Raw genomic sequence first — 55997 nt, 5'->3', positions numbered from 1 at the left:
TGGTCAACCGCAACGAAAACACGGTCACCTGGCAGAAGCCCAACGGCCCTGTTCTCGACACGCTGTCAATCTCCAACCCCAGCGTCAATGGCGTGAAGCTGAGCTACGTCCTGCTCGGCAACTGGACGCATATCGAGCCTTCGAACGGGCGTGCCTACAGCCTGGTTGGCGGCGTGCCTACACAGGCCGGGGATGTCCCGCGCAGCGGTAGCGCGACCTATTCCACGCAAGTGGTCGGTCTGGCCGCCAAGAGTGGCTCCCCCTACCTCCTGTTCGGTGAATCGACAGGTACGTTCTCTGCCAACTTTGCCAGCAATTCTGTAAGCACCAGCCTGACACTGGCTGGCAAGTTGCCGGGCAATAATGCCGTGACCGCAATAGGCAACTACAGCGGAAGCGGAACGATCAGCAGTAGTGGGCCGGGCTTCCAGGGCACGTTGACCGGCAGCAACGCTTCGGGTGCCTTCAGCGGTGCCTTTTTCGGACCGCGCGGTGCCGAGGCCGGCTACACCTTCTTCCTGAATGGAACCACCGATTCCACGCTCAGCGTGCAGGGCGCGCTGTTCGCAAAGAAGAACTGAGCCTTTCGTTCCCTATCGGGGGAGGGGGCAATCAGCATGGTGGTGCAGGGACGCGCACGCCGCACCTCACCATCCAGACGGCAAAATCACTCCCCCTCGTTCCCCCTTCCGCAAGCGGTAGGGGGCGGGGTTGGATCTCGTCCCGAGACTGTCGAAGGATCGCCGTGATACCAAAAATGTGATAAAAATCACATAATTGCGTCAAATATAGGTTCGCGATCTACATCGCTTCTGGCTATTTCTTCCTCCGAACTGGTGTCCGGACGCAGGGATTCGGGCCAGCAACAGGGGCAACCGTGAAACGCAAGATCCTGGCCGCAACGGCCACCACCACGCTCGCCCTCATGCTGGCATCCTGCGGCGGAGGCGGCGTCAGCAGCACGCCCACGCCAGTGCCCACCCCGACGCCTACACCGACGCCGTCACCCACGCCCACGCCCACGCCCACGCCCACGCCCACGCCCACGCCTACGCCTACGCCTACGCCTACGCCTACGCCCACTGCGAACGATGATCTGATCGCGCCGCTGGTTTCAGAGAGTTTCGCAAATCTTTCTATGCGTGCCACGGCCACGGCGAACGGTGAGACAACGCGCGGCACGGTGGCCAGCCAGACGGCGTCGATCCGGTACGACGCTGCCAACAAGTCCTATACGCTTAGCAGCGGCGGCGGATCGATCACGTTCGGGCCCGGCGATCTCGATACTGCGAGTTCCAACAGCGCAGCGACGGTCTACTCGCGCAAGTCGGGTTCGACGACGGATGTCCTGACTCTGACCAAGGCAGGCCAAACCGGCCTTGCGACCTATCAGTACGTCGGCAGCGCTTTCTGGCAACACCTGCAGGTCTCGGGTTCCTCGGGCAACGGTAGTGTGGATGCTTTCGTCTATGGCATGCCGACTGCGGCCAGTGCGGTGCCGCGGTCCGGTACGGGTGCCTATGAGGTGGCGCTCATCGGCGTGGAATCCGTCCCGGCGGGCAGCGTGGCCATGGCTGGGTCGGGCGGCGCAGTGGTCGATTTCGGCACGGGAGCCATCCGCATCTCAGGGCTGATGACGGGAGTCTATTTCTCGGGCTCCGATGTCCAGTTCGATGCAACCGCCACCCTGTCGTCTTCGGCCAACAGCTTTGGCGGATCCATCAAGTGGTCGGACGCGGCCAATTTCTCCGGTGCTCTCAACGGCGAGTTCTTCGGCCCTGCCGCGCAGGAAATTGGTGCCGTCTTCAATGCAACCGCGCCGGACGGCCGCGTTGCCGTGGGCACGATCACCGGGCGTAAGGGCGCGGTTGGAAATGCGCAATTCACCGAAGGCAAACTGATCAACACTCAGGCCTTCAGCACCAGCGCCCGCCGTCTCGACTTCAAGTCACTGGAGCGATCGGTAAACTCCGATACCGTCGGTGATTTCACTGACCAGTCGCTCAAGCGCGAACCTCTTCAGCTTATCTTTGACGCAGTGACGAAGAAGTACACTGTCACCACGCCTGACACATCCTACAGCCCGTTCGCACTGAGCAGCGATAGCGATTTTCAGGACGATGATACGGCGCTGATGCTGACCAATACGCGGACCTATGCTGCGACCGGGATTTTCCGCAAGCGCAGCGGCGGGACAGCCAGCAACCGGCAGTTAAGCTACAGCCTCGACTATTTCATCTATGGCATGCCGACACTCGTCGACGCGTTGCCGCGCACAGGTCTGGCCGACTACAAGGTGCAGGTGGAAGGGCTGGTCATCGACAACGCCTATAGCGATGCGCTCAGCGCCAGTGGTGACGGCGTTCTTTCTGCTGATTTTTCGACCGGTCGCCTTAACCTGTCGACGCTGCTCAGCATGCGCGAGCGCGACATCATTTCCGGCCATCTTCCGCAAACAGCCACCGGGACGTTCAAGGCATCCGGCACGATCTCCAGCACGGCAAACAGTTTCTCGGGGAATCTGACGCTCGATGGCATCGGCAACTACACCGGCACGTTTGATGGCAATTTCTTCGGCCCGACTGCTCAGGAAGTTGCAGCAACGTGGTCAGCGTCAGATGGCACAGACAAGGCTATCGGCACGATCATCGGCGTGAAGGACGCCAGCTTGACGGCGGCACGGACGCCGCTTGCCGATCTGACGACGCGGACATCGTTCCTGGCAGTTACCCTGCGCGAACGCGGCTTGGTCGATGCGTCCACGATCACCTACAATCCGGCAACGGGCGGCTACAATGTGGAATTTGCAACCACGCCGAGCAGCTTTGCCTTTTCTACAAGGTTCGATCAGACCCTGATCGATCCGGCACGCAGCGATGCCACACGCACGTGGTACAATCGCGCCGGATCGCTTTCGGGTTATGTGTTCAAGGCGGGTGGGAGCAACCCGGTCATCCAGTTGACTTACGCCACCTTTGCCGATCTCAATGTTCGCAATCCTACCGACGGCACCTTCTCGCAATACATGACGGTCTTCGGAAACCGCACGCCCTATGCCCTGCTCCCGCGCTTCGGCACCGCGACCTATCAGGGTATCGTGCGTGCACGCGGCGTTGCGACCAGCATTTCCTACAACGGCACATTTTCTGGCACCGCCACGGCAACTGCGGACTTCGGCAAGATGAGCGTCGATACGAACATAAGCATCGTCGCTGACGATGCTGCTGCGACACCGATCGGCAGCTTCGGCTTCAACGGAAGCGTCTTCACGACGGATGGCGTAACCTCTGTGTTTCGAGGTTTCGCCACCACAGCAAGCGGCGCTTCTCGGGGCGAGATTGAAGGCGGCTTCTTTGGGCCAAACGCCGACGAAATCGGTGCAGCATGGTGGGTGCAGCGCGATGGCAGGCCCGACGGTGTCGACATCGCCGGCATTCTCATCGGCAAAAAGAACTGACCTCTCGGTCCGGCTGACCGCTCACCGCGCGCAGTATTCGTACCGTCCCGCCCTGCACGCGGCCACGGCGCGCCGCCACTCGGCCATGCGCTGCTCGTAGTCTTCTCGGGCCTCGGCATAGTCGCGATCAGCATCCGCGTCGCGGCCCTGATGCTCGCGCCCCTTTTGCGCCTTCCACGTGGCCCAACCTTGCGCATAACGCGCATCGCGCTCGCGCACCCGCGCCAGTTCCTGCTGGTTGAGCTTTCGGATGATCGCGCGGTCCCGGTCGCGCGCCGCCTGCGTGCGCATCTGCGGATCGTAGGGATCGTCGGCCAGCGCCACGCCCGGCACCGCCAAAACCCCAAGCACCAGCGCGCCGAAAATCATCCCCGTCTTCATGTCCCGAACCCTCATGTTATGCATGCTTGATCGCGCCGGACGTGATCCGCGGCAATCCACCTTGCGCCGAAGCGTTGGCAACCCGCCGCGCGGCACGTGCGCTTCGTCGCCACTGTTGCTCGCGCAACGCAGGCTTTCCCCCAAAGCCCGTATTGCGCCGCACCCTCGCGCTCCCCACATGGGCGCGACACCTTCGGGGCGCGGGCAGGGGGCCCTTGCCTGAATCGAACAAATATGGAACACCGCCGCGCATGTCTCTCACTACCATTTCCGTCCGCGGCGCTCGTGAACACAACCTCAAGGGGATCGACATCGATCTCCCGCGCGATAGCCTGATCGTCATCACCGGCCTCTCGGGCTCGGGCAAGTCGAGCCTCGCTTTCGACACCATCTATGCCGAGGGCCAGCGCCGCTACGTGGAATCGCTGTCGGCCTACGCGCGCCAGTTCCTCGAGATGATGCAGAAGCCTGATGTCGAGCATATCGACGGCCTCTCGCCCGCCATCTCGATCGAGCAGAAGACCACCAGCCGCAACCCGCGCTCCACCGTGGCGACGGTGACCGAGGTCTATGACTACATGCGCCTGCTCTGGGCGCGCATCGGCATTCCCTACAGCCCCGCCACTGGTGAGCCGATTTCGGCCCAGACCGTCAGCCAGATGGTTGACCGCGTCATGGCCCTGCCCGAAGGCACCCGCGCCTACCTGCTCGCCCCCGTCGTGCGCGGCCGCAAGGGCGAATACCGGCGTGAGCTCGCCGAATGGCAGAAGGCCGGCTACACCCGCGTCCGCATCAACGGCGAGATCATGCCGATCGAGGACGCCCCCGCGCTCGACAAGAAGCTCAAGCACGACATCGAGGTGGTGGTAGACCGTATCGCCGTGCGCGACGGCATCCAGACCCGCCTGGCTGACAGTTTCGAACAGGCTCTCAAGCTGGCCGACGGCCTTGCCTACGTCGATCTCGCCGATGGCGTCGTTCCGGGGCGTGAGGACGAGGCCGAGGCCGACGCCAAGGGCAAGAAGGGGGCCCAGAAGGCGGGAATGAAGAAGACGGGCCTTGCCGCCAACCGCATCGTCTTCTCCGAAAAGTTCGCCTGCCCCGTCAGCGGCTTCACCATCGAGTCCATCGAACCGCGCCTGTTCTCGTTCAACGCCCCCCAGGGCGCATGCCCCGCCTGCGACGGCCTCGGCGAAAAGCTGCTGTTCGATCCCCAGCTCGTCGTCCCGAACGAGAACCTCTCGCTCAAGCAGGGCGCCGTCGTCCCCTGGGCCAAGAGCAACCCGCCGTCGCCCTATTACATGCAGGTCCTCGCCAGCCTCGCCGCGCATTTCGGCTTCAGCCTCGATACGCCGTGGGACGCGCTCAGCCCTGAGGTCAAGATCGTCATCCTCTATGGCACCGCCGGCAAGGCCGTGCCGCTGACCTTCATTGACGGCAAGAAGTCCTACACCGTCAATAAGGCCTTCGAAGGCGTGATCGGCAACCTCAACCGCCGCATGCTGCAGACCGAAAGCGCCTGGATGCGCGAGGAGCTGGGCAAGTTCCAGACCGCGCAGCCGTGCGAAACTTGCGAAGGCAAGCGCCTCAAGCCCGAGGCGCTCAGCGTCAAGGTCGTGGGCCGAGATATCTCCTCCGTCACCCGCCTCTCCGTCGCCGCCGCGGTCGAATGGTACGGCGCGCTCGATGCCCAGCTCACCAGCCAGCAGAGCCAGATCGCCAAGGCCATCCTCAAGGAAATCAACGAGCGCCTTGGCTTCCTCAACAACGTCGGCCTCGATTACCTCAACCTCGATCGCACCTCCGGCACCCTCTCGGGCGGTGAGAGCCAGCGCATCCGCCTCGCCAGCCAGATCGGCTCGGGCCTCTCGGGCGTGCTCTACGTGCTCGATGAACCGAGCATCGGCCTCCACCAGCGCGACAATGACCGCCTTCTGGAAACCCTCAAGCGCCTGCGCGATCTCGGCAACACCGTGATCGTGGTCGAGCATGACGAGGACGCCATCCGCACCGCCGATCACGTCGTCGATCTCGGCCCCGGCGCGGGCGTCCACGGTGGTGAGATCGTGGCGCAGGGCACGCTCGACGATATTCTGGGCAACCCCAACAGCCTCACCGGCCAGTACCTCACCGGCGCCCGCCGCATCGAGGTTCCCAAGACTCGCCGCAAGGGCAACGGCCTGTTCATCGGCGTGGAGGGCGCGCGCGCCAACAACCTCCAGAACGTCAGCGCGAAGATTCCCTTGGGCACCTTCACCTGCGTCACCGGCGTCTCCGGCTCGGGCAAGTCGAGCTTCACCATCGACACGCTCCACGCCGTCGCCGCCCGCACGCTCAATGGCGCGCGCGTGATCGCGGGCGCGCACGATCGCGTCACCGGCCTCGAACATTGCGACAAGGTGATCGAGATCGACCAGTCGCCCATCGGCCGCACCCCACGTTCCAACCCCGCGACCTACACCGGCGCCTTCACCCTGATCCGTGACTGGTTTGCAGGCCTGCCCGAAAGCGCCGCGCGCGGCTACAAGGCCGGCCGCTTCAGCTTCAACGTCAAGGGCGGCCGTTGCGAGAAGTGCCAGGGCGATGGCCTGATCAAGATCGAGATGCACTTCCTGCCCGACGTCTACGTGACGTGCGAGGAGTGTGACGGCAAGCGCTACAACCGCGAAACGCTCGAGGTGAAGTTCAAGGGCCTCTCCATCGCCGACGTGCTCGACATGACGATCGAGGACGCCGAGGAGTTCTTCAAGGCCGTGCCCCCGATCCGAGACCGGATGCACATGCTCAACGAAGTGGGCCTGGGCTACGTCAAGGTCGGCCAGCAGGCGACGACGCTATCGGGCGGCGAAGCCCAGCGCGTCAAACTCGCCAAGGAACTCGCCCGCCGCAGCACCGGCCAAACGCTCTACATCCTCGACGAGCCCACCACCGGCCTCCACTTCGAGGACGTGCGCAAGCTGCTGGAAGTCCTCCACCGCCTCGTCGAACAGGGCAACTCGGTCGTCGTGATCGAACACAACCTCGACGTGATCAAGACCGCCGACTGGATCATAGACCTCGGCCCCGAAGGCGGCGTCCGCGGCGGCGAGATCGTCGCCGAAGGCACCCCGGAGCAAGTGGCGAAAAACCCCCGCAGCTTCACTGGCCAATACATGGCTCCCCTGCTGAAGCGCTGACCCCAAAAAGCCCTCTCCCCTTCAGGGGAGAGGGTTGGGAGAGGGGGCCGCGCAAGCGGCTGATGGAGGGGCAAGAACTTCCACCCCGGCCCCTCCCCGCGAAGGCGGGGAGGGAGGGGGGCCATCGCCAGAGTATGGGGTCTACGTCATTGCGCCCGGGATGATGCGTGAGCCTCAGGCACTAATCGGGCCGTGGAGCATAAGCTTCAGGAGGGAAGATACTCCCTAGAACCCGCCGACGTTTCTTAGGAATATACTTCAACATTCTAAAGTAAATCAAGAGTTCTCTTAAGTCCTTTGAGTAACGTGACGTGGCATTAAAAGCTAATAGGCCTGTCTCGTAGCTACCCAGCTGAGCTCTTAATATATTTCCGTAATAAGCTTTTTCATTTTCACTCAAAACCTTGTCGTTTTTTATCTTAAATAAAATAGTATAAATTATTCTAAAGTACGGTGCGAAGCAATGCTCAAACCGATGGTGTACATAGTTATCATAATTATGAGCAACATTCCCCCTCTTGAAATACCTAACTCCCACATTATTTTTAAAGGTCCAAAAGTTTACCTCTTTGTAAGCCTCGAAAATTGCGTCTTGGCCTCTTAGCACCCCGTCTATGGCGTAATCTTGGCGAATGGATTTGAAGGACGGCGTTTGCTCGTAACGCAATTCAAGTTTAAGTTCTTTCATATAATCAATCAGTCTGAAGAAAGTTTCTTCAAAGCGCTCGATATGAATCTGCCGCCTTTGCTCCTTGTTCGCCTGAGTTTGTGCCGCCAGTGTGACAGCAACTAGAATTGTGCCAAACGCCCCAAAAAAAGCATTGAAGCCGCCAAAGGAGTCTCCCCACTGACCTGCTTCTTCTGCTGTGTTTTTTCCTTTGAAAATCTCTATAATCAATTGATTGCAGGATGACCAAATTATCCATAATAGTGCTATGATGAAAAAAGCGACAATGAATAAGTAAAGATTTGGCCTTTCTCTCACATCCTGTATTAGTTGATCTAGGTGATCTACTTTGTACTCCTTCACAACAGATTCCCCTGCCGTGAAGTATCTTCGCGCTTGGCGCTTTTCATCACGCTGGCGTCCACCCACGGAATATCTGGCCGCTTGCCCTTGAACAGTTCGGCCAGCGTCAGGATTTGCAAACGCGGGTGCGAACGCCCGGTATATTCATTCTGCCACAGCCCCACGGCGGCGGCCTCCTTTTCCATTGGCTTGGTCGGCAAACCGGCGCAGATGAACACGCCGAACGGGGCCTTTTCGCGCTCCATGGCAGAGTGCAGATCGCGGATCATCTTCACGTCCACGTTCTTTCCGCCCTTCACGGATACCAGCGCCTTCTCGGTGCGCTTGCCATCAGGCTTGAAGTAGATCAGTCCGTCGATCCCGCCGTCCGCGCCCTTCTTCTTGCCGCCGAACGGCAACGCATCCACCAGCGACACCGCCCACCACTGGAACTGGTACTTGTCCCGCTCCGCCAGATCGAGCGCCGCGCCAAGGTCTTGCGGACGACCCTCCACGGTGAAGTCTGCTCCCGGAAAGGCATCCTTCATCCGCTTTTCGATCAGGCTGATGGCCAGATGCGTCACATCAATCCCCAGCCACCGCCGCCCCAGCTTCTGCGCCGCATGAACCGCCGTCCCGCACCCGCAGAACGGATCGAGCACCACATGGCCCTCGTTGGACGACGCCGCGATGATGCGTTCGAGCAGGGCAAGGGGCTTTTGCGTGGGATATCCGAGGCGTTCCTGGGCTTGGGAGTTCAGCGGTGGGATATCGGTCCAGACACTCGTCAGCGCCATCCCTTTTTGTTCGTCAAGATACCGTTTAAAACGTGGAACCTTGCCGGGGCCACTTTGAATCACCCGTCCATCGTCATAGGCCCGCTGCATCCGTTCTTTGGTCCAGCGCCAAACCTTTGTTACTCCCAGAAATTCGTACGTGAGATTTGGACGGTCTTTATTTGGGTTGAGCAGATTATCGAGTTGGTAGCGGCGACCAGTACCCTCTTCGATTAGAGAGTAGTGGCTCTCGACATAACTCTCATCGTAGCTGCCAAATTGAGGGTTCCAAGCGGCGTTACCATTTTTTCGGTAGAATAGGATCACGTCATGAGATGACGGGAAGCGAGTAAACGCGTGCCCCTTCGGGGCAGTGCGCTCCCAGATAATCTCGTTTGTAAAGGCGCCGCCGCCAAACACCCCATCCAGCAGCAGCTTCAGGTAATGGCTCGCGGTCGGATCGCAGTGCAAATAGAGCGAGCCCGTCGGCTTCAGCACGCGGTGCAGTTCCAGCAGGCGCACCGCCATCATCGCCAGATAGGCCATCATGTCGTTGTCGCCCAGAAACCCGCGCATTGCCCGCAGCAGCTCGAACGCCGCCGTATTGCCGCTGCGCATCACTTCGTCGAAAGCCGCCTCCGCGCTGTCGTTCCAGTGCCAAGTATCCTCGAACGCCTCGATCTGCGCGTCCGAATTGTGCCCTTCCGGCGATTTGAACAGGATGTTGTAGTTGGCGTTCGAATTGAATGGCGGATCAAGATAGATCAGATCGACGCTTTCATCCTTCACGTGTTCGCGCAGAACATGAAGATTGTCGCCGTAATAAAGTGTGTTGGTCATTTCCAACTGATGCCTGTTCAGAATTGTCCGGGCAAGGGGCAACAAACCATTTTCCTACACCCCTCATTCTCGCCTAGAAGTTCCCGTTTCGTTCCAAACGGGAGCCGCCCATGCCGCACGCCGCCGATCCGCATCAGCCTTCCTCCTTTGGCAGGGGATGGATTCCCGCGAGCCGGGACATCGGGCTGCCTGATGATGCTCTGCCTGCGGTTGGCGCGAGGGGGCGGGGGCGCGTCCCCCTCCCGCAGGCGGGAGGGGAGAATCTGACGGACGTCCTCCCGCCTGCGGGAGGGGAGGGCACCGCATCACTCCTCCACCCCAACCAGTTCACGCCCACCCGCATCGCGCTGTTTCTCGAGCATCTCAGCCGCCACGGGCAGGTGCGGGCGGCGGCGCAGGTGGCGGGGGTGTCTTCGCAGACGGCCTATGTCCGCCGTCGCCGCGATCCGGCCTTTGCCGCCGCGTGGGACGCAGGCCTGCTCCATGCGCGCGAGGCGGCCGAGCAGGTGCTCGCCACCCGCGCGCTCCACGGCACCACCGAGACAATCTGGTTCCGGGGCGAGGCGGTGGGCGAGCGGCGGCGCTTCGACGCGCGCCTGCTCCTCGCGCACCTCGCGCGGCTCGATGCCCGCGCCGCCGCCGCGCCGAGGGAAGTGCACCACCTCGCCGAGGACTTCGACCGCATGCTGCTGGCCCTTGCCGAGGGCGCGGACGTCGCTGCCGCCACCGGCTTTGCCGATCCGGCGCAGGACCGCTTCCTGAAGGCCTGCGAGAAACAGGCCGAACAGGACTTCAAGCGCGCCTGCCCCTATCCCACCGACGACGAACCCGACGAGGCCTGGGACCTCTGGCAGGAAGCCCACGACACCCACATGGAACGCGCCCGCCAGCTCGCCCGCGAAAGCTGGGACGCCGCCCAATCCCGCCGCGAAGCCAAACTCGCCGCCCTGTTCGGGGAGGAGGATGAGGAGGAGCCGGTCGAAATCAAGGAAAACCGCTCCCCCGCGCAGGCGGGGGCCTCGGTGTCGTTACGGAACGATGGTGAGAAACCAGAAGCGTTCCGCAAGCCGCCTGAGGTCCCCGCCTGCGCGGGGACGCCGGTGCGCGAGAGCGGAGATCAAACCACCCCTGAACCGTGTAAACCGCGTAAACCCCTTGGGCTGCTGAGGTGCGGAACCTCGCCCTCGGCGCTGCTGTCGGCGGGCCTCAGTTGGCCCCTTCCAGCGCCTCACCAGCTTCCAGCCACGCCAGTTCCGCTTCCTCCAGCGCCTGCGCAACCTTGCTTCGCCGCTGTGACAGGTCGCTCATGGTGAGCTTGGCGAATTCCGGCGCGGCGCTGGCCGGTTCGAACATCGCGCGATCGATCTGCGCCAGTTCGGCCTGCAGCCTGGCCACGCGCTTTTCCGCTTCGGTTTGCGCCTTCTGCAGCGCCTTGTACGTCTCGCGCGCCGCGGCCCGCGCCTTGCGGTCCTGCGCGTTGCCGCCCTTGGCCTGCTGCTCGGACGCCCCCTCGGTCTTGGGCTGGTTCCGGCCGAGGATGAAGTCGATGTAGTCCTCGATGCTGCCGTCGAACGGCTTGGCGGTGCCGCCGTCGACGAGGACCAGGCGGTCGGCCACCAGTTCGGCCATGTGCCGGTCGTGGCTGATCAGGATGACCGCGCCCTTGTAGGCATTGAGCGCGTGGACCAGCGCCTCGCGCGCGTCGATGTCGAGGTGGTTGGTCGGCTCGTCAAGCACCAGCATGTGCGGCGCGTCGCGGGTGACGAGGGCGAGGGCAAGGCGGGCGCGCTCACCGCCCGACAGCGTGCCGACGGCGCTCGTCGCGCGGTTGCCGGAAAAGCCGAAGCGCCCCAGCTGCGCGCGGACGGCGGCCGGGCTCTTGCCCTCCATCGCCCGGGTCATCAGTTCGAGCGGGGTGCCGCCCTCGGCGATCTCCTCGACCTGGTACTGGGTGAAGTACCCGACCTGCATCTTCCCCGTCGCCGTCATCGCCCCGTCCATCGGCGCAAGCTGCGCGGCGAGCAGGCGGGCGAGCGTGGTCTTGCCGTTGCCGTTGCGCCCGAGCAGCGCGATGCGGTCATCCGGGTCGATGCGCAGGTTCAGCCGCTGCAGCACCGGCTTGCCCGGAGTGTAGCCGACAGAGGCGAGATCGAGCGTGATCAGCGGCGGGCGCAGTTCCTCGGGGTCCGGGAAGTCGAAGCTGAGCGAGGGATCTTCGACCACCGCCGCGATCGGCTGCATCCTGGCCAGCATCTTGGCGCGCGACTGCGCCTGCTTGGCGGTCGAGGCACGGGCGGAGTTGCGGGCGATGTAGTCCTTGAGCCGGTCCGCCTGCGCTTCCTGCGCGGCGCGGGCGGCGGCCTGCTGGGCAAGGCGCTCGTTGCGCTGGCGCTCGAAACTGTCATAGCCGCCCGGGTAGAGGGTGAGCTTGCCGGCGTGAAGGTGGACGATGTGGTCGGCCACGTTGTTGAGCAGGTCACGCTCGTGGCTGATCAGCAGCAGCGTGCCGGGATAGGCCTTGAGGAAGTTCTCGAGCCACAGCGTCGCTTCAAGGTCGAGGTGGTTCGAAGGCTCGTCAAGCAGGAGGACATCGGGCGCCGAAAAGAGCAGCGAGGCGAGCGCGACACGCATGCGCCAGCCGCCCGAGAAGCTGTCTAGCGGAGCCGCCTGCATCGTCTCGTCAAAGCCGAGGCCGATGAGGATGCGCGCGGCGCGGGCATCTGCGCTGTAGGCGTCGATCGCGAGCAGCCGGTCGTGGACATCGCCGAGGCGGTCGGGGTCGGTGCAGGTCTCGGCCTCTGCAAGGAGCTGCGTGCGCTCGACATCAGCTGCGAGCACGGTTTCGAACGGGGTGGCGGTGCCTGCCGGGGCTTCCTGCGCGAGGTAGCCGAGGCGGGTGCGGCGCGGCATTTCGATCGCGCCTTCGTCAGGCTCGATCTCGCCGATGATCGCCTTGACCAGCGTGGACTTACCCGCACCGTTGCGTCCGACAAGGCCGACGCGGGCGCGGGGCGGGATGGCGGCCGAGGCGCGGGAAATGATGTCGCGTCCGCCGAGGCGCACGGTGATGCCGTTGATGGTAAGCATGGAAAAAGGACGCGTCCGCTTCGGATATTCAGGGAAATTCGGGCGCGCGAGTCCCTGTCATACTCCCCCCGTGTAGGCAAGCGGAGTTGAAACCCATCACGCTCTCAGGCGCGGAGGCGATCGTTCCCCTGTTGCGGGACCACAAGTGGTAGATCCTCGTAGGCGGGTTGGAAGCCCAGCAGTCGATAGAGGTCGGGCCGGAGGTAGGGGAAGGCGTCGCCTGCGTCCTCGTGGACGCGGGCACATTCGCCCAGGAAGCTGTCGATCGTGCGAAAGAGGCCGCGTTTCATGGTTTGCCATTGGTGTGCGGGAATGCGCTTGCGACCATTGCGTCGGAGTGGGTGAGTCGCGCCAAGGGATTTGGTTTTCGTCAAATTTCAGCAACGTGGACAGCTGAGCCAGAAAATGGACGATGTTCAATAAAATATTAGACACCGTTCAATTCTTAAGTTATGCAGGCTTCATCGTGATTGGACGAAGGGGATTCTTCATGGCGGTGAAGCGGGGGTTCTGGGGGAACCTGAAGCGTGATCTGGAAGCGCCGGTGGCGGCGCGGGGGTTCGGGACGGGCTGGTTTTCCGGGTTTTTTGCGATCCTGCTGGCAGTTATCGGACTGTGCTTTGTCGCAGCGCTGCGCTGGCCTGCGATGTTCTCGATGCCTGAACTGGCGGCGGTGCGTGACTGGAGCGGGTTCCGGCCGCTGGTCCACGTCACGCTGCTCGGCTCTTACGCCCTGGCACTGGTCAGCCTGATGCTGCGTCCGCGCAAGGTGCTGGGGTCGACGGCGCTGATGATGGCACTCACTGCGACGATCCTCGGCGGTGCAGCAGTGCAACCGCACGAGACGCATGACTGGGGCATATTCTTTGGCGTTGATTTCTTTGCGGTGAACATGCTCGCCACAGGGCTGATGTTCGCCCCGATCGAGCGGATCTGGCCACGCCGGCCTGACCAGCGGCTGTTCCGTATCGAATGGCGCGAAGACCTGTTCTACTTCCTCGTCAGCTCGATGATGGTGCAGGTCATCACCTTTCTTGCACTCGCCCCTTCAAGCTACGTCAACGCGCGCTTCGAATGGCTCGACGCTACGCGTGCAGCCGTAGGGTCGCTGCCGTGGGTGGTGCAGTTCGCGCTGGCAATGGTGCTGACCGACATTGCCCAGTACTGGTTCCACCGACTGTTCCACACCGTGCCGTTCCTGTGGGGCTTCCACGCGGTGCATCACAGCGCGAAGGCGATGGACTGGCTGGCCGGAGCGCGGATGCACTTCGTCGAGATCGTCGCCCTGCGCGGCATAACCTCGCTGCCGCTGCTGACGCTGGGCTTCGCGCCATCGGTGATGCAGGCCTATGTCGGGATGGTCTATATCTATGCCTCGCTGGTCCATGCCAACGTACGCGGGGACTTCGACCGGCTCGGCAAGTTCCTCGTCACGCCGCGCTTCCACCATTGGCACCATGCGATCGAACCAGAGGCGATCGACAAGAACTTCGCGATCCATTTTCCGCTGCTTGACCGGTTGTTCGGCACCTATCACTTTCCCGAAGGACGCTGGCCCACCGGATATGGCGTGCCCGAGAGCGTACCGCAGGGATACCTTGCGCAATTCAAGTATCCTTTCGTGCGCAAGGCGGGCTGAAAACCATGGCTCGCCGTTCCGACCACAGCCGCGCCGAACTGCGCGAGATCATCATCGCCACCGGCCATCGTCACATGGAAGAAGTTGGTTTTGCGCACTTCTCCGCCCGCGAGGTTGCCAAGCGGATCGGATATTCGATCGGCACGATCTATAATGTGTTCGGCAGCTACGACAGCCTGATCCTGGCGATCAACGGACGCACGCTGGCCCTTTGGCGCGATCATCTCGAGCGACGGCTGGCGGAAAGCGCTGACGGGGCGGACAGGCTGCGGCGGGCGATTGCGGCCTACTTCGAGTTTGCCGCCGGGCATCGCCACGCATGGGCCGCGATCTATGATTTCCGCCTGCCTGAGGACACGGCCCCGCCCGAAGGCTACCAGCAACAGGTGCGGGCGATCTTCGAGATCGTGATTGCCGAGGTGCGCGTCGCCTTGCCGGAGGACCGGCAGGGTGAAGCTGAGGCCTTGACCCGATCGTTGCTTGCCACTGTCCATGGTCATTGCGTTTTTGCGATGAACGGCACTTTCGCGATGCTTGGCGAAGGGGCGCCGGTCGAAGCGGCGTTGCAGCGGGTACAGGATGCGGTTGGCTCTTCTGGCACTTGCTGAGGGTTGCGTAGCAACACCGCGACCACTGGCCTCATTTTATCGTCAATGCGAGCGGTGCGAAGCAATCCAGAGCGCCGTGTTTCACGCTGTGGATTGCTTCGTCGCTTCGCTCCTCGCAATGACGAAGATGCATGGGGCGAAGGTGTGCCTGCAATCGGCACATGCCTCCTTTTCTCACCCGAACCGTTGACAGCAATGATCCGGAACCTGACTGTCACAGGACTGTAACGCGGGATGCGCAATGGCTCTGGTGATGTCAGGGGAAGTTTCATTGCAGGTCGAGGGCCTGCCACCGGTGCAGGAGCGGTTCTTCAATCGGGAGCTGAGCTGGCTGGCGTTCAATCGTCGGGTGCTGGCCGAAGCGGTCAACGCCGATTATCCGCTGCTGGAGCGGCTGCGCTTCCTTTCGATCAGCGGCAGCAACCTTGACGAGTTCATGATGGTGCGCGTGGCGGGGATAGCCGCGCAGGTTCGCCGCCAGATCGACGAGCTTTCGATCGACGGGCAGACCCCGCAGCAACAGCTGGGTGCGCTGCTGGAAGCGGTCAAGGACCTGATCGACACCCAGCAGGACGTGTTGGCGGGTCTGAAGGATGCGCTATCCGAGGTGGACATTCGGCTGATCGACAACGATGTGCTGAACAAGGGCGAGGCCGAGTGGCTGCGCGACTACTTCGAGGAGCATGTCCTTCCGGTTCTGACGCCACAGGCGATCGACCCGGCGCACCCATTCCCGTTCATCGCCAACCAGGGCACCGGCATCCTGTTCCAGTTGCAGCGCAGTGCCGACGGTGCGGCGGTGACCGAGATGATCCTGATACCGCCCGCGCTGCCCCGGTTCGTGCGGCTGCCGGGGCGCAAGGCTTCGTGGATCGGGATCGAGGAACTGGTCCGGCGTCATGCCACGGTGCTGTTCCCCGGATTCAGGATACTGGGCGACGGCACGTTCCGCGTGCTGCGCGACAGCGATATCGAGATCGAGGAAGATGCCGAGGATCTCGTGCGTTATTTCCGCACCGCGATCCAGCGGCGGCGGCGCGGCAAGGTCATCCTGCTGCACCTGCAGGAGAATTTCGACGCCGATGCCGAGCGCCTGCTGCGCGAGCAGTTGCGGCTCGACCATGCGCTGGTGATCAAGAGCCGGGGGCTGCTGGCGATCAGCGGGCTTTCGGCGGTGGTCGAGGAGGACCGGCAGGACCTCAAGTTCGATCCCTACAACCCGCGTTATCCCGAGCGCATTCTCGAGCATGACGGTGACTGCTTTGCCGCGATCCGCGAAAAGGATCTGGTGATCCATCACCCTTACGAGAGCTTCGAGGTGGTGATTGATTTCCTGCGGCAGGCGGCGGCAGATCCCGATGTCGTGGCGATCAAGCAGACGCTCTATCGCGCGGGCAAGCAGTCTGCGGTGATCGCGGCGCTGATCACGGCGGCAGAGGCTGGCAAGTCGGTTACGGCAGTGGTGGAACTGAAGGCGCGCTTCGACGAGGAGCAGAACCTGATGTGGGCCGCACAGCTGGAACGCGCGGGCGTGCAGGTGATCTACGGCTTCGTTGACTGGAAAACCCACGCCAAGGTGAGCATGGTGGTGCGGCGCGAGGCCCAGGTCGGCGGGGGCAGCGGCTATCGCACCTACTGCCACTTCGGCACCGGCAACTATCATCCGGTGACCGCGCGCATCTATACCGACCTTTCGTTCTTCACCGCCGATCCGCGCATGGGGCGCGATGCGGGGCAGTTGTTCAATTTCGTGACGGGCTATGTCGAGCCCAAGCACACCGAACTGCTGGCGATCAGCCCGATCAACCTGCGCGAGAAGCTCTACGAGTGCATCGATCGCGAGGTGATGCTGGCGAAGAAGGGGCGGCCCGCGATGATCTGGGCCAAGCTCAACCAGCTGACCGACCCGGACCTGATCGACCGGCTCTATCTGGCGAGCAGGGCAGGAGTGGAAATCCGGCTGGTGGTGCGCGGGATCTGCTGCCTCAAGCCCGGCGTCGAGGGGTTGTCGGAGACGATCGAGGTCAAGTCGATCATCGGACGCTTCCTCGAGCACAGCCGCATCTGGGCGTTCGGCAATGGCGGCAGGCTGCCGAACAAGCGGGCCCGCGTGTTTATCTCCTCGGCCGACGGGATGAGCCGCAACATGGGGCGGCGCGTGGAAGTGCTGGTGCCGGTGAAGAACCCGACGGTGCACGACCAGATTCTCGATCAGGTGATGCTCGCCAACCTGCTCGACACCGAGCAGAGCTGGGAGCTGGGACCGGATGGCGAGTACGAGCGGTTCGAGAAGGGCAACCCCTCGTTCAACCTGCACGGCTACTTCATGACCAACCCGTCGCTTTCCGGGCGCGGGGCAGCGCTTTCCCGGGGACGAAAAGTTCCCAAGCTTGCGTTGCGGCGCGGTGCGGCTAACCGTGGCTGAGTGAACACACCGCAGACAATCTATGCCTGGGCGCAATCGCGCGCGATCATCGACATCGGCTCCAACACGGTGCGGCTGGTGGTCTATGGCGGTCCGCCGCGTGCGCCCGTCACGTTGCTGAACGAGAAGGTGACGGCCAAGCTCGGCAAGCACGTGGCCGAGACGGGCAAGCTTTCGGATAAGGCGGTGGCCTCGGTGCTGGCAGCGCTGCGGCGCTACAAGGCGCTGCTCGATCTTGCCGGCGTGCCGCGTGTCGACGTGGTGGCGACGGCGGCGGCGCGCGATGCCAGCAACGGGCGCGAATTCCTTGAACAGATCCGCCAGATCGGCTTCGAGCCGCGCCTGCTTTCGGGCGTGGAGGAAGCTGAGACGAGTGCGACGGGCGTGCTCGGCGCGTTTCCGGAGGCTTCGGGGATCGTCGGGGATCTGGGCGGAGGCAGCCTTGAACTGGTCGACGTTGCCGATGGCGGCACCAGCCATGGCGTCAGCCTGCCGCTGGGGTCGCTGCGGCTCCCCGCCTTGCGCGCCAAGGGCGACCGGGTGTTCGTGCGCGAGATCGGGCGGATGCTGGCCAAGGCCGATTGGGTGGCAGAGCCCGGGGTGACGCTCTACCTCGTCGGCGGATCGATGCGTGCGCTGGCGCGGGCGATGATGGTGCGGCTGGACTGGCCGCTGGAGGATACGCACGGCTTCGCGCTCGATGCGGCCGAAGCGCTGAAGCTGGCGCGGTTGCTGGCGCGGCGGGGGCAGGCGTTGAAGCCGGTCGAGGGCGTTTCGACGAGCCGGCTTGCCAGCATTCCCGACGCGGCAGCGCTGCTGGCGGTGCTTCTGCAGCGGCTCGAGCCGGGGCGGGTGGTGTTCTCGTCCTGGGGCCTGCGCGAGGGGGTGCTGTTCGGATCGCTCTCGCACGAGGCGCAGCGGGAAGACCCGCTGCTGGCGGGCGTCATGGCGTTCGTGGCGCCGCTGGCGGTGGACGAGGCGCTGGTTTCGGCGGCGGTGCGGTGGATGGTAGACGCCGTGCCCTTTGCCGGGACGCCTGCGGGGCGCGCTGCTCTGGCGCTGTGCCTTGCGGCGGGGCGGGTCGAGCCCAACCTGCGGCGCGATCTGCCGCGCGACTGGGGCTTGCGCAAGCGCTGGGTCGGCGTGGACAACGCAGGCCGTGCCATGCTGGCGGCGGCGCTGCGGGCGAGCGTGGGCAAGGGCGAAGGCGATGCGCAGTGGACACGGCTGGCGCCGGCTGAGCACCTCGCCGAGGCGCGCGCGGTGGGGCTTGCCGCAAGGCTGTGCCGCCGCTTGAGCGCGGGATCGCTGGCGGTGATCGAGGCGACGCGGCTCGAGGCGCAAGGCGGCGCTTTGCGCGTTGCCGGCAGAGTGCCGGGGCTTGTCGGCGAGGGATCGTCGCGCGATCTCAAGGAGCTTGCGCAGCATCTTGCGCAATTTGCGGGGTGATGGTGGGCCCGGCAGGACTTGAACCCGCGACCTAGCCGTTATGAGCGGCCAGCTCTAACCAACTGAGCTACAGGCCCATCGCGGCCCCCGCTACAAGGGCGGCGCGCGCTTTGCAAGATCGGGATGCCGAGTGCGGATCAGACCTCTGCCGCTGTGATGATCTCTCGCACGCAGGTGGGGCGCACGCTGTTGTGGGCGAGATAGGCGAAGATGCCGCGCCACCAGTCATAGAACCGGTCTAGATCATCCTCGCTGCGGACATAGGGCGTGAGGCCGGGGCGCAGAGAGGGACTGTGGAATGAAAACACCAGCAACGGCAGCCGGTCTTCGAGCGCCATGTCGATGCCGGTGAGGGCCTCGTCGAGCGTGACGCCCTCCGGGGTCAGCGGGATGCGGTCGAGCAGGCGGAGGCGGGCAAGCGCACCGCGCAGCCGTGGTACGCGCCACATCGCCGGATAGAGCGCCGGGCCGTAATTGCGAAGGGTGCCGGCAAAGACCGTGGTCAGCGGCATTTCCATCAGCCCGTTCCTGCGGTCGATCCACCATGGGTGCAAGGGATGGTCGCGGAAATTGGGGCCGCCGGTCGAACTGTAGTCGAAGCGCGAGCGGACCGACGTATCGATGCCGATCGCGCATTCCGACAGTATTTCGGCGGTGTTGGGACCGACGCCATAGCGACCGGCACGGTAGATCGTCAGGCCGACGCCGAAGGCTTGTTCGATCGTGTCGCGCAGCTTGCGGAACTTGGCACGTTCCAGCTCGCGCGGCAGGTTGCCCGCGAAGCTGTTGTGGACGTTGACGACCTCGTCGTGCGGGGGGCTGACCCAGGGGTGAAGCTGAACACCAATCTCGGCGCGACCTGCGTTGACCGCATCCCTGAGCACTTCGGCTGCGCGCGGATCGCTGGCAACGGGGAAATCGACGAGATAGATCGGGATGACGCCGAGGCCTTCGCAGAACTGCTGGAACTTGGCGAGGCGCGGCAGGTGATCGAGGCCGTGACTGGTGCGGTCGAGAGGCTTGGTCCAGTCGAACTCTTCCTCGGTATCGACCGTCACGACGAAGCGCGTGCCGAAATCCGGCGCGAACCGGACGAAGTCGTCCGGGCCGGGTTGGCGCAGAATGCAGGGCACAGAGGAAGTGGACTCGCTCATCCCTCGCTCACCCGGCGTAGGGGCTGGACTTCACCGGCAAGCGGCAGTTCGGCGACGAAGCGGACGCCTTCGCGGCGCAGGGAACCGCCGCCAGCCTCGAATTCGGCGCGAGCGAGGCGCAGGGCAAAGCCGTTGCCGAGCATGGCCGATGCGGCGAGCGATCCACCGCCCATCGGCGCATCGGGCGCGAACAGGGCTGTGTCGTCCAGCTGGGCGAGCGAAGCGGGCAGGGTGATGGCAAGCGAGGCCGTGGTGGCGGTTGCCTCCAGCGAGATGGTGATGCGCTCGCCCGGGGCGACGCTGGTGGCGACGACCGAAAGCAGGCGCCAGACCGTGCGTTCGATCTCGTCTGCGGCAAAACTGACAGGAACCTGCTGGGGCGGCATGGCAACGGCAAGGCGGACGTTGCGCGCGGCAAGCACTGGGGAAACCTGTTCGACAAGACGCGCGACGATGGCTGCGGCGTCGGCCTCGCCCGTGTCGATGGACAGGGCATGGCTTTCGAGTTTCACCAGCCTTTCGATCTCTTCGAACCCGGCGAGCATCTGGGCGGCATCGGCGGCGATGCTGGCGGCCATCGCTCGGTATTGGTGCGGAGTTGCGCCGAACACCTGAGACTGGATCATCTCGGCAAAGCCCTGGATGGCGTTGATCGGGGTGCGCAGTTCATGGAGGAGCTGGCGCAGGCGATCGGCTTCTGCCGCCGCTGCAGGTTCTGCAAGCGGTTCGACCGGAACAGCGGCGAACTCGCTGGCGGCGCGACGCAGGCGCAGGAGGTAGCCGGTGAAGCGACCGCCATCGCGGGCGAACAGCGGCGTGCCATCGGCCTGCCAGATCCCGGCGACGAAGTCTGCGCCTTCGATCGATAGCACGCCGGAATCGATGGGCTGGCGGTGGCGGAAGGCGTCGGCCATCGGCTGGTCGCAGTGGACGGCAGCTGTGGTGTCGGCGCTGAACAGGCGGCTTCCGACGAGCATGCCCGGCGGGTCGATCGAGGCGTGAACCACTGTGCCATCCGCATCGGTGCGCAAGTCGATCGACAGGGGCGCCTTGCGCGGCGGGAGTTGTTCCTCGCCGAAGGGCAGAAGCGGGGCGACGCCATCGGCGCGCGGGATCGTGGGCGTTGCGGCCTGACGTTCGTCGCGCTTGCGGCGGAAGGCCTCGATCCGGCGGACAATGGCACCAATGCCGTCGTCCGGTGAGAGCGCGGCGTTGGGCTGAAGTCCTACAGGCTCGGGTGCAGAGAGCTCAGGTGCGAGGGCCACGGTCGGCGGGGTGTCCGCAACGGGCGCGGGTTCCGTTGCGACCGGCTTGCCGAACGGGGCGGGCGCAGGTGCCGCTGATTCCACCGAGACAGCTTCAGGCGCGGCAGAGGGCAAGACAATGGAACCTGCTGCGGGCTCGGGCAAGAGGAAGTCGTTGACCCCGAGGCGTGACAGCAGGGCGCGCACGCGATCGCTCAGGTCACTGCGATGGCGGACGAAGCCGCGCGCTTGCGTGGGCAGGCGCGGGATCAGGGCGAGCCAATCGTCTTCTGCCAGACGGGCGGCTGCTACGGCAGCGGATGCCGTGCGCGGGCCTTGTTGGGCAAAATGATAGACAAGGACTGGCGAGCGATGCGCAAGCGAACGTAGGACACTGGCGCACCCTTCGTCATCCAGCATGGTGCAGAGCGCATCGATGCGTTGCAGCGCGCCAGCGTGCTGGGCATTCCATGCCGCAAGCGGCACAGGACCGAGCAGATCGACCAGCTGACGCAATTGCGTGGCAGCTGCCGTCTTGCCGGCCACGTTGGTACGCAGCACGGTCTCAAGGCGGTCATCGACGATCATCAGGGCTCCGCGTGAGGAAATCGAGACAGGACAGCGCGAGGCTCCGACGAGTTGAATATGGACAACGCTTTAGCCTACCGAAGGCTAACAAATCGTACCCCTTCAAGGAAGGGAACTATCCACTGCGTTGCAATGTGGGACGATTGCGATATGAAACAATAAAATTATCCCGGACCATGGATTTTGTGCGGAAAGTTGCGATTCTCGCTTCTTTCCGCAAGGCCCGGACCGGGTTTAGCGAAACGGACGAAAATACAGCATGGCAACCCTTGATGGTATCGACCGGCGCCTCCTTGCCGAATTGCAGGCGGAAGGGCGCGTCACCAATGTCGAACTGGCCCAGCGTGTCGGGCTGACAGCGCCGCCATGCCTGCGCCGCGTCCGGGCGCTGGAAGATGCGGGTGTGATCAGGGGCTATCATGCCGATCTGGACGCTTCGAAACTGGGCTTTGCGATCACCGTATTCGCGCTCGTCAGCCTGAAGAGCCAGGCCGAGGAATCGCTCCGCCAGTTCGAGGACCATATGCGCACGCTGCCCGAAGTGCGCGAGTGCCACATGCTGAACGGCGAGATCGACTTCATCCTGAAGATCGTCAGCCGTGATCTGCAGAGCTTCCAGGAGTTCCTCACCAGCAAGCTGACGCCTGCGCCCAACGTGGCGAGCGTGAAGACTTCGCTGACGATTCGCACGGCCAAGCAGGTGCCAGGGGTGCCGCTGGAGGATTGAGGTTCGGGGGAGGGGCCGGTGCCTATCCCGCTGCGACCAACTTCACTGCGTGCAGTAAGTCTCGCGGCCCTCCCGCCTGCGGGAGGGCGAGTTCTCGCACTTCCGTCACATACCCTCTCCCGCAAGCGGGAGGGGGTGGGCATTGAACGTCAGTCCGCCGAACCTGCCGCCCGCTCATGGTGGCGGATCACTTCCTGGATGATGAAGCGCAGGAACTTTTCGGAGAATTCGGGGTCAAGCTTGGCGTCTTCCGCCAACTTGCGCAGGCGGCTGATCTGGCGTTCCTCGCGGCCGGGGTCCGAGGCTGGCAGTTTGTTCGCGGCCTTGTATGCACCGACTGCCTGCGTGATGCGGAAGCGTTCGGCGAGGATGTGGATCATTGCTGCATCGATGTTGTCGATGGACTGGCGATAGCCTGCCAGAACCGGATCTTCGCTCATCAATCTACCCCGTCCAAATCTCGCCCATAGGTCTATCGCCGCCGCTACAGTGCAAGTTGCATCTTGCCAAGCGCCCGCCTTGTCGCCAAGCGGTCAAGCCGATGACTGCGACCGTCCACCCCCTGCCGCGCAAGGCCGAACCTTCGCTCACGCCGATGATGGCCCTCGTTGCCGAAGGCATGAACAGCGTCAACGCCGTGATCCTCGACCGGATGCAATCGCGCATCCCGCTGATCCCGACGCTGGCGGGGCACCTGATCGCGGGTGGCGGCAAGCGCATGCGCCCGATGCTGACTTTGGCGAGCGCTTCGTTGCTGGGATACGGTGGCAGCCGCCATTACAAGCTGGCGGCGGCGGTGGAGTTCATCCACACCGCGACCCTGCTGCACGACGATGTGGTCGATGGATCCGACATGCGGCGCGGCAAGAAGACTGCGAACATCGTCTATGGCAACCCGGCAACGGTGCTTGTCGGCGATTTCCTGTTCAGCCGCAGCTTCGAACTGATGGTCGAGGACGGCTCGCTCAAGGTGCTGCGCATCCTGTCGAACGCATCGGCGGTGATCTCTGAAGGTGAGGTCGACCAGTTGGTGGCGCAGCGGCAGATCGAGACGACCGAGGAAATGTACCTCGACATCATCGCAGCCAAGACTGCGGCATTGTTCTCGGCCGCCTGCCGGATTGCGGCGGTGGTGGCCGAGCGTTCCGAAGCCGATGAAATGGCGCTTGATTCTTACGGCCGCAACCTTGGCATCGCGTTTCAGCTGGCCGACGACGCCATCGACTACGATTCGGACGCCGCCGAGATGGGCAAGGATCAGGGCGACGATTTCCGCGAGGGCAAGATGACCCTGCCGGTGATCCTGGCCTATGCCCGCGGCGACGAGGACGAGCGCCGGTTCTGGCAGGATGCCATCGCCGGAGACCGTTCATCGGATGCGGACCTCGCCCATGCCATCGCCTTGATCCGCCGCCACGATGCCGTGAATGCCACGCGCGAACGGGCGCGGATGTATGCGCAGCGCGCCATCGATGCGATTTCCGGCTTTCCGGCAAGCGCGGCCAAGTCCGCGATGACCGAAGCTGCACTGTTTGCGGTGGCCCGCCGCTTCTGATCCAACCGGAGAATACCTGATGCAGCATCGCCGTCTTGGTCGATCGGCCGTCGTCGTTTCGGAAATCTGCATGGGGACGATGACCTTCGGGAGTCAGGTGGACGAGGCGGATGCGATGCGCATTCTCGACCGCAGTTTCGATGCCGGGATCAACTTCTTCGATACGGCCGAGGGCTATCCGGTGCCGCCCGATGCGAAGTGGGTGGGGCGCACCGAGGAGATCGTCGGCAAGTGGCTCAAGACCAAGCCGCGCGACGCCATCATTCTGGCAACCAAGGTTTCCGGCCCGAGCCATGTGTGGTTCCGCTCGCCTTGCCGCAACGGCATGACTGCCCTCGACCGGCGCAATATCGAGACGGCAATCGACGCCAGCCTGACCAAGCTCGGCACCGACTACATCGATCTCTACCAGACCCACTGGCCAGATCATGACACGCCCTATGACGAGACAATGGAAGTGCTCGACGAACTGGTTCGCGCGGGCAAGGTGCGGATCACCGGCTGCTCGAACGAGACAAGCTGGGGCCTGATGAAGAGCCTCGCCGCCGCCGAGAAGCTCGGCACGGTGCGCTACCAGACGATCCAGAACAACTTCAGCCTCAACAATCGCCGCTTCGAGGACGAACTGGCGCAGGTCTGCCGCAAGGAAGGGGTGAGCCTGATCCCCTATTCGCCGATTGCGGGCGGGGTGCTTTCGGGCAAGTACAGCGGCGGTGCACGGCCGGAAGGCGCGCGGTTCTCGCGCTATCTCGCCATGGAAGGGCGGCAGGCGCAGATGGGCAAGCGGTTCGTGAACGAGCGCTCCATCGCTGCGACCGAGCGGTTCATGGCCATTGCCGCCGAAGCGGGGCTCGATCCGGTGACGATGGCGGTTGCATGGTCAAAGCAGCATGACTTCGTCGCTTCGACCATTGTCGGCGTGAGCAGGGAAGAGCACGTCGAGCCCATTCTTGCCGCAGCAGATCTTGTACTGTCCGACGAGGTGATGAAGGCCATCGACAAGGTCAGCCGCGAGATTCGCTACCCGATGGGGTGATTACTTGCGGCGCCCGAACCTGCGCCACAGCCAGTAGCAGCTGCCGCCGCAGACCGCGCCGATGCCGAGCACAATGGCACCGATCATCGCGCCGCTGAAAAGCAGGCCGGTGGTCAGCGCCACGACAAATTCGAGAGTGCTCTTCATCTCATGTGGCCTTAGCAGTCCTGCACCTCGTGAACCATGAACGTTCTGTAAGTGTCTACGTTTCCCGCACCGTTGCCTTGCGCAGGCAAAGGCCGTTAAGGCGCGATTCGTGAGCGACTTGCCGATACATGCCGTCCTGCCCGACTTGCTGGCCGCGCTTCGCGACCGGAAGAGCGCGGTGCTGATCGCGCCGCCGGGGGCAGGCAAGACGACCGCTGTCGCGCCATCGTTGCTGAACCAGCCTTGGTGCACAGGGCAGGTGATCGTGTTGTCCCCCCGTCGTGTAGCGGCACGTGCCGCGGCCGAGCGGATGGCGGAACTGATTGGCGAAGAGGCCGGGCAGACCATCGGCTATGTCACCCGCCTGGATGCGAAACGCTCTGCCAAGACACGGGTGCTGGTGGTGACCGAGGCGATCTTCGTTTCGACCATTCTCAACGATCCCGAACTGCAGGGCGTATCTGCCGTGCTGTTCGACGAGGCGCACGAGCGGCATCTCGACAGCGATCTCGGCCTGGCGCTGGCGGTGGAAGCACAGGGTGTACTGCGCGAGGATCTGCGCATCGTGGTGATGTCAGCCACGATCGATGGATCGCGTTTTGCCGCGCTGCTGGGTGATGCGCCCGTGGTGGAGAGCGAGGGCAAGGCACATTCCTTGACGGTCAAGTGGCTGGGCGCGCGGCCTGACGTGAAGATCGAGGCGGCGATGGCCTCGGCGATCCAGACGGCATGGCGTGAGGAGACGGGGGACATCCTCGCCTTCCTGCCCGGCGTGGCGCAGATCGAGCGGACGGCGGACCTGCTGGCCGGGCGCTTGCCGCAGGCGCTGGTCCTGCCGCTGCATGGGCAGGTCGAACCGGTGGGCCAGCGTGCGGCGATCCGGCGTGATCCACAAGGGCGCCGCAGGATTGTGCTGGCGACGAGCATTGCCGAAACCTCTTTGACGCTGGATGGCGTTTCCGTGGTGGTCGACGCAGGGCTTTCGCGGCGGGCTGAGTTCGACAAGGCAGCTGGCGTTACGCGGCTGGTAACAACGCGGGCAAGTCAGGCCTCGGCGGCGCAGCGGGCGGGGCGCGCAGCGCGGCAGGGGCCGGGGGTGGCCTATCGGCTGTGGGAAGAGGCAGCGCATGCGGGGCGGCCCGCGTTCGATCCGCCGGAGGTGGTGACAAGCGACCTATCGCCGCTGGCGTTGACGCTGGCGCAGTGGGGCGCGGGCGATCCGGCGGCGATGGCCTGGCTCGATCCGCCACCGGCTGCTGCGATGGCTGCAGCGCGGGCGAGCTTGCAGGCATTGCGTGCGCTTGATCACGAAGACCGGATCAGCGCACACGGTCGGGCAATGGCGAGGCTGCCGATGGAGCCGGCGCTGGCGCACATGCTGCTTTTTGCAGCCGAGCGTGGGCAGGCGGAGCAGGCAGCACGGCTGGCGCTGCTGCTGCAGGAGCGGGGGCTTGGCGGGCGCGGCGAAGATCTGGCTCGGCGGCTGGATCGCTGGGCGGGCGAGCGAGGGAGTCGGGCGGAAGGCTCGCGCAAGTTGGCCGCGCGATGGGCGCAGATGGCGTTGAAGCTGGTGGTGCGCGGGAAAATACCTGAGGTGCCGCTGGCCGTGTTGCTGGCCGAGGCTTTCCCCGACCGGATCGCACGAGCGCGCGGGGCTTCGGGGGAGGAGTGGCTTTCGTCTGGTGGGCGAGGCTATCGGCTCGATCCGGCATCGCCGCTGGCGACGGCGAAGTGGCTGGTAATCGGGGATGCGCAGGGTGAGGCCAAGGGCGCGCGGATCACGGCGGCGATTGCGCTGGAGGATGAAGAAGTTACGCGCCATCTTTCGCACCGGATCGAGGAGCGGCACTCGCTGGCCTGGAATGCGAGCGAGGGGCGCGTGGAGGCGCGGCTTGAGCGCAGATTGGGGGCGATCGTTCTGGCGCGGGTGCCTGATCCCAAACCTGATCCGGATGCGGTGAGAGCGAAGCTGATCGAGGTGGTGCGCGAGGGCGGGTTAGGCCTCTTGCCTCTGGGCGATTCTGCGAAGGCGCTGATTGTGCGGGCTGGATATGCGGGGCTTGCGGCTCTCTCGGAAAGTGCGTTGCTGGAATCGCTGGAGGAGTGGCTCGGGCCGCTGCTGGGCGGCAGGCGCGATCTGGAGATCGGTGCGGGACGCCTGCACGAAGCCTTGCTGAACCTGCTGGACTGGAACGAGCGGCAGACGCTCGACCGGTTGGCTCCTGCCGAATTCCGTTCGCCCGCCGGGACCGGCCATGCCATCGATTATGGCCATGAGGGTGGGCCTTGCGTGGAACTGAGGGTGCAGGCCCTGTTCGGGCTGGAGAAGCACCCCTGCGTGGGGCAGCCGCCGAGGTCGCTGCTACTGAGCCTTACCAGTCCCGGCGGCAAGCCCATACAGACCACGGCAGACCTGCCCGGTTTCTGGCGCGGATCGTGGCGCGATGTGGTGAAGGACATGAAGGGTCGCTATCCCAAGCACCGCTGGCCAGACGAGCCTTGGGCCGAGGACCCCAGTCTCAAGACCAAGAATGCATTCAACGCGCAAAAGGGACGCGCCTGACGCGAATGCGGACTTGATTTGCAGCGCGATTCGCCCGAAAGCGCGGCCCATGTCAGCACGCATCTATCAGCGCCCGAAGAATGCCATGCAGTCCGGCAAGGCCCGGACCAGCGACTGGCTCCTGGAATTCGAACCTGCCGAAGCCAAGCGCCCCGATCCGCTGATGGGCTGGGCAGGCTCTGGTGACACGCAGCAGCAGGTCGTGCTCGCTTTCGAGAGCGAGACTGACGCGAAGGCCTATGCCGACCGCTATGGCATCGAAGCGCGCGTGATCCCGACGCCGCCGCGCAAGCTGAAGCTGCAGAGCTACGCGGATAATTTCAGGTAAGTTTGAATGGGCAGGGCTGGACAAGCCCCCGCTTCCTCTCCATATGCCGCGCCGGGAGTCGGTCGGACGCTTGCGTCCGCCAACCTGGTCAGGTCCGGAAGGAAGCAGCCACAACGGGTTGCGGCGGGTCGGCCGGCTCCTTTTTACCCCTCAGTTGCGGCCTTCATGCGTGAGCGCGCCTCGTTGCGCTTGCCCGTGGCGGGAATGAGCCCGGCAACCTTGCCGAGGCCGAAGGGCGGCATGTTGCCGTAGATCGTCTCATAGGCTCCGGTCGAGACCGCGTAGGTTTCGTGGAAGATGCCGACGGTGCCATCGCTGCCCACGGCCTTGTTGAAAGCTGTCCATGCTGGCCAGTGCTTCTGTTCGCGATCGCGGGCATAGGCTTCGAGACTGTCGAAATCGCGCCAGTACTGCATCAGCACGATCGTCCGCAGATCGCGGAGCATGGTTTCGGTGCCGAGGAAGCCGCTCTGCGGATTGCGGGCCAGTTCCGCGAGCATCGGACCCATCGCGCGGGCGACGGGGAGCCATTTGCCGACCTTGTGAAAGTGGTTGATGCGCATGCCGATGACAAAAACCACCAGCGAGTGATCAAAATCGGCAGTCAGGCGACCGGGAAGGACTGTGCTCATGTCAGCAAGGTTGCATTATGCAACTTATGAGTCAATCCACCGTTTCGGCCTTCCCGGGCATTCGACAATCGCGTTGCGAGCGCTTACCTAAGGTGATGATGGCCGATTCCACCGACATGTTTGGCGATCCTCCGCAAGAGGAGGAGAACAAGCCTTCCGCTGCCGATCTTGAGGCGGCGGGACAGGCATTGATGTTCGGTGATCCAGCACCGGCTGCAGCGCCGCCTGCACCTGTCGAGGTCGTTCGCGAAACTGCTCCACCGCCACCGGTTGCGCCCGCAGCTGCTTCCACTGCGCAGCCCTACCGTGTGCTGGCGCGCAAGTACCGCTCACAGACCTTTGCCGAACTGATCGGGCAGGACGCGATGGTGCAGACGCTGGCCAACGCGATCAAGCGTGACCGGTTGGCCCACGCATTCCTGATGACCGGGGTGCGCGGGGTGGGCAAAACCTCGACCGCACGCCTGATCGCGAAGGCGCTCAACTGCATCGGCCCGGACGGGCAGGGCGGGCCGACGATCGATCCGTGCGGCGTGTGCGAGCCGTGCCGCGCGATTGCCGAGGGCCGCCACATTGACGTGATCGAGATGGACGCGGCCTCGAACACCGGTGTCGACGACGTGCGCGAGATCATCGAGGCGGTGCGCTATGCGGCGGTATCTGCGCGCTACAAGATCTACATCGTAGACGAAGTTCACATGCTCTCGCGCAATGCTTTCAATGCGTTGCTCAAGACTCTTGAGGAACCGCCTGCGCATGTGAAGTTCCTATTCGCGACGACCGAGGTGGACAAGCTGCCGGTGACGGTGCTGTCGCGCTGCCAGCGGTTCGACCTGAAGCGCATCCCGGCGCCGCTGCTCGCCAGCCACTTCGCGATGATCTGCGAGAAGGAAGGCGTCGAGGCCGAAGCCGAAGCGCTTTCGATGGTTGCTGCTGCTGCCGAGGGATCAGTGCGTGATGGCCTGTCGATCCTGGATCAGGCGATCAGCCACGCCGACCTGGTTGGCAGCGAGGACGGCAAGACGCGGGTCACCGCCGAGCAGGTCCGGCAGATGCTGGGCCTGGCCGACAAGACCATGCAGCGCCGCCTGCTTGAGGCCGTGCTTTCGGGCAAGGGCGATGTGGTCCTGTCGGAAGTGGCGCAACAGTACGCGCTGGGGATCGAGCCGATCGCGATGATGCGCGCGCAGATGGACGTGGTCCATCGTGTGACGGTGACGCAGATCGGTGGGGTCGGGCCGGACATCCGCTCGACCGAGGAGCGCGAGGCGCTTGAGGCCTGGGCCAAGGCGCTTTCGGCGGGGCAGTTGCACCGGCTGTGGCAACTGCTGCTCAAGGGCTACGAGGAAGTGAAGACCGCGCCCGATCCGCTGGTGGCGGCACAGATGGCGCTGCTGCGAGTGATGCACGCGGCCGACATGCCCGATCCGGGCGGGTTGGTGAAGAAGCTGGAAGAGATTGCCTCTCGCCCGGCGATTGCTGCGCCTGCAGCAGACGGTGGCGCGGGTGTGGCTCCGGTGACGCAGGCATCCGCGCCTGTCGCGGCAGGCGTGGACTGGGTGGGGCTGGTCGAGCAGGTCGAGCATGTCTCGCCGCTCGTCGGAGCGACGATGCGGCTTGGCGTGCGGGTGGTTGAACTGCGGCAGGGCTTGCTGCGTTATCAACTGGCTCCGGGCTTGCCGGGAGACCCGGCTGCGGATATTCGCCGCGCGCTCAACCACGTGACGGGCGAGAACTGGATTGTCGAGCGCGGCGAGGGTGATGCCCTGCCGAGCCTCGAGGAAGCCAAGGCGGCCAAGGCTGCCGAGGCCGAGGCCGCGATGCGGCAGGACCCGATGGTCAAGGCCGCGATGGAAGCCTTTCCGGGCGCGGTGATCGTGGATGAAGACAGCTCGCGAGAGCACGAGAAGAGACCCTGGAGCAAACGCGCATGAAGTCGATGGAAGAGATGATCCAGGCCGCCCAGAAGGCGGCGCAGACCATCCAGAAGCAGATGGAGGACGCGCAGGCGACGCTCGACAACATCGAGGTCGAGGGTGCGGCCGGCGGCGGTCTCGTGAGGATCCGCGCTTCGGCCAAAGGCCGTGTGATCGGCGTGGCAATTGACGACAGCCTGCTTGCGCCTTCGGAAAAGGGCATTCTGGAAGATCTCGTCGCGGCCGCTTTCAACGATGCGCGGGGCAAGGCCGATGCGGCAGCTGCCGAGGAAATGCAGAAGGTGCAGATGGCGGCGGGTATCCCGCCGGGCTTCAAGCTTCCGTTCTGAGAGGGAACGAGGCGGGCTGGCCGCGACCCGCGGGGAACGGGTTGCGGCAGCACGAGTTGGGGGGCATTGGGATATGGACGCGTAGACGGCCGTTTCGGCCAATGTACCTGACGGGAATGACCATTTGAGCGTTACCTTGCTTGCCAGCGCAGCCCTGCTTGCCGTGCCCGGAATGGTGCTAGCGGAGCCTGACGCGAGCGCGCAGCCCCAGCAGGATTCGGTGGCGCAGGATGCGGCGACTGCACCGGATGCGCCGATCCCGCAGCAGGTCCCGGAACAGCAGCCTTCCGCGCCAATCGTACTTCCCCAACCCGCTTTCGGTGCTGCGCCGGAGAACCCGCCGCCGTCGCTCGACCAGATCGAACAGGAGCAAGGCACGATCGTCGTTTCCGGCGAGCGTTCGACCAAGCAGGACCCGATGCAGGCCGTGAACCAGGCAAGCTACGACGCGGTTCAGGCGGTGGACGACGCTGTGATCGCGCCGGTCGCGAGGGTCTATGAAAAGGGCGTGCCGCGCCCGGTGCGGATGGGCTTGCGCAATTTCCTGCGCAACCTGACCGAACCGATCGTCGCGCTCAACTTCCTGCTGCAACTGAAGCCGGGGAAGGCCGCCGAGACAGTTGGGCGCTTTGCGGTCAACTCCACCGTCGGCGTGGGCGGCCTGATCGACGTGGCGAAGAACAAGCCGTTCAACCTGCCGTACCGGCGCAACGGCTTTGCCTATACCATGGGGTATTATGGCATCGGACCGGGGCCCTACATGTTCCTGCCGCTGGTTGGGCCAACGACTTTGCGCGACGTGATCGGTCTGGGCCTTGACCGTTTTCTGCTGCCGTTTGCGGTGGGCGGCCCGTTGCGGCATCCAGGCTATGTCTATGGCAGCTTCGTGATCCGCTCGCTCGACGAGCGCGTGATGAACGATGAACTGTTCAAGCGAATCCGTGAGGAATCCAACCCTTACGCAAGCTATCGCGAGCTCTATCTGAAGTCGCGACAGGCTGAGATCGATGCACTGAAGGGCAAGGCCGACTTCCAGAAAGAAGGTTCGATCAAGTTGCCGGCACTGACGCCGACGCCGCCTCCTGCGATGCCGCCTGCGCCGCCCGTCAGCGAAACTGCACCGGTCGCGCCGCCTCCACTGGTTTTCGTGTCGGAGCCGGTGGTGCAGCCTTTGCCGGTTGGCCGCTAAACTCCGTCAGCTCTCAAGCAAAAGCGAGTAGTCGCGCAGGACTTCCCAGGCTTTGCCGGGGGACAGCATCAGCTGCTCGTCGCTTTCAAGCCCGGCGAGACGGCGCATCATCTGGGCGACGGTCGAGGCGTTGCCAGTGCTCATGCCGTAAGTTGATATGAGCACTTCGGGGTTGTGCGAAAGGGTATTCTCGAACAGCAGGTCTACGTTCTGTGGCTGAAAGCCGAAGCCGAGAAAGACGAGACGCTTGGCGCTGGCGACCGCGAGGCGGATGTCGCGCAGGGCGTTGCGGTCCGCGCCGCGCTCGTTGAGCGACTTCAGCTGCGCGGCGATGGCGTGGATGTTCCATGGCTGCTCGACACCCCATTCGGCCAGCGGCGCTTCGCCATTCTGCCATGGCAGGCGACCGATCGCTCCGTGCGGGTGCACGATGTCAAGCTTGTCGGCGATGACCTGCTGGGCTTCCTTGAGGTCGATCCCGTAGGCCATGACCAGCGCATAGGGCAGGAAATGTTCGACCGAGCGGTCGTAGTTGAAATTGACGATGGTGATCTGCTCGAGCGTCTGGCCGATGCGGGTGCGGGGCACGCCCGAGGTGATCAGCTGGCCGAGCTGGTAGATCCAGTATTCGGCGATCTTGCCCTGCAACGGCAGTTCGCCCGGAACGCGTGGTGCGTCCTTGAGGTTGCTGCGCGCCTCGGCCTGACCCATGAAGAAGGAGATGGCGAGTTTGCCACAGGCCATGACCAGTGGATCGTGGTCATACTGTTCGAGCACGGTGTCGATCGAGCGGCCAAGGCGGCAGGCATTGCGCAGCCGCTCGGCAGCGGCGGCGACTTCCTCGACCTTCTTGTTGTGCCGCTCGGCCAGCTTGTAGATGTTGCGCAGGAGGAGCTGGCCATCGCGGGTGGATGTGTCAGAAGCGGTGCGCTTGAAATCGTAGCCCTGGATGATCCGCGCCAGCAGTTCCGCATTTGAAGGGAACTGCAGTTCGGCGCTCGCACCTGCGCCGATGATCAGCGTTGTTCGTGTGCGCAGCATCCCCGGTGGCAATCCTTCCAGTCCTGCCACCCCAATGCGCAATTATACCTAACATCCGGTTTACGAATGGCAGACCTGTTGGTGTACGTTTACGTGCCCGAAGGCATGATCCACAGCCCTTGTGTGCAAAACCATTGCGGCAGGCGCGCTCGGTCCCCATATCCCGGGAAAGCGTCGGGCGGCGTGCCCGGCAGGACGGAAACGAAGTGCCCATGAATCTCTATCCCCTGCTTCCCCTTCGCGACATTGTCGTGTTCCCCGGCATGGTCGTGCCGCTGTTCGTCGGTCGTGAAAAATCGGTGGCGGCGCTCGAAGCGGCCATGGCTGGCGACAAGGATATCTTCCTGCTCGCCCAGCTTGATCCGGGCTGCGACGATCCCGATCGCGACGATCTTTACGATACAGGCGTGATTGCGAGCGTGCTGCAGTTGCTGAAGCTGCCCGACGGCACGGTGCGCGTGCTGGTTGAAGGGCGCGAGCGGGCAGAGCTGAAGAACCTGCGCGAGGAAACCACCTCGCATGGCGCCATGCTGGTGGCGCAGGTCGAGCCGCAGGAACCCGCCATCGTCGAGAGCACCGAAATCTCCGCGATGATGCGTTCGGTGGTCGATCAGTTCGCCGAGTATGCCAAGCTTTCAAAAAAGCTGCCGCAGGATGCCGGCGGCCAGCTCGGTGATATCGAGGACGCGGGCAAGCTAGCGGATTCGGTGGCGGCGAACCTTGCGGCAAAGGTGGCCGACAAGCAGGCCGTGCTGTCTGAATCCGATCCGATGAAGCGGCTCGAAATGGTGCTTTCCTTCATGGAAGGCGAGCTTGGCGTGCTGCAGGTGGAGCGCAAGATCCGTGGCCGCGTGAAGCGCCAGATGGAAAAGACGCAGCGCGAATACTACCTGAACGAGCAGCTCAAGGCGATCCAGTCTGAGCTGGGCGGTGGCGATGGCGAGGAAGCCAACGAAATCGCCGAGCTTCAGGAGAAGATCGAAAAGCTCAAGCTTTCCAAGGAAGCCAAGGCCAAGGCGCAGACCGAGCTGAAGAAGCTCAAGACGATGCAGCCGATGAGCGCCGAGGCGACTGTCATCCGGAATTACCTCGACGTGCTGCTGGGGCTTCCATGGGGCAAGCGCAGCAAGCTCAAGCGCGATATTCCGGCAGCGCAGGCGGTGCTGGATGCCGATCACTATGCGCTCGACAAGGTCAAAGACCGGATCATCGAGTATCTGGCAGTGCAGGCGCGCACCAACAAACTGAAGGGACCGATCCTGTGCCTCGTCGGCCCTCCGGGCGTCGGCAAGACCTCGCTCGGCAAGTCGATCGCCAAGGCGACCGGGCGCCAGTTCGTGCGCCAGTCGCTGGGCGGCGTGCGCGACGAGGCCGAGATTCGCGGTCACCGCCGCACCTACATCGGCTCGTTGCCGGGCAAGATCGTGACCAATCTGAAGAAGGCTGGCACGGCCAACCCGCTGTTCCTGCTGGACGAGATCGACAAGCTTGGTCAGGATTTCCGCGGCGATCCGGCATCGGCACTGCTCGAAGTGCTCGATCCTGAACAGAACGCCAAGTTCCAGGATCACTATCTGGAACTGGACTTCGATCTCTCGGACGTGATGTTCGTCTGCACCGCGAACAGCCTCAACCTGCCGCAGCCGCTGCTTGATCGCATGGAGATCATCCGGCTCGAGGGTTACACCGAAGACGAAAAGGTCGAGATTGCCGAGCGTCATCTGATCGCCAAGCAGGTGGAAGCGCACGGCCTCAAGAAGGGTGAGTTCACGCTCGAGACCGAGGCTCTGCGCGACCTGATCCGCTACTACACCCGCGAGGCTGGCGTGCGAACGCTGGAGCGTGAAGTGGCGCGTCTGGCTCGCAAGTCGCTGCGCCAGATCCTCGAAGGCAAGACCAAGAGCGTGACGATCACGCCCGAGAATCTTGCCGACTTCGCTGGCGTCAGGAAGTTCCGCCATGGCGTTTCGGACGAGGAGAACCAGGTCGGTGCGGTCACCGGCCTTGCCTGGACCGAAGTTGGCGGCGAACTGCTGACGATCGAAAGCGTGACGGTGCCGGGCAAGGGTGCAGTCAAGACGACTGGCAAGCTGGGCGAAGTGATGAGCGAGAGCGTCCAGATGGCGTTCAGCTTCGTCAAGGCGCGCAGCCCGGCCTATGGCATCCGGCCCTCGATATTCAACCGCAAGGACTTGCACATCCACCTTCCCGAAGGCGCGGTGCCCAAGGACGGACCGAGCGCAGGCATCGGCATGGTCACGGCCATGGTTTCGACACTCACCGGCATTCCGGTTCGTGCGGACGTTGCCATGACCGGCGAAGTGACCCTACGCGGGCGCGTGCTGGCGATCGGTGGCTTGAAGGAAAAGCTGCTCGCGGCGCTGCGCGGTGGCATCAAGACGGTGCTGATCCCGGAAGAGAATCGCAAGGACCTTGCCGAGATCCCCGCGAACATAAAGGAAGGGCTGGAAATCCTGCCAGTTGCGCACGTCGACGAAGTGTTGGCGCGGGCTCTGACCAGTATTCCCCAACCGATTGAATGGACCGAGGCTGATGATCTGGCCTCGCAACCTGCAGCGACTGCGCCGGGACAGCCCCAGACGCCCACAGCGCACTGATCGGACAACTGCTAGACCGGGGGCGAGCGCAGGATTATTGCGCTCGCCCCCGTTGTTTTTGAATGCGGTCGGTTGTTTCACCGCAAATAGGGCGTTCTGCCGCTTTAACCTTTGACAGGTGATTGTTTCTGGGCTTCTTTTCGCGTCATCCGCAAAGCGACTCAATTTCAATCAACCCGAGACAAAAAGACTAGGGGGTTCCGCAATGAACAAGAACGATCTGATCGGCGCCGTCGCCGACGTCAGTGGCCTGTCGAAGGGCGATGCGACCAAGGCTGTGGAAGCCGTCTTCGAATCGATCTCCGGTGCGCTGGCTCAGGGCGAGGAAGTGCGCCTGGTCGGTTTTGGCACTTTCTCTGTGGCCAAGCGCAAGGCTTCCACGGGTCGCAATCCACGGACCGGTGAACCCATGTCGATCAAGGCTTCGGCTCAGCCCAAGTTCAAGGCTGGCAAGGGCCTGAAGGACGCAGTCAACTGATCATTCACTGAAGGGGCGCAAGCCCTGACAGCTAGAAGCCGCGCTCGTCTTTGAGACAGGCGCGGCTTTTCTTATGGATTGATCCGCACGAGCGCTGTGGGTGCGTCCTTGGTGCGCGCGTTGACCATCCACTGCAGCATCTTTCCCGAGGCTCCTGCGGCTGGGCCTTCGTCGGTGTTGTTGGCGAGGATCTCGCCGTCGGTGGTCAGCACGAGCGTACCGTCCAGCACCGGCATGCCATCACCCCCGGCCTTCTGGCTTTTCTCGTCAGCGGCCATCGCAGCCATGCCCATGAAGGGGGAGTTCCCGGCACCTCCTGTGAAAGCGGGAGCATCGATGCGCACGCTGCCATCGGCGCGGCGGATCATGGTCACGAAAGGCATGACCATCGGCAGCTTCTCGACCGTGGGGAAGCTGAAATCGTGGGTCAGCTTGCCGGTGATCGCGTATTCCACCTCGAAGCGTCCGTCGCCCTTGTCGATGACCGACTTCCACCCTTTCTGGCGGCGCAGGCGCTCTGCGAACTCCTGCGCGGCGCGCGGATCGGAAGGATCGATACCGCCCAGCATGGCCTTGGCCATCTGTTCGTCGGACTTCTTCTTCTCTTCGGCAGCACTCTTCTGCTGCGCGACTGTGTCTTCCCATTCCTTGCGCTGCGTGGCGATCTCATCGGACGTGCAAGCGCGCTCCTCACCAGTTTCGTCGCTGTAGCAGGTGGAAGGCTCGAACGTTGCCGTGTCGATCTTTCGGTCGCGCTCCTCGGCGGCGAGCTTGGACAGGGCGAGCACGTGAATCTCGCCCTTATAGGTGAAGCTGAAGGTCCCGTCCTTGCGCAGATCTATGGCCGAGGCGAACTTGCCCGGGAGGAGGAGGCAGCCTGCGAGCAGCAGCGTCGCCAGTCCGACTGCTGCCAATGCCAAGGAACGCCGCATCTGCCCCTCCTATGCTGGTCTGCCTATCCCTCGCGCGTTGCCACCGCATAGAGCGCGATGGCCGCTGCGTTGGACACGTTAAGGCTTTCAATGGCCGAGGCAATGGGCAGGCGCGCGATCGAATCGCAATGCTGTGCGACATTGTGGCGCAGGCCTTCGCCCTCGGCGCCGAGCACAAGCGCAACCGGACCAGCGGGCAGGGCTGAGGGGAAGACAGCCTTGCCATCGCCATCAAGACCGATGCGCCAATAGCCTTCTTCGCTCATCCGCTCGAGCGCGCGCGACAAGTTCACCACGCGCACCCATGGCACGATCTCGAGCGCGCCAGATGCGGACTTGGCAAGCACGCCCGATTCGGGCGGCGCGTGGCGGTCCTGGGTGACGAGGGCCGCCACGCCGAACGCAGCACAGGAACGCAGGATCGCGCCGACGTTGTGCGGATCGGTAACCGAATCGAGAATCACGATGGTGCGGCCATCGGCTTCGTCGAGAATGTCGTCGAGAACGACGTCGTCCAGCGGAGCGCAATCGAGCACAAGGCCCTGATGCGGGGCGTCGCGGGCAACGAGTCGGCCAAGGTCTGCGGCCTGCGCATATTCCACGGGCAGGCTGGCGGGCAGTTCTGCGTCGTGCGCGTCGAGCATTTCCTGGATCGCCTCGCGCGTGCCCCACAGCTTCTTCGCATCGCGGTTGGGATTGGTAAGCGCCGCTTCCACGGCGTGGCGCCCCCACAAGCGGATTGAGCCCGCGCTGCCGCGGCCCGAACCGCGCCCGCCCTTGTTGCGACCGGCGCGACCGCGCAGGGCGCGGCCTTTGGGTTGATCGTCGTGACGGGGCATGAGGCACCTTTTCTGCAAGCGTGTTGATAAATTTCGTGCCGCGCATGCCAGCCTGCCCATTGACAGGCAAGTCTCGCTTCGCCAAAGGGGCCGCCTCTCGGCCGGACGGTCTCTTCGGGGACCATCAAAATCGGCTTTCCTTTTGGGGAAATCCGGCACCGGCAGCACTGGTGTGGACAGGTGGCCGAGTGGTTAAAGGCAGCAGACTGTAAATCTGCCCGCGCAAGCGTACGCTAGTTCGAATCTAGCCCTGTCCACCACCGCTGCTTCTTCCCCAAGGGCAAGAGTGCCCCCTTAATCGGCCGGTTAAGATTCTCGTTGCATGTCCTGGGGGCCTGGGTCAGGGTTCCTGCATGACAACGATACGCATCCCCGTTTCGGGCGGGTTGACCATCGTGGCCGAAGAGCTTGGCGATCCTGCTGCGCCCACGGTGATTCTCGGCCATGGTGGCGGGCAGACCCGGCATAGCTGGGACCGGGCCGGACACGAACTGGCAGATGCCGGTTTCCATGTGATCAACTATGACCTGCTCGGTCATGGCGAAAGCGATTGGGAGCCTGAGGGCGATTACTCCTTTGACCGCCGCGCTAGCGACCTGGCAGCGGTGGCGGCACTGACACAGGGGCGTTTCGCCTTTGTCGGCGCATCGCTTGGCGGATTGTCCTCGATGGCGGCCGCATGCCACGGGGTTGTTCCCGATGCGCTGGTGCTGGTCGATGTCGTGGTGCAGATCTCGCAGACCGGCGTCGAACGGATAATCGGTTTCATGTCGGCCAATCCGCACGGCTTTGGCTCGTTGGAAGAGGTGGCGGACGCCATTTCGGCCTATTATCCCGATCGCCCCAGGCCGGCGCGTCTCGACGGTTTGCGCAAGAACCTGCGGGAAGGGCAGGACGGTCGCTTCTACTGGCATTGGGACCCGAAGTTCCTTGTCGGCGGTAAGCGTCATGCAGCGATAGATGAATTGCTCGAAGGGGCGGAGTGGCCCGGCCGTGTGCCGACCTTGCTTGTGCGTGGCATGAAGTCGGACATCGTCACGGAGGATGGCGTGGCCGATCTCGTCGGGCGCATTCCCCATCTTGAAGTGGCGGATATCGGCGGTGCCGGGCACATGGTGGCCGGTGACAAGAACGACCAGTTCAACGAGGCGGTGATCGATTTCCTGATGCGGGTGATGCCGCCTGCTGCAACGCTTGGCGGCTGAATCCGGCAACGCGGCTTGTCCCCGCGACAGCCAACGCCTAGATGGGGCCAATGTCCGGTGAAATTCTCGATAACCGTGGTCGCGGTACCGCCGGGTGGTCCTGGCCATCCATCCATCCCGAAGGGCGCAAGTTCGGCCTGATTTCTGCAGCGCTGAGCCTTGGCGCGGCGCTCATGGCATGGGAGACCATCGCCTGGCCGCTTGCGTTCCTGACTTTGGGCGTGCTCGCATTCTTCCGTGATCCGGTGCGAGTCACGCCGCGTGACGACAAGCTTGTGGTTTCGCCTGCCGACGGCCTGATCACCCTGATCCAGAAAGTGCCGCCGCCGCGCGAATTGTGCGCTGACGATGGTTCGGGCGTGCGCGGAATGAGCGATGAGCCGGTAACCCGTGTGTCGATCTTCATGTCGGTGTTTGACGTGCACATCAACCGGTCGCCGATTGCGGGGACGATCCGCCGGGTCGTCTACATCCCCGGCAAGTTCCTCAATGCCGATCTCGACAAGGCGAGCGAAGAGAACGAACGCCAGCATTTCCTCGTCGAACGTGGCGATGGCGTGCAGATCGGCTTCACGCAGATCGCGGGTCTTGTCGCGCGTCGCATCGTCCCCTTCGTTAAAGGTGGCGATATCGTTGCGGTCGGCCAGCGCGTGGGGCTGATCCGCTTCGGCAGCCGTGTTGACGTCTATCTGCCGGCGGGCACCGAACCCAAGGTCCTGATGGGCCAGAAGTGCGTTGCTGGCGAAACCATCCTTGCCGAAATAGGCGAAGCCCCGATGATCGAGGGTATCGGCCAGTGAAGTGGAGCCGGTAATGGAAGAGGGCAAGGCGGCCGGACTTCGTCGTGGGCGCTTGCCCGGCGGGCTGACGCTACGGGCGATGACGCCCAATGCGATCACCACCGCAGCGCTGTGCTCGGGCCTGACCGGGATCCGCTTTGCCGTGACAGCAGCCTCCGGCACCGATCCGGTGCAGGTTGCCGAAGACTGGCGCAAGGCCGTGGCGGCAGTGATCATTGCCGGGCTGCTCGATGGCATCGATGGCCGCATCGCCCGCCTGCTCAAGGCGCAATCGCGATTCGGCGCAGAACTCGACAGTCTGGCCGACAACGTCTCCTTCGGCGTGGCGCCTGCTCTGATCCTGTTCCTGTGGTCGCTTCAGGAAGCACCACGCGTCGGCTGGTTTGCGGCTCTGGCGGTGGCAATTGCCTGCGCGTTGCGACTGGCGCGGTTCAATGCGCGTATCGATATCGAGGATCAGCCTCACAAGTCTGCGGGTTTCCTGACCGGGGTTCCTGCGCCAGTCGGGGCAGGGTTGGCCTTCCTGCCGCTTTACCTGTGGATCGCAACCGACGATCCGCTGTTCCGCTCGCCCCTGCTTGTTGGCCCGTGGCTGGTGCTGATCGCGTTCCTGATGATTTCGAACCTGGCAACGCTCGGCTGGTCAGCGATGCGTCCGCGGCGCAGCGTGCGATTGGAGCTGATCGCGCTGGTAGGGCTGGTGATTGCAGCTTTGCTGACCGAGCCTTGGCTTACCCTGTCGGCGATCTGTATCGTCTATCTTCTGCTGATCCCCGTGGGAGTGTTCCGTTACGCGAAGGTCAAGCGACAGCGCGCAGCGAGCGTGCGGGGCGAGCCGCTTCCGCCTGCCTGAACAGACGGCGGGCGGTGCGGCGCAGTTGTGGAGAGACGGGCGCGCGGCCGGCTTCGACTTCGAAGCTGGTGATGGCCACCAAAAATTCGCGATCGCGCTGGAGCGAACGATACTCGGCAAGAAGCGCAGAGATCTGCGCCTTGCGCCCCTGCATCGTCATCAAGATCGCTGCCACGGCGAAGGTGGCGGCTGCAGCGAAGACGAGAGTGCAAACGAGAGCGATCATTGCGCGTGTCCTTGCCTAATATCCCTGGCTTTCATTCCCCTGACCGTTTCCTGACGAAATCGGACAGGCCTGTGGAAAACCTGTGGATTGTTGTATTGTTCCTGACTGTCCGAGGACTGATTCGGATATGGAGACAATGTTCTCTTTTTGTTCCGCTTCGTCAAGGCGGAACGTGTGATTTTCCCGTCTGATCAGGTCTGCGTGGCTCAAACCCATGATTTAGGGCGGCAAATTCTCTGTAAATTCCCGCTAAAACGGATTGATATGCTTTCGCAGGTTCGCGAGTGCCGTGTGATTTCCGTGCTGGATTTTCACAGCGCAGTGCTCTAAGGGCGGCGCCATCGCAGGACTTTGACGGGCATGGTGCCCGGCTGACGAGGGCGACAATCCACACGGGAAGCATATTCACCGGTGCCGACAGCGGGATCTCCGCAGCGGTTCCAGCTTCCCGGAGGTTCAACCGGAAAGGAATTACCTATGGCGGCACCTGTCGTCACGATGCATCAGCTTATCGAAGCCGGGGCTCACTTCGGCCACCAGACCCACCGCTGGAACCCGCGGATGAAGCCGTACATCTTCGGCGCCCGCAACGGCATCCACATCCTCGACCTTTCGCAGACCGTTCCGCTCTTTGCCCGCGCGCTCGAGTTCATCTCGGCGACCGTCCAGGCAGGCGGCAAGGTTCTGTTCGTCGGCACCAAGCGCCAGGCGCAGGAGCAGATCGCTCAGGCTGCTCGCGCTTCGGGGCAGCACTACGTCAACCACCGTTGGCTGGGCGGCATGCTCACCAACTGGAAGACCATCTCGGGCTCAATCAAGCGCTTCAAGGCGCTGGAAGAGCAGCTTGCCGGTGACACGGCTGGTCTGACCAAGAAGGAAGTCCTTCAGCTGACCCGCGAGCGTGACAAGCTCGAGCTGTCGCTCGGCGGCATCCGCGACATGGGCGGCATCCCCGACGTGATGTTCGTGATCGACGCCAACAAGGAAGAGCTGGCGATCAAGGAAGCCAACGTCCTTGGCATCCCGGTCGTCGCGATCCTCGACTCGAACGTCTCGCCTGATGGCATCGCGTTCCCGGTTCCCGCGAACGATGACGCAAGCCGCGCCATCCGCCTGTACTGCGAAGCCGTTGCGGCTGCTGCGACCAAGGGCGGTCGTGACGCTGCAATCGCTTCGGGCGCTGACCTTGGCGCCATGGCCGAGCCCCTGGCTGAAGAAGCTGCGGAAGCCTGATCCGGATTTTCGTGTGACGGCCCTTCTGCAAGGGCGGGCCGTCACCGAATTGTCCCGGATGCGATTTACGGGCCGCGGCAGTGCTGCGGCCTTCCTGTGTTTCAAGATAAAGGATCAACGCAATGGCTTACACCGCCGCTGACGTGAAGAACCTGCGCGAGCGTACTGGCGCCGGCATGATGGATTGCAAGAAGGCTCTCGACGAAGCCGGTGGCGACTTCGAAGCCGCCGTTGACGCGCTGCGCGCCAAGGGCCTCGCTGCCGCTGCCAAGAAGTCGAGCCGCACGGCCGCTGAAGGCCTCGTCGGCGTGACCGTTTCGGGCACCAAGGGCGTTGCCGTCGAAGTGAACTCGGAAACCGATTTCGTTGCCAAGAACGACCAGTTCCAGGATTTCGTCCGCAAGGCGACCGAAGTTGCACTGTCGACCGGTGCTTCGGACGTCGAGACGCTCAAGGCTGCTGCCTATCCTGACGGTGGCACGGTTGCCGACAAGCTGACCAACAACGTCGCCACCATCGGTGAAAACCAGCAGCTCCGCCGCATCAAGCACGTCGAAGTCGCCAATGGCGTCGTCGTGCCCTACATGCACAATGCAGCTGCCGCCAACCTCGGCAAGATCGGCGTGCTCGTCGCGCTCGAATCGGAAGCTGCAGCTGACAAGCTCGAAGCGCTCGGCAAGCAGATAGCGATGCACATCGCAGCCGCTTTCCCGCTGGCGCTGACCGCCGACGACCTCGATGCCGAACTGATCGCGCGCGAACGCAAGATCGCGGCCGAGAAGGCTGCCGAGAGCGGCAAGCCGGCTGAAGTCCAGGCCAAGATGGTCGACGGTGCCGTCGCCAAGTACGCCAAGGAAAACGCGCTGCTTTCGCAGATCTTCGTGATGGACAACAAGTCGACCATCCAGCAGGTCGTCGATGCTGCTGGCAAGGAAGCCGGCACGAAGATCGTGCTCAAGGACTATGTCCGCTTCCAGCTCGGCGAAGGCATCGAGAAGGAAGAGACCGACTTCGCTGCCGAAGTGGCTGCTGCTGCCGGCATCAAGTAAGCTCTCGCGTTTCACGATCCCCGCATGGACGGGCCGGTTATCTGGCCTGTCGGTGCGGGGATTGTTACGCCTGCGCCCTTGGCAGACCCCTTCACAGGGTTATAAGGGCGGCGACTTCCCTTTGGTTACGAGTGCATCCGTCTCATGAGCGTTCCGTCCTACAAGCGCATTCTTCTGAAGCTTTCGGGCGAAGTGCTGATGGGGGAGCAGCAGTTCGGGATCGACACGGATTACGTCGCCCGTCTGGCGCAGGAAGTTAAGGATGCGCGCGACAGCGGGTTGCAGCTTTGCCTGGTGATTGGCGGCGGCAACATCTTCCGTGGCATGGCCGGTGCCGCCAAGGGCATGGACCGTGCCCAGGCAGACTACATGGGCATGCTGGCGACGATCATGAACGCGCTGGCGATGCAGAACGCTCTCGAACAGATCGGCGTCGAGACCCGCGTGCAATCGGCCATCCAGATGGACGAAGTGTGCGAACCGGTCATCCGCCGTCGTGCCGAGCGGCATCTCGAGAAAGGTCGCGTGGTCATCTTCGCGGCCGGTGTCGGCAGCCCCTATTTTACCACGGATTCGGGCGCCGCGCTGCGAGCTGCCGAAATGAAGTGCGATGCGCTGCTCAAAGGTACCAGCGTCGATGGCGTATATGATGCCGATCCCAAGAAGGATGCGTCGGCAAAGCGTTATGATACCGTCGATTACGACACGGTTCTTGCAGACAACCTGAAGGTCATGGATGCAAGCGCGGTTGCGCTCTGCCGTGACAATTCCATACCGATCGTCGTCTTCTCGATCCGCGAGCGGGGTAATCTTGCCCGCGTTCTGGCGGGCGAGGGGACGCAGACCATTGTGAAGAAGGAAGCCTGACATGGCCAAGTATGACAAGGCGGACCTGGAGCGCCGCATGAGGGGTGCCGTGGAATCGCTCAAGAGCGATCTCTCCGGCCTGCGCACCGGCCGTGCCAACACCTCGTTGCTCGATCCTATCACGGTGGAAGTTTATGGCAGCCACATGCCGCTGTCGCAGGTTGCCAGCGTTTCGGCGCCGGAGCCGCGCATGCTTTCGGTCCAGGTGTGGGACAAGTCGAACGTGACGCCGGTCGAAAAGGCGATCCGTTCGGCAGGTCTCGGCCTAAACCCGATCAGCGATGGCCAGACCTTGCGCCTGCCGATCCCGGATCTGACCGAAGAACGCCGCAAGGAACTCGCCAAGCTTGCCAGCAAGTATGCCGAGAACGCCCGCATCGCGATCCGCAACGTGCGCCGTGATGGCATGGACGCGCTCAAGGCTGACGAGAACAAGAAGGAAATCTCGGAAGACGAGCGCAAGCGCGCCGAGACTGACCTGCAGAAGCTGACTGACGATATCGTCAAGCAGGCAGATGAAGCTGCTGCTGCCAAGGAAAAGGAAATCCTCGGCAAGTGACGGCGCTCCCCGCCTCGACGGGTGGTACGGCGTCCTGTGGCGCCCGCCACGTTGCCATCATCATGGATGGGAACGGGCGCTGGGCGAAGAAGCGCATGATGCCGCGCGCTTTCGGGCACAAGCGCGGCGTCGATACTGTGCGCGACGTCGCCCGGGCCGCAAGAGACCTGGGGTTGGAGGCGCTGACGCTCTATGCTTTCTCTTCTGAGAACTGGAAGCGTCCGGCTGATGAAATCGCGGACCTCATGGGTCTGCTGCGAGCCTTCATCAGCAATGATCTGGCCGAGCTCGTCAACAACAACACGCGTCTGCGGATCATCGGTGATTATCAGGTGCTTGCGCCTGATATCGTGGAACTGATCGACGATGCGATGGCGCGCACGGCAAGCAATACCGGCACCACGCTGGCCATCGCTCTGAACTACGGCTCCCAGCAGGAAATCGCCCGGGCAGCAGCGAAAGCAGCGGCCAAGGGCGAGATTACGCCTGAAGCCATCGAGGCTGAACTCGATACCGCCTGCCTGCCGCCGCTCGACCTTCTGATCCGCACCTCGGGCGAGATCCGCCTTTCGAACTTCCTGCTGTGGCAGGCTGCCTATGCCGAGATGTGGTTTACCGACGTGCTCTGGCCGGACTTTACCGCCGCGCACTTGCGCGAGGCGCTTGAGCAGTTCGCATCGCGCGAGAGGCGCTTCGGTGGACGCTGAAGCCAGCCCGATTACGCCTGCTGAGGCTACCAGGAAGTCGGACCTGCCGGTACGCGTCGCTTCGGCGGTGGTCATGCTGGCGATTGCCGGTGTGGCGTTCTGGATGGGCGGGCTGTGGCTCGACCTGTTTGTCGCAGGCGTCGCGTTCGGCGTTTTTGTCGAGTACGTGCGCCTCGCCTCGAAGATCGCCGACAGTCCGGCACGGCTTTCCTCGATGGTCATCGTCGGCGCGATCTATGTCGGCTGGGCAGGGCTTGCGCTTGCCGTCATGCCCGAGCCGTTGATGCTGGCCGTGCTGGGGCTGGTCATCTGCACCGATACAGGAGCTTACTTCACCGGACGCTCCTTGGGTGGGCCCAAGATTGCACCAAAGATCAGTCCATCGAAGACCTGGTCGGGCCTTGCAGGTGGCATGGCGGCTGCGGGCATCTGGGCCGGACTGGTCGTGCTATCGGCAAGCTATCTGATGTCTGCCATTGGGCCCACGGGTCCTAGTGTCGCGGCAGCGCTTGAAGTGGCCAACCTTGGTGCTGCTGCGTTGGCTGGGGCCGTGCTGGCTGTGTTCGCGCAGATTGGGGACTTCTATGAATCCTGGCTCAAGCGCAGGGCAGGGGTGAAGGATTCCTCGCGCCTGATCCCGGGGCACGGTGGCCTGTTTGATCGCGTCGATGGTCTGCTCCCGGTGGCAATCATCGTGGGCACGGCCTGGGCTGCTTCGCAGGCAGGGGGCTGAGGCGATGGTTCGCTCGATTTCGGTTTTGGGTGCTACCGGCTCGATCGGCGCTTCCACGCTCGACCTGATCCGACGCAACCGCGCAGATTGGCGGGTGGTTGCGTTGACGGCCAATGGCGACGCCGCTGGGCTGGCCAAGCTGGCCCGGGAGTTTGGCGCTGAAGTGGCCGTGGTCGCTGACGAAGCGGCATTGCCTGCGCTGCGCGATGGGCTTTCCGGGACAAACATCCACGCGGCCGCGGGGGCATCCGCTTTGGTCGAGGCAGCGGCGCGGGGCGCTGACGTCACGGTTGCAGCGATCGTTGGCTGTGCCGGTCTTGCGCCGACGATGGCCGCGATCGAGCAGGGCGGCGTCATTGCCCTTGCCAACAAGGAAGCGCTGGTTTCCGCAGGCGACGTCATGACCGCTGCCGTTGCGAAGCATGGCGCGACGCTGCTGCCAGTTGACTCCGAGCATAACGCGATCTTCCAGTGCCTTGCCGGCAACGACATCGCGCATGTCCATGCGATCACGCTGACGGCCAGCGGTGGCCCGTTCCGTGACTGGACGCTGGATCAGCTCGAGCGGGCGACGCCTGCAGAGGCGGTCAAGCATCCCAACTGGTCGATGGGCGCCAAGATCAGCGTCGACTCGGCGACGATGATGAACAAGGGGCTTGAGTTCATCGAGGCGTTCCACCTGTTCCCGGTGGGCGTGGAGCGCTTGCGGATCATCGTGCACCCACAATCGGTCGTCCATTCGATGGTCGAGTATCGCGATGGTTCAACACTGGCGCAGCTGGGGCCTTCGGACATGCGCGTGCCTATCGCATCGGCGCTGGCGTGGCCCGCACGCATGCACACGCCTTGCGCGCCGCTCGATCTTGCCGCCATCGGGCAACTGACTTTTCGTGCACCAGACGAAACGCGCTTTCCCGCCACATGCGTTGCACGCAACGCCGTGATCGAAGGCGGTGCTGCTCCGGCGACAATGAACGCTGCCAACGAGATCGCCGTCGCCGCGTTCCTCGATGGTCAGATTGGGTTCACCCGGATCGTGCAATCGGTTGAAGCCGTGCTCGCGCGCGCTTTGTTGCCTGCACCGGGCTGCCTCGACGATGTCATCGCCATCGATGCGGAGGCCAGGGTGAGGGCGCGTGAACTGATGGAAACTGCAATCTGATGCCACCTATCGAAAGCCCCGGAATCCTGACGACGCTGCTGGCCTTCGTGCTGGTGCTGGGGCCGTTGGTGTTTATCCACGAGCTTGGCCACTACCTCGTCGGCCGCTGGTTCGGCGTAAAGGCTGACGTCTTTTCCATCGGCTTCGGCAAGGAACTCGCGGGCTGGACGGACAAGCGCGGCACCCGCTGGAAGCTGTCTGCGCTGCCGTTGGGTGGATACGTTCAGTTCGCAGGCGACATGAACCCGGCAAGCCAGCCTAGCCCGGAATGGCTCTCGCTTCCGGCCGAGGAGCGCAACCGCACATTCCAGGCCAAGCCCCTGTGGCAGCGTTCGCTGATCGTGTTGGCAGGGCCTGTCACCAACCTCGTGTTTGCGGTGCTTATTCTTGGCGGTTTCACGCTCGCCTACGGCAAGGTCGTGGTGCCGCCGGTTGTCGGTGAGATTCAGGCTGGATCGGCCGCTGATCGAGCTGGGATCAAGATCGGTGACCGCATCGTTGCGATCCGTGGCCACGAAATGGATTCGTTCCTCGATGTCCGCCTGGAAGTCGGGCAGAATCCGGGCGAGCCGCTCGACATCGTGGTCCTTCGCGGCGAGCAACGTCTCAATCTCGCCACAAGCGCTTCGGTGAAGATCGAGAGCGATCGCTTCGGAAACACACAGAAGATCGGGTTCCTCGGCATCGGGCCGAAAAGCTTCGAGATTGTCAGGGTAGGGCCGATTGACGCTGCGGTCGATGGCGTCCGTCAGACCGGCAGTATCATTTCGATGATGGTCAATGGTATCGGCCAGATCATTTCCGGCAAGCGTGAAGTCAAGGAGCTTGGCGGGCCGATCAAGATCGCCAAGTATTCCGGCGAACAGCTGGTTTCAGGATGGCAGCCGTTCGTGACGTTTGTGGCGCTGATTTCGATTAACTTGGGGTTCATTAACCTCCTGCCAATTCCGGTCCTCGACGGGGGCCACCTCGCTTTCTACGCGGCCGAGGCGATCCGCAGGAAGCCGGTGGGCCAGCGCGGGCAGGAGTGGGCTTTCCGCACCGGCCTTGCGTTAGTCATGGCGCTGATGCTGTTCGTCACGATCAATGACGTGGCGTCACTCAAGGTGTTCGGAGGGTGAGGCGAGTTTGATTGCGTCCGGTGCGGGGGCGCGTGGTATTCGGCGGTCAGGGGTGACGAGCGGATTTCCACAGAATGTCTTTCCACAGAAATGCGGGGCAATGTTTGCTTGATTGGCCTTGTGGCATCGGGCAGAGGGCTACATTGCTTGCCGCGGCCGGACCCTCCTCGCAGGCGTCCAGCTGCCACTTTATTACGGGATGGCGCTTGGTGATGATTGGACGTAACGCGGGCCGGGCAGGAAATCGGAGCGCCAAGGCCTCCCCGCTGTGCGCTGGCCTGCTGGCTACCAGTGCATTGGTCACGGTTCCGCAGGCCGTTTTGGCCCAGACTGTGGCTCCTGTAACCGCTCCTGCCGCCCCGGCGCTTCCGGCGGCCGTGCCGGCACCTGCAGGAGATGTTATCCGCACGGTGACCGTGCAGGGATCGCAGCGGCTGGAGCCTGACACCATCCTGTCCTACATCCGCCTCCGCCCCGGCCATACCTATACCCAGGCCACCGGTGACCAGGCGCTGAAGGATCTCTACGCAACCGAACTCTTTGCCGACGTCTCGATCCGCAACAACAGCGGTGACGTGATCGTGCAGGTCAAGGAGAACCCGGTCATCAACCGCATCATCCTTGAGGGCAACAAGCGCCTCAAGGAAGACAAGATCCTGCCCGAGATCAAGCTTGCCGCGCGCCAGATCTTCACGCGCTCGAAGGTCCGTGCCGACGTTGCCCGCATCATTGAGCTGTACAAGCGTCAGGGCCGCTTCGCCGCATCGGTCGAGCCGAAGATGGTCATGCTTGACCAGAACCGCGTCGACATCGTGTTCGAGATCAGCGAGGGGCCGAAATCCAAGGTCCGCCAGATCAACATCATCGGCAACGAGAAGTTCGGTGATGGCAAGCTGCGTGGCGAAATGGTCACCAAGCAGGCGCGCTTCTTCCGCCTGTTCTCCAGCGGCACGAGCTATGACCCGGACCGCCTCGCGTTCGACCAGCAGAAGCTGCGCCAGTTCTACCTGACTGAAGGCTATGCCGATTTCCGCGTGGTCTCGGCTGTCGCCGAGCTGACGCCCGACAAGCGCGACTTCATCATCACCTACGTCGTTGAGGAAGGTGACCGCTACAAGTTTGGCGACGTGAAGGTCGATAGCCAGCTGCGCGACTTTGACAGCGACGCGATGTCCAAGCGCCTGCCGATCAAGACGGGCGATTGGTACAATGCCAAGATGGTCGAGGATCAGGTCGATGCGCTGACCGAGACGGCAGGTGCCTTCGGCTATGCCTTTGCCGACGTTCGCCCGGACTTCTCGCGCAACAAGGATGACCTGACGATGTCGGTCACCTTCCGGATTGCTGAAGCGCCACGCGTCTATGTCGAGCGTGTGGACGTCAACGGCAACACGCTCACGCAGGACAAGGTTGTCCGCCGCGAGTTCCGTATTGCCGAAGGCGATGCGTTCAACACCTTCCAGGTCAAGCGCTCGACCAACCGCATCAAGTCGCTCGGCTACTTCCAGGAGAAGTTCGAGGTCGAGCAGAAGCCGGGCAGTGCGCCGGACCGCATCGTCCTCGAAGCCAACGTGGAAGAGCGCCCAACCGGCGAGCTTCAACTTTCGGCTGGTTTCTCGAGCCTTGAAAGCTTCATTTTCCAGGGGTCGATCCGCCAGAACAACTTCCGTGGACGCGGGCAGACCATCGGCCTGTCGGTCGACTATTCGCGCTTTACCCGTTCGGTGCAGGTCAGCTTCACCGAGCCTTACCTATTCGACAAGAACATCTCGCTCGGCGTGGATGTCTACCGGCGCGACCTGAACAGCTTCAACCAGTTCAATTCGAACCGCAACACGACCTACAAGCAGGCGACGACCGGCTTCTCCGCGCGCGTCGGCGTGCCGCTGTCCGAATATATGTCGCTGATCGGGCGGTATACGTTCAACCTGGATGACGTGACGCTCGACAGGAACACGTTCTATATAGACGGGCAGTGCAGCATCCTGCTTGCAGGTCGTTACCTGTGTGATGCCATCGGCAAGCGCACCAGTTCGATTCTCGGCGCGTCGGTAGTTTATGATACGCTCGACAACCGCCTGCGCCCTAGCAGGGGTACGCAAGTCGTCGTCGGCGCTGACTTTGCTGGTCTCGGTGGGTCGGTAAAGTATGCGCGAATCACCGCAAACGCAGCGAAATTCTTCCCCGTCGGCGGCGGTTTCATCTTCTCGGTCCGTGGTGAAGGCGGCGCGATCAGGGCCTTGTCGAGCCGTTCCAATGATCCGACGGTCGATGATGTCCGACTGACGGACCGCTTCTTCTTGGGTGAACCGCAGATTCGCGGCTTCGACATTCGTGGCGTCGGGCCGCGTGTGCTCCGCAAGTATATCGTCAACGGCGTCGAAACGACCGATCGCAATCAGTGGGTCGACGATGCCTTGGGTGGCAAGTATTACTATCTGACGCGTGCAGAACTTGAGATTCCGCTGGGCTCGGGCGCACGTGAGCTTGGTTTGCGGCCATCAATCTATGTTGATGCTGGTGCAGCTTGGGGCATCACCAACCCACTGCCTGCAAATCTCGTCAACCCGCAAAAAATCTACACCGATGTGGTTACGGGCCGACCGACCTCCAGTCCCACTGCCGCAAACGGTGCTTCTAACGGCAATCCGACGCAGACCTTCAACGAGGTTTACGTGGGTGACTCGCCTTCACCGCGCGTTTCGGTCGGTATCGGCGTAAACTGGAACTCGCCGTTCGGTCCATTCCGTCTCGATTTCGCCAAGGTGCTAAAAAAGGTCGACGGCGACGACCCCAAGACCTTCACATTCAACGTGGGAACCCAGTTCTGATGAAAATCCGTTTCGCTTCCGCGCTTCTCGCAGGCATTGCGCTTGCTGCTACCGCTCCAGCATTTGCTGCCAAGGATGACAAGGCTCCTGCCGCTGCGGCAGGTGCAGTCGTTGCTGCAGGCGTCGCCATAGCAAACCCGCCTGCGGTTGTGGCCGCTTCGAACGCCTACCAGGTTTCGCAGCAGCAGCGCCCGGTGACCTACAAGCCGCAAATCGATCAGGCGAACGCGCGCAAGGCCCAGATCGAAGCTCAGCTCAAGCCGCTGATCGACAAGCTGCAGGCTGACTCGAAGGCCGCAAACCCCAACCGCGCCGCGCTTCAGGCCCAGTACGAGCAGATCCAGCAGATCGAGCAGGCAGGCCAGGCCGAGATCCAGAAGATCCTCGAGCCGCTGAACCTCTCGCAGCAGTATGTGCTCGAGCAGATCGGCGATAAGCTGGACGCGGCGACCCAGACTGCGATGGACAAGAAGAAGATCACGCTGGTGCTCGATTCGCAGTCGGTCATCAAGGCTGGTCAAGTCTACAACCTCAATCAGGACATCCTGAACGAGCTCAACGTCCTGATCCCGTCGGCGCAGCTCGTGCCGCCTGCCGGCTGGATGCCGCGCGCGCAGCGTGAACAGCAGGCTCAGGCTGCACAGCAGCAGGGTGCGCCTGCAGCTGCACAGCCCGCCAAGAAGGCACCGGAAGGCCGCTGAGGCCTTCTACGTCGGGGCCGGGTAGAATGTCCGAGGAACAGAGCGCGCCGCAGGGTGTGATCACCGACTATGACGTGCGCAAGGTGATGGCGGCGTTGCCGCATCGCTATCCCTTGCTGCTTGTCGATCGCGTCGCTTCGATCACGCTCAATGAGCGGATCCATGCGGTGAAGGCCGTGTCGATGAACGAGCAGTTCTTCCAGGGACACTTTCCCGGCCGTCCGATCATGCCCGGCGTGTTGCAGATCGAGGCTCTGGCGCAGGCAGCGGGCGTGCTCGCGGTCGAATCGCTGGGCCTCGCCGGGTCGGGCAAGCTCGTCTATTTCATGGCGATCGAGGAAGCCAAGTTTCGCAATCCCGTGGAGCCGGGCGTCCTGCTCGACCTGCATGTCGAATTCACGCAGAAGCGATCGCGCGTTTGCAAGTTTGCTGGCAAGGCGATGATCGGTGACAAGGTTACCTGCGAGGTCAGCTTCACCGCGATGATCGCCGATAGCTGATCCCGCTGACGCTGGACAACCTTGCGGCTTTCCGCTAGGCGCGCGCCCTTAAAGATTCTTGTGGCCGGTCGGAACCGGCTGCGCACCGGAGTATCCGACATGAAGACTGGCATTCACCCCGACTACCACATGATCAAGGTGCAGATGACCGACGGCACCGTTTTCGAGACCCGCTCCACCTGGGGTAAGGAAGGCGACACGCTCGCGCTCGAAATCGACCCGACTTCGCACCCGGCATGGACCGGCGGTACGCGCCAGCTCGATCAGGGCGGCCGCGTTGCCCAGTTCAACAAGCGCTTCGGTGGTCTTTCGCTCAAGCGCTAAGCGCTGCGGCAAGGCTATCAAAGGGAAGGGCGGCTTCGGTCGCCCTTTTCTTTTGCTCAATTTTTGTCTGGAATTGCTATTCTCGATAGCTAAACACTTTGACATGACCCTGACGAATGCTCTCGAAAGCCGTCTTGGCTACCAGTTGCGCCGTGCTTCGGCGGTGATGATGGCCGATCTCTCGCGCGAACTGGCAGACCTTGACCTGCGTCCGGCCGAAGTCACCACCTTGCTGGTCATTGCCGAAAATCCAGACTGCTCGCAGACCGAAGTCGGTCAGGCTCTGGCGATCAAGCGGGCGAACATGGTGCCGATCATCTCGCGTCTGATGGAGCGTGGGCTTGTCGATCGACGTCGCCTCGATGGGCGCAGCCATGCGCTTACCCTGACGCCAGAGGGTGAGAAGGTCGCAGGCGAGGCGATGAACCGCATCGATGCGCACGAGGCACGCTTCACCGACCTTCTTGGAGCGCCGGATGTCGAGACGCTCTTCCGATGCCTGCCGACGATTCGCGCCGTTCGTGAAGCGGAAGCCGAACTCTGACTTGCGCAATCACTGCCAGGGCAGTTCGCGATACCACTTCGTCACGACGTATTTCAGGCCCTTGCGCACTTTCATCGCGTGGTGAAGCGTCGCCGGGTTGACACTGCCGTCGGGGCGTCGGTTGTTCCAGCAGACCAATTTGCCGCGTTCGGGCTGGATCAGCTTGTCGATGACCTTGAACCGCGTTGCGCCACCTGCTTCAACTTCGTTGAGGTAGATCATGAATGTCCACGTGCGCTGGCCCGAAACGCTGCAGAAGCGCTGGTAATCGGCGCCGTGTGGATCGAAATAATCGGTGTGCGCCTTGAACTCCTGCCCTTCGTCATAGCGCTGCCCCTGGATCGGCTCGCCAAAGATCGGGTCGATGCCAGACAAAGCCGATAGCTTGGCGTCGAGCGCCAGCACATCAGGCTCCATCATCGGCAGGTCGCAGGTCTCGCTGGTACGGAAGTAGTGGTCACCATTCGCGTCGGCGATGGTGGACGGGCGTCGATCACGCTCAATCCGTTCGACAAGTCCTGCACATTCTTCGGGCGAAAGGAAATCGCGCAGGATGAACATTTCGATGCGCGGCGAAGGCACTTTGAGAATGCCGGTGACGCCGGGCAGGCGCTGGGCCGGAGATTCGGGGGCAGCGGTACTCATGGCGTCGTCCTAACGCGAGCCCGGTGCCGCCTGCAACTTGAACGCGCTGGCATCTTGGTCGTAAAACCGTCACGTTCGTGCATCATGCGAGATTTCGTGCCATCACCTGTCCATCATAGCGCCATCCGCAATGGCTTCTCGTTGGTCGAGATGATGGTTGTGTTGATGATCATGGGATTGCTGGCTTCGGTCGCTGTCCTGTCTTTTTCGGGCGACGACAAGCATCTGCGCAACGAGGCGGAGCGCTTCGCGGCACGCACCGTGGCTGCACGCGACGAAGCAATCGTTGGGGCGCGCCCGGTTGCACTGGTGGTGAGCGAACGGGGGTATTACTTCGAGCGGCGCGTCGACGGGCAATGGCAGCCACTGCCCGGCCGAGGCTTCGACCTCACCGGTTGGGATCAGGGAACCAGCGCGGATGCGGCGAGGCAGCGGATCGTGTTCGATTCGCTGGGCCTGGCGGGCACTGATGCCGCCATCCGGCTGAAGCGCGATGAGCAGTCGCTGGTGGTTCACTTGCGCCGGGATGGCAAGGTCACGCTCGATGCAGGCTGAGCGTAGCCCCAACGGTTTCACCCTGCTCGAACTGCTGGTGGCACTGGCGGTTTTCGCCATAGCGGCGCTGGCCCTGCTGCAGATGGAAGGGGCAAGCATTTCGCGCACGGCAGACCTCGACCAGCGGCTGCTGCGCGAGATTGTCGCTCAGAACATGGCTGCGGAAATCCTGACCGACCCCGCGCCACCGCCGGTGGGATCGGCCAGTGGCACCATCGAAAACGCTGGTCGTCGGTTCCAGTGGACCCGCATCGTGGCGATGCGCGCCGATGCCGGCGTCCTCGGAATCATCCTGTCGGTCCGCGAAACGACGCCGGGCGCGCCGAGCCAGGCCTTTACGCTCGACTTCACCCGATTGCCCGGCTCATGACCCGGCCTCCTCCCCGCAACGGCTTCACGCTGGTCGAGATGCTGATCGCGCTTGCACTGTTTGCGGTCATTGCGGTCGGCGCGCTGGGACTGTTGCGGTTCTCGGTCGATGCGGAGCTTGCCAGTCGCAACAAGACCGAGAGCATTGCCGCGCAGCGCCGGTTCCTCTCGGTGTGGACGGCAGACCTTGCCCAAGCGGTGCCGCGCCCGTCGCGTGACCAGTCCGGAGCGGCCCATCCGGCCTTCGAGGCCAATCGCGATGGCGTCGTGATCCGCTTCACCCGGAGCGGTTGGGATAATGTCGACGGAGCGCCACGCCCTTCCTTGCAGAAGGTGGAGTATCGGGTGACTGCCACGGCTCTGGTCCGAGCCGGCTATCCATTCCCTGATGGCGCTGCGCCTGAGGCCGGCGCTGAAGTGCTGCCATTGATCGCCCCGCCAACGGTGCGCTTCCGCACGCAGGATGGCAACTGGCGCGATCGCTGGGAGCCGCAGCTATCCACCGAACTTCCCGTGGCGATAGAACTGCTGGTACCGCAAAGGGGCGTACCTCCGTTGCGCATCGTCTCGCTCGTCGGGGTCAACTACCAATGACGCCGGGCGATCCGAGGGAACGGGGGGCAGCGCTGCTGTCGGTCCTGCTGCTGGTGGCAGTCATGGCCGTGATCGCTGCGCTGATGCTCGATCGCCTGAACCTTGCGGCAAGGCTTGCCGCAAACGGGCAGGCGATGACGCAGGCGAGGCTATATGCCACCAGCGCCGAGACGCTGGCGATGGCGCGAATAAAGGCGCTGGTCGAAACCTCGCAGGAGCGCACGGTGGATCGCAC

The 55997-nt window shown here is 63.3% G+C and carries 53 protein-coding genes, 2 tRNA genes and 1 other RNA gene (2 of these 56 cut by a window edge); 40 read left to right on the top strand and 16 right to left on the bottom strand.

What is annotated here, in order from left to right; all coding sequences use genetic code 11:
• A protein-coding gene (locus tag IQ25_RS13140; RefSeq protein ID WP_144906547.1) for a transferrin-binding protein-like solute binding protein crosses the window boundary here: on the top strand, positions 1-581 show its 3' portion. Its footprint begins 307 nt before the window's first position; the window shows 581 of its 888 coding nt (coding positions 308-888); the start codon falls outside the window, past its left edge; the stop codon is at positions 579-581.
• Between the two features lie 296 nt (positions 582-877).
• Positions 878-3457 carry a transferrin-binding protein-like solute binding protein gene (locus IQ25_RS13135; RefSeq protein ID WP_144906545.1) on the top strand — a complete coding sequence of 860 codons (2580 nt, stop codon included), beginning with the start codon at positions 878-880 and terminating at the stop codon, positions 3455-3457.
• Between the two features lie 21 nt (positions 3458-3478).
• On the opposite strand, the gene IQ25_RS13130 is transcribed toward IQ25_RS13135, so the two are convergent.
• On the bottom strand, positions 3479-3838 hold the full coding sequence (locus tag IQ25_RS13130; RefSeq protein WP_144906543.1) for a hypothetical protein: 360 nt from the start codon (positions 3836-3838) through the stop codon (positions 3479-3481).
• 251 nt (positions 3839-4089) lie between these two features.
• On the opposite strand from IQ25_RS13130, the gene uvrA reads away from it, so the two are divergent.
• Positions 4090-7014 carry an excinuclease ABC subunit UvrA gene (uvrA, locus tag IQ25_RS13125; protein WP_144906541.1) on the top strand — a complete coding sequence of 975 codons (2925 nt, stop codon included), beginning with the start codon at positions 4090-4092 and terminating at the stop codon, positions 7012-7014.
• A gap of 181 nt (positions 7015-7195) precedes the next feature.
• Here uvrA and IQ25_RS13120 read toward each other — a convergent pair whose 3' ends face one another.
• Both IQ25_RS13120 and IQ25_RS13115 read right to left on the bottom strand, forming a co-directional pair.
• Complete coding sequence (locus IQ25_RS13120; protein WP_144906539.1) at positions 7196-8044, bottom strand: putative phage abortive infection protein; 849 nt, start codon at positions 8042-8044, stop codon at positions 7196-7198.
• Positions 8041-9639, bottom strand: a complete 1599-nt coding sequence (locus IQ25_RS13115; RefSeq protein WP_144906536.1) for a DNA methyltransferase — start codon at positions 9637-9639, stop codon at positions 8041-8043. The genes IQ25_RS13120 and IQ25_RS13115 overlap by 4 nt, the downstream gene beginning before the upstream one ends.
• A gap of 407 nt (positions 9640-10046) precedes the next feature.
• Here IQ25_RS13115 and IQ25_RS13110 point away from each other — a divergent pair, with 407 nt between their 5' ends.
• Positions 10047-10952 carry a hypothetical protein gene (locus IQ25_RS13110; protein ID WP_144906534.1) on the top strand — a complete coding sequence of 302 codons (906 nt, stop codon included), beginning with the start codon at positions 10047-10049 and terminating at the stop codon, positions 10950-10952.
• On the opposite strand, the gene IQ25_RS13105 is transcribed toward IQ25_RS13110, so the two are convergent.
• Together IQ25_RS13105 and IQ25_RS13100 are read right to left on the bottom strand one after the other, a co-directional pair.
• The gene (locus IQ25_RS13105) at positions 10846-12726 is read right to left on the bottom strand and encodes an ABC-F family ATP-binding cassette domain-containing protein (RefSeq protein ID WP_144906532.1); all 1881 of its coding nucleotides are present in this window, start codon (positions 12724-12726) and stop codon (positions 10846-10848) included. The two genes, IQ25_RS13110 and IQ25_RS13105, sit on opposite strands and share 107 nt — an antisense overlap.
• A gap of 104 nt (positions 12727-12830) precedes the next feature.
• The gene (locus IQ25_RS13100) at positions 12831-13016 is read right to left on the bottom strand and encodes a hypothetical protein (RefSeq protein WP_144906530.1); all 186 of its coding nucleotides are present in this window, start codon (positions 13014-13016) and stop codon (positions 12831-12833) included.
• A 200-nt stretch (positions 13017-13216) separates the two neighbouring features.
• Here IQ25_RS13100 and IQ25_RS13095 point away from each other — a divergent pair, with 200 nt between their 5' ends.
• The 4 genes from IQ25_RS13095 to IQ25_RS13080 all read left to right on the top strand — a co-directional run bounded on the left by IQ25_RS13095 (position 13217) and on the right by IQ25_RS13080 (position 18847).
• The gene (locus IQ25_RS13095) at positions 13217-14365 is read left to right on the top strand and encodes a sterol desaturase family protein (protein WP_144906528.1); all 1149 of its coding nucleotides are present in this window, start codon (positions 13217-13219) and stop codon (positions 14363-14365) included.
• Between the two features lie 5 nt (positions 14366-14370).
• Positions 14371-14973, top strand: coding sequence for a TetR/AcrR family transcriptional regulator (locus IQ25_RS13090; protein WP_144906526.1), 603 nt, complete (start codon positions 14371-14373; stop codon positions 14971-14973).
• A 253-nt stretch (positions 14974-15226) separates the two neighbouring features.
• Entirely contained in the window at positions 15227-17398 is a 2172-nt protein-coding gene (locus IQ25_RS13085) for an RNA degradosome polyphosphate kinase (RefSeq protein ID WP_246415790.1), read from the top strand.
• On the top strand, positions 17399-18847 hold the full coding sequence (locus IQ25_RS13080) for a Ppx/GppA family phosphatase (RefSeq protein WP_258537031.1): 1449 nt from the start codon (positions 17399-17401) through the stop codon (positions 18845-18847).
• Here the strand turns inward: IQ25_RS13080 and IQ25_RS13075 are convergent.
• The 3 genes from IQ25_RS13075 to IQ25_RS13065 all read right to left on the bottom strand — a co-directional run bounded on the left by IQ25_RS13075 (position 18848) and on the right by IQ25_RS13065 (position 21833).
• Positions 18848-18924: transfer RNA gene (locus tag IQ25_RS13075), tRNA-Ile, on the bottom strand.
• 60 nt (positions 18925-18984) lie between these two features.
• Complete coding sequence (locus tag IQ25_RS13070) at positions 18985-20001, bottom strand: polysaccharide deacetylase family protein (protein ID WP_144906522.1); 1017 nt, start codon at positions 19999-20001, stop codon at positions 18985-18987.
• Positions 19998-21833 carry a sensor histidine kinase gene (locus tag IQ25_RS13065; protein ID WP_144906520.1) on the bottom strand — a complete coding sequence of 612 codons (1836 nt, stop codon included), beginning with the start codon at positions 21831-21833 and terminating at the stop codon, positions 19998-20000. Before IQ25_RS13065 ends, IQ25_RS13070 begins: the two co-directional genes overlap by 4 nt.
• A gap of 259 nt (positions 21834-22092) precedes the next feature.
• Here IQ25_RS13065 and IQ25_RS13060 point away from each other — a divergent pair, with 259 nt between their 5' ends.
• Positions 22093-22560: an Lrp/AsnC family transcriptional regulator gene (locus IQ25_RS13060; RefSeq protein ID WP_144906518.1), complete on the top strand. Its 468-nt coding sequence runs from the start codon at positions 22093-22095 to the stop codon at positions 22558-22560.
• Between the two features lie 149 nt (positions 22561-22709).
• Here IQ25_RS13060 and IQ25_RS13055 read toward each other — a convergent pair whose 3' ends face one another.
• Positions 22710-23000 (bottom strand): chorismate mutase, encoded by a 291-nt coding sequence (locus tag IQ25_RS13055; RefSeq protein WP_144906517.1) that lies wholly within the window; start codon positions 22998-23000, stop codon positions 22710-22712.
• Positions 23001-23101: 101 nt separating this feature from the next.
• On the opposite strand from IQ25_RS13055, the gene IQ25_RS13050 reads away from it, so the two are divergent.
• Both IQ25_RS13050 and IQ25_RS13045 read left to right on the top strand, forming a co-directional pair.
• On the top strand, positions 23102-24115 hold the full coding sequence (locus IQ25_RS13050) for a polyprenyl synthetase family protein (protein ID WP_144906515.1): 1014 nt from the start codon (positions 23102-23104) through the stop codon (positions 24113-24115).
• 19 nt (positions 24116-24134) lie between these two features.
• Positions 24135-25151 (top strand): aldo/keto reductase, encoded by a 1017-nt coding sequence (locus tag IQ25_RS13045; protein ID WP_144906513.1) that lies wholly within the window; start codon positions 24135-24137, stop codon positions 25149-25151.
• On the opposite strand, the gene IQ25_RS21035 is transcribed toward IQ25_RS13045, so the two are convergent.
• Positions 25152-25298, bottom strand: a complete 147-nt coding sequence (locus tag IQ25_RS21035; RefSeq protein WP_158637745.1) for a hypothetical protein — start codon at positions 25296-25298, stop codon at positions 25152-25154.
• A gap of 109 nt (positions 25299-25407) precedes the next feature.
• Here IQ25_RS21035 and hrpB point away from each other — a divergent pair, with 109 nt between their 5' ends.
• The 3 genes from hrpB (at position 25408) to ffs (ending at position 28335) form a co-directional block, all read left to right on the top strand.
• Positions 25408-27861 (top strand): ATP-dependent helicase HrpB, encoded by a 2454-nt coding sequence (hrpB, locus tag IQ25_RS13040; RefSeq protein WP_144906510.1) that lies wholly within the window; start codon positions 25408-25410, stop codon positions 27859-27861.
• A 49-nt stretch (positions 27862-27910) separates the two neighbouring features.
• Positions 27911-28189, top strand: coding sequence for an ETC complex I subunit (locus IQ25_RS13035; protein ID WP_144906508.1), 279 nt, complete (start codon positions 27911-27913; stop codon positions 28187-28189).
• 51 nt (positions 28190-28240) lie between these two features.
• Positions 28241-28335, top strand: an RNA gene (gene ffs / locus IQ25_RS13030) — signal recognition particle sRNA small type.
• Here ffs and IQ25_RS13025 read toward each other — a convergent pair.
• A complete protein-coding gene (locus IQ25_RS13025; protein WP_144906506.1) occupies positions 28333-28821 on the bottom strand; it encodes a DUF4188 domain-containing protein in 489 nt (162 codons plus the stop codon). The genes ffs and IQ25_RS13025 overlap by 3 nt on opposite strands.
• Positions 28822-28919: 98 nt before the next feature.
• On the opposite strand from IQ25_RS13025, the gene IQ25_RS13020 reads away from it, so the two are divergent.
• From IQ25_RS13020 to IQ25_RS13010, 3 genes are all read left to right on the top strand, one after another.
• Entirely contained in the window at positions 28920-30755 is a 1836-nt protein-coding gene (locus IQ25_RS13020; protein ID WP_181447247.1) for a DNA polymerase III subunit gamma/tau, read from the top strand.
• On the top strand, positions 30752-31087 hold the full coding sequence (locus IQ25_RS13015) for a YbaB/EbfC family nucleoid-associated protein (protein WP_144906502.1): 336 nt from the start codon (positions 30752-30754) through the stop codon (positions 31085-31087). The genes IQ25_RS13020 and IQ25_RS13015 overlap by 4 nt, the downstream gene beginning before the upstream one ends.
• A gap of 124 nt (positions 31088-31211) precedes the next feature.
• The gene (locus IQ25_RS13010; RefSeq protein WP_246415777.1) at positions 31212-32276 is read left to right on the top strand and encodes an MlaA family lipoprotein; all 1065 of its coding nucleotides are present in this window, start codon (positions 31212-31214) and stop codon (positions 32274-32276) included.
• Positions 32277-32282: 6 nt separating this feature from the next.
• On the opposite strand, the gene IQ25_RS13005 is transcribed toward IQ25_RS13010, so the two are convergent.
• Positions 32283-33317 (bottom strand): hypothetical protein, encoded by a 1035-nt coding sequence (locus tag IQ25_RS13005; RefSeq protein WP_144906500.1) that lies wholly within the window; start codon positions 33315-33317, stop codon positions 32283-32285.
• Between the two features lie 212 nt (positions 33318-33529).
• Between IQ25_RS13005 and lon the strand changes: the two genes are divergently transcribed.
• Both lon and IQ25_RS12995 read left to right on the top strand, forming a co-directional pair.
• Positions 33530-35935: an endopeptidase La gene (gene lon / locus IQ25_RS13000; RefSeq protein WP_144906498.1), complete on the top strand. Its 2406-nt coding sequence runs from the start codon at positions 33530-33532 to the stop codon at positions 35933-35935.
• A 205-nt stretch (positions 35936-36140) separates the two neighbouring features.
• On the top strand, positions 36141-36413 hold the full coding sequence (locus IQ25_RS12995) for an HU family DNA-binding protein (RefSeq protein WP_144906496.1): 273 nt from the start codon (positions 36141-36143) through the stop codon (positions 36411-36413).
• Between the two features lie 71 nt (positions 36414-36484).
• On the opposite strand, the gene IQ25_RS12990 is transcribed toward IQ25_RS12995, so the two are convergent.
• Complete coding sequence (locus IQ25_RS12990; RefSeq protein WP_144906494.1) at positions 36485-37345, bottom strand: hypothetical protein; 861 nt, start codon at positions 37343-37345, stop codon at positions 36485-36487.
• A 23-nt stretch (positions 37346-37368) separates the two neighbouring features.
• Complete coding sequence (rlmB, locus tag IQ25_RS12985) at positions 37369-38184, bottom strand: 23S rRNA (guanosine(2251)-2'-O)-methyltransferase RlmB (protein ID WP_144906492.1); 816 nt, start codon at positions 38182-38184, stop codon at positions 37369-37371.
• 174 nt (positions 38185-38358) lie between these two features.
• Here rlmB and IQ25_RS12980 point away from each other — a divergent pair.
• The 4 genes from IQ25_RS12980 to IQ25_RS12965 all read left to right on the top strand — a co-directional run bounded on the left by IQ25_RS12980 (position 38359) and on the right by IQ25_RS12965 (position 41042).
• A tRNA-Tyr gene (locus IQ25_RS12980) sits at positions 38359-38444 on the top strand.
• Between the two features lie 93 nt (positions 38445-38537).
• Positions 38538-39389, top strand: coding sequence for an alpha/beta fold hydrolase (locus tag IQ25_RS12975; protein WP_144906490.1), 852 nt, complete (start codon positions 38538-38540; stop codon positions 39387-39389).
• A gap of 50 nt (positions 39390-39439) precedes the next feature.
• Positions 39440-40189: a phosphatidylserine decarboxylase gene (locus tag IQ25_RS12970; RefSeq protein WP_144906488.1), complete on the top strand. Its 750-nt coding sequence runs from the start codon at positions 39440-39442 to the stop codon at positions 40187-40189.
• 13 nt (positions 40190-40202) lie between these two features.
• Positions 40203-41042 carry a CDP-alcohol phosphatidyltransferase family protein gene (locus IQ25_RS12965; protein WP_144906485.1) on the top strand — a complete coding sequence of 280 codons (840 nt, stop codon included), beginning with the start codon at positions 40203-40205 and terminating at the stop codon, positions 41040-41042.
• Here IQ25_RS12965 and IQ25_RS12960 read toward each other — a convergent pair.
• Complete coding sequence (locus IQ25_RS12960) at positions 40990-41268, bottom strand: hypothetical protein (RefSeq protein ID WP_144906483.1); 279 nt, start codon at positions 41266-41268, stop codon at positions 40990-40992. The two genes, IQ25_RS12965 and IQ25_RS12960, sit on opposite strands and share 53 nt — an antisense overlap.
• Positions 41269-41745: 477 nt before the next feature.
• Between IQ25_RS12960 and rpsB the strand changes: the two genes are divergently transcribed.
• The 13 genes from rpsB to IQ25_RS12895 all read left to right on the top strand — a co-directional run bounded on the left by rpsB (position 41746) and on the right by IQ25_RS12895 (position 53599).
• Positions 41746-42501 (top strand): 30S ribosomal protein S2, encoded by a 756-nt coding sequence (rpsB, locus tag IQ25_RS12955; RefSeq protein WP_144906480.1) that lies wholly within the window; start codon positions 41746-41748, stop codon positions 42499-42501.
• A gap of 122 nt (positions 42502-42623) precedes the next feature.
• Entirely contained in the window at positions 42624-43550 is a 927-nt protein-coding gene (gene tsf / locus IQ25_RS12950; protein WP_144906479.1) for a translation elongation factor Ts, read from the top strand.
• Positions 43551-43694: 144 nt separating this feature from the next.
• Positions 43695-44417 (top strand): UMP kinase, encoded by a 723-nt coding sequence (gene pyrH, locus IQ25_RS12945; RefSeq protein ID WP_144906477.1) that lies wholly within the window; start codon positions 43695-43697, stop codon positions 44415-44417.
• A 1-nt stretch (position 44418) separates the two neighbouring features.
• The gene (gene frr / locus IQ25_RS12940) at positions 44419-44976 is read left to right on the top strand and encodes a ribosome recycling factor (RefSeq protein WP_144906475.1); all 558 of its coding nucleotides are present in this window, start codon (positions 44419-44421) and stop codon (positions 44974-44976) included.
• Between the two features lie 62 nt (positions 44977-45038).
• Positions 45039-45683 carry a polyprenyl diphosphate synthase gene (uppS, locus tag IQ25_RS12935; protein WP_221236768.1) on the top strand — a complete coding sequence of 215 codons (645 nt, stop codon included), beginning with the start codon at positions 45039-45041 and terminating at the stop codon, positions 45681-45683.
• Positions 45673-46416 carry a phosphatidate cytidylyltransferase gene (locus tag IQ25_RS12930; RefSeq protein WP_258537029.1) on the top strand — a complete coding sequence of 248 codons (744 nt, stop codon included), beginning with the start codon at positions 45673-45675 and terminating at the stop codon, positions 46414-46416. The genes uppS and IQ25_RS12930 overlap by 11 nt, the downstream gene beginning before the upstream one ends.
• Before the next feature lie 4 nt (positions 46417-46420).
• Positions 46421-47578, top strand: coding sequence for a 1-deoxy-D-xylulose-5-phosphate reductoisomerase (gene dxr / locus IQ25_RS12925; protein WP_144906469.1), 1158 nt, complete (start codon positions 46421-46423; stop codon positions 47576-47578).
• Positions 47578-48699: an RIP metalloprotease RseP gene (gene rseP / locus IQ25_RS12920; protein WP_181447246.1), complete on the top strand. Its 1122-nt coding sequence runs from the start codon at positions 47578-47580 to the stop codon at positions 48697-48699. The genes dxr and rseP overlap by 1 nt, the downstream gene beginning before the upstream one ends.
• Before the next feature lie 212 nt (positions 48700-48911).
• Positions 48912-51530 carry an outer membrane protein assembly factor BamA gene (gene bamA / locus IQ25_RS12915; protein WP_144906860.1) on the top strand — a complete coding sequence of 873 codons (2619 nt, stop codon included), beginning with the start codon at positions 48912-48914 and terminating at the stop codon, positions 51528-51530.
• A complete protein-coding gene (locus IQ25_RS12910) occupies positions 51530-52231 on the top strand; it encodes an OmpH family outer membrane protein (protein ID WP_144906467.1) in 702 nt (233 codons plus the stop codon). The genes bamA and IQ25_RS12910 overlap by 1 nt, the downstream gene beginning before the upstream one ends.
• A 26-nt stretch (positions 52232-52257) precedes the next feature.
• Positions 52258-52731 (top strand): 3-hydroxyacyl-ACP dehydratase FabZ, encoded by a 474-nt coding sequence (gene fabZ / locus IQ25_RS12905; RefSeq protein WP_144906465.1) that lies wholly within the window; start codon positions 52258-52260, stop codon positions 52729-52731.
• Between the two features lie 99 nt (positions 52732-52830).
• Positions 52831-53055, top strand: a complete 225-nt coding sequence (gene rpmE, locus IQ25_RS12900) for a 50S ribosomal protein L31 (protein ID WP_039337458.1) — start codon at positions 52831-52833, stop codon at positions 53053-53055.
• A gap of 103 nt (positions 53056-53158) precedes the next feature.
• The gene (locus tag IQ25_RS12895; RefSeq protein WP_144906463.1) at positions 53159-53599 is read left to right on the top strand and encodes a MarR family winged helix-turn-helix transcriptional regulator; all 441 of its coding nucleotides are present in this window, start codon (positions 53159-53161) and stop codon (positions 53597-53599) included.
• A gap of 9 nt (positions 53600-53608) precedes the next feature.
• Here the strand turns inward: IQ25_RS12895 and IQ25_RS12890 are convergent, their stop codons facing one another.
• Positions 53609-54244 (bottom strand): prolyl hydroxylase family protein, encoded by a 636-nt coding sequence (locus tag IQ25_RS12890; protein ID WP_144906461.1) that lies wholly within the window; start codon positions 54242-54244, stop codon positions 53609-53611.
• A gap of 96 nt (positions 54245-54340) precedes the next feature.
• Here IQ25_RS12890 and IQ25_RS12885 point away from each other — a divergent pair, with 96 nt between their 5' ends.
• The 4 genes in view from IQ25_RS12885 to gspK are tightly spaced (each overlapping or abutting the next) and all read left to right on the top strand, a layout consistent with a single transcriptional unit that may run on beyond the window.
• Positions 54341-54799, top strand: coding sequence for a GspH/FimT family pseudopilin (locus IQ25_RS12885; protein WP_158637744.1), 459 nt, complete (start codon positions 54341-54343; stop codon positions 54797-54799).
• A complete protein-coding gene (gene gspI / locus IQ25_RS12880) occupies positions 54789-55169 on the top strand; it encodes a type II secretion system minor pseudopilin GspI (protein ID WP_258537028.1) in 381 nt (126 codons plus the stop codon). Before IQ25_RS12885 ends, gspI begins: the two co-directional genes overlap by 11 nt.
• Positions 55166-55762 (top strand): type II secretion system minor pseudopilin GspJ, encoded by a 597-nt coding sequence (gspJ, locus tag IQ25_RS12875; RefSeq protein WP_144906457.1) that lies wholly within the window; start codon positions 55166-55168, stop codon positions 55760-55762. The genes gspI and gspJ overlap by 4 nt, the downstream gene beginning before the upstream one ends.
• On the top strand, positions 55759-55997 hold the 5' portion of the coding sequence (gene gspK, locus IQ25_RS12870; RefSeq protein WP_144906455.1) for a type II secretion system minor pseudopilin GspK. Its footprint extends 748 nt past the window's final position; only the first 239 of its 987 coding nucleotides appear in the window; the start codon lies at positions 55759-55761; its stop codon lies off the right edge, out of view. The genes gspJ and gspK overlap by 4 nt, the downstream gene beginning before the upstream one ends.

Origin of the sequence: Novosphingobium taihuense (genome assembly GCF_007830315.1) — a bacterium.
In the GTDB taxonomy this organism is placed as follows: Bacteria; Pseudomonadota; Alphaproteobacteria; order Sphingomonadales; family Sphingomonadaceae; genus Novosphingobium; species Novosphingobium taihuense.
This window is presented reverse-complemented; position numbering and strand designations above follow the sequence as displayed.

What these genes read in the sequence shown, in the direction of transcription:
- tsf (WP_144906479.1), top strand. Translation starts at nt 42,624, where the DNA reads ATGGCTTACACCGCCGCTGACGTGAAGAACCTGCGCGAGCGTACTGGC.
- IQ25_RS13090 (WP_144906526.1), top strand. Translation starts at nt 14,371, where the DNA reads ATGGCTCGCCGTTCCGACCACAGCCGCGCCGAACTGCGCGAGATCATC.
- fabZ (WP_144906465.1), top strand. Translation starts at nt 52,258, where the DNA reads ATGTCCGAGGAACAGAGCGCGCCGCAGGGTGTGATCACCGACTATGAC.
- IQ25_RS12895 (WP_144906463.1), top strand. Translation starts at nt 53,159, where the DNA reads ATGACCCTGACGAATGCTCTCGAAAGCCGTCTTGGCTACCAGTTGCGC.
- lon (WP_144906498.1), top strand. Translation starts at nt 33,530, where the DNA reads ATGAATCTCTATCCCCTGCTTCCCCTTCGCGACATTGTCGTGTTCCCC.
- uvrA (WP_144906541.1), top strand. Translation starts at nt 4,090, where the DNA reads ATGTCTCTCACTACCATTTCCGTCCGCGGCGCTCGTGAACACAACCTC.
- IQ25_RS13005 (WP_144906500.1), bottom strand. Translation starts at nt 33,317, where the DNA reads ATGCTGCGCACACGAACAACGCTGATCATCGGCGCAGGTGCGAGCGCC.
- IQ25_RS13045 (WP_144906513.1), top strand. Translation starts at nt 24,135, where the DNA reads ATGCAGCATCGCCGTCTTGGTCGATCGGCCGTCGTCGTTTCGGAAATC.
- uppS (WP_221236768.1), top strand. Translation starts at nt 45,039, where the DNA reads ATGGATGGGAACGGGCGCTGGGCGAAGAAGCGCATGATGCCGCGCGCT.
- IQ25_RS12910 (WP_144906467.1), top strand. Translation starts at nt 51,530, where the DNA reads ATGAAAATCCGTTTCGCTTCCGCGCTTCTCGCAGGCATTGCGCTTGCT.
- IQ25_RS12960 (WP_144906483.1), bottom strand. Translation starts at nt 41,268, where the DNA reads ATGATCGCTCTCGTTTGCACTCTCGTCTTCGCTGCAGCCGCCACCTTC.
- bamA (WP_144906860.1), top strand. Translation starts at nt 48,912, where the DNA reads ATGATTGGACGTAACGCGGGCCGGGCAGGAAATCGGAGCGCCAAGGCC.
- dxr (WP_144906469.1), top strand. Translation starts at nt 46,421, where the DNA reads ATGGTTCGCTCGATTTCGGTTTTGGGTGCTACCGGCTCGATCGGCGCT.
- frr (WP_144906475.1), top strand. Translation starts at nt 44,419, where the DNA reads ATGGCCAAGTATGACAAGGCGGACCTGGAGCGCCGCATGAGGGGTGCC.
- IQ25_RS12975 (WP_144906490.1), top strand. Translation starts at nt 38,538, where the DNA reads ATGACAACGATACGCATCCCCGTTTCGGGCGGGTTGACCATCGTGGCC.
- IQ25_RS13070 (WP_144906522.1), bottom strand. Translation starts at nt 20,001, where the DNA reads ATGAGCGAGTCCACTTCCTCTGTGCCCTGCATTCTGCGCCAACCCGGC.
- IQ25_RS12990 (WP_144906494.1), bottom strand. Translation starts at nt 37,345, where the DNA reads ATGCGGCGTTCCTTGGCATTGGCAGCAGTCGGACTGGCGACGCTGCTG.
- IQ25_RS13060 (WP_144906518.1), top strand. Translation starts at nt 22,093, where the DNA reads ATGGCAACCCTTGATGGTATCGACCGGCGCCTCCTTGCCGAATTGCAG.
- rlmB (WP_144906492.1), bottom strand. Translation starts at nt 38,184, where the DNA reads ATGCCCCGTCACGACGATCAACCCAAAGGCCGCGCCCTGCGCGGTCGC.
- IQ25_RS13085 (WP_246415790.1), top strand. Translation starts at nt 15,227, where the DNA reads ATGTCAGGGGAAGTTTCATTGCAGGTCGAGGGCCTGCCACCGGTGCAG.
- pyrH (WP_144906477.1), top strand. Translation starts at nt 43,695, where the DNA reads ATGAGCGTTCCGTCCTACAAGCGCATTCTTCTGAAGCTTTCGGGCGAA.
- IQ25_RS13065 (WP_144906520.1), bottom strand. Translation starts at nt 21,833, where the DNA reads ATGATCGTCGATGACCGCCTTGAGACCGTGCTGCGTACCAACGTGGCC.
- IQ25_RS13015 (WP_144906502.1), top strand. Translation starts at nt 30,752, where the DNA reads ATGAAGTCGATGGAAGAGATGATCCAGGCCGCCCAGAAGGCGGCGCAG.
- IQ25_RS13020 (WP_181447247.1), top strand. Translation starts at nt 28,920, where the DNA reads ATGGCCGATTCCACCGACATGTTTGGCGATCCTCCGCAAGAGGAGGAG.
- IQ25_RS13050 (WP_144906515.1), top strand. Translation starts at nt 23,102, where the DNA reads ATGACTGCGACCGTCCACCCCCTGCCGCGCAAGGCCGAACCTTCGCTC.
- IQ25_RS12890 (WP_144906461.1), bottom strand. Translation starts at nt 54,244, where the DNA reads ATGAGTACCGCTGCCCCCGAATCTCCGGCCCAGCGCCTGCCCGGCGTC.
- IQ25_RS13130 (WP_144906543.1), bottom strand. Translation starts at nt 3,838, where the DNA reads ATGAAGACGGGGATGATTTTCGGCGCGCTGGTGCTTGGGGTTTTGGCG.
- IQ25_RS13100 (WP_144906530.1), bottom strand. Translation starts at nt 13,016, where the DNA reads ATGAAACGCGGCCTCTTTCGCACGATCGACAGCTTCCTGGGCGAATGT.
- IQ25_RS12995 (WP_144906496.1), top strand. Translation starts at nt 36,141, where the DNA reads ATGAACAAGAACGATCTGATCGGCGCCGTCGCCGACGTCAGTGGCCTG.
- IQ25_RS12970 (WP_144906488.1), top strand. Translation starts at nt 39,440, where the DNA reads ATGTCCGGTGAAATTCTCGATAACCGTGGTCGCGGTACCGCCGGGTGG.
- gspI (WP_258537028.1), top strand. Translation starts at nt 54,789, where the DNA reads ATGCAGGCTGAGCGTAGCCCCAACGGTTTCACCCTGCTCGAACTGCTG.
- IQ25_RS12965 (WP_144906485.1), top strand. Translation starts at nt 40,203, where the DNA reads ATGGAAGAGGGCAAGGCGGCCGGACTTCGTCGTGGGCGCTTGCCCGGC.
- rpsB (WP_144906480.1), top strand. Translation starts at nt 41,746, where the DNA reads ATGGCGGCACCTGTCGTCACGATGCATCAGCTTATCGAAGCCGGGGCT.
- rseP (WP_181447246.1), top strand. Translation starts at nt 47,578, where the DNA reads ATGCCACCTATCGAAAGCCCCGGAATCCTGACGACGCTGCTGGCCTTC.
- rpmE (WP_039337458.1), top strand. Translation starts at nt 52,831, where the DNA reads ATGAAGACTGGCATTCACCCCGACTACCACATGATCAAGGTGCAGATG.
- IQ25_RS13055 (WP_144906517.1), bottom strand. Translation starts at nt 23,000, where the DNA reads ATGAGCGAAGATCCGGTTCTGGCAGGCTATCGCCAGTCCATCGACAAC.
- IQ25_RS13035 (WP_144906508.1), top strand. Translation starts at nt 27,911, where the DNA reads ATGTCAGCACGCATCTATCAGCGCCCGAAGAATGCCATGCAGTCCGGC.
- IQ25_RS13105 (WP_144906532.1), bottom strand. Translation starts at nt 12,726, where the DNA reads ATGCTTACCATCAACGGCATCACCGTGCGCCTCGGCGGACGCGACATC.
- IQ25_RS13115 (WP_144906536.1), bottom strand. Translation starts at nt 9,639, where the DNA reads ATGACCAACACACTTTATTACGGCGACAATCTTCATGTTCTGCGCGAA.
- IQ25_RS13025 (WP_144906506.1), bottom strand. Translation starts at nt 28,821, where the DNA reads ATGAGCACAGTCCTTCCCGGTCGCCTGACTGCCGATTTTGATCACTCG.
- IQ25_RS13095 (WP_144906528.1), top strand. Translation starts at nt 13,217, where the DNA reads ATGGCGGTGAAGCGGGGGTTCTGGGGGAACCTGAAGCGTGATCTGGAA.
- IQ25_RS21035 (WP_158637745.1), bottom strand. Translation starts at nt 25,298, where the DNA reads ATGAAGAGCACTCTCGAATTTGTCGTGGCGCTGACCACCGGCCTGCTT.
- gspJ (WP_144906457.1), top strand. Translation starts at nt 55,166, where the DNA reads ATGACCCGGCCTCCTCCCCGCAACGGCTTCACGCTGGTCGAGATGCTG.